General features: G+C 41.5%; 62 protein-coding genes, 1 tRNA gene and 1 riboswitch (2 of these 64 only partly in view). Of the genes, 10 read left to right on the top strand and 53 right to left on the bottom strand.

The genetic code is table 11. The annotated features are described in order from the left end of the window. The 8 genes from era to F602_RS0105705 form a co-directional block, all read right to left on the bottom strand. Nucleotides 1-822, bottom strand: partial view of a GTPase Era gene (gene era, locus F602_RS0105740; RefSeq protein WP_018167006.1) — the 5' portion only. It extends 78 nt beyond the left edge of the window; only the first 822 of its 900 coding nucleotides appear in the window; its start codon is at nucleotides 820-822; the stop codon falls past the left edge of the window. Nucleotides 823-902: 80 nt separating this feature from the next. Next, nucleotides 903-1307 carry a diacylglycerol kinase family protein gene (locus F602_RS0105735; protein WP_018167005.1) on the bottom strand — a complete coding sequence of 135 codons (405 nt, stop codon included), beginning with the start codon at nucleotides 1305-1307 and terminating at the stop codon, nucleotides 903-905. Beyond that, on the bottom strand, nucleotides 1288-1785 hold the full coding sequence (ybeY, locus tag F602_RS0105730; RefSeq protein WP_018167004.1) for an rRNA maturation RNase YbeY: 498 nt from the start codon (nucleotides 1783-1785) through the stop codon (nucleotides 1288-1290). Before ybeY ends, F602_RS0105735 begins: the two co-directional genes overlap by 20 nt. 99 nt (nucleotides 1786-1884) lie before the next feature. Continuing rightward, nucleotides 1885-2583, bottom strand: coding sequence for an HAD family hydrolase (locus tag F602_RS0105725; protein ID WP_018167003.1), 699 nt, complete (start codon nucleotides 2581-2583; stop codon nucleotides 1885-1887). A 201-nt stretch (nucleotides 2584-2784) separates the two neighbouring features. Then, on the bottom strand, nucleotides 2785-3555 hold the full coding sequence (locus F602_RS0105720) for a DpnI domain-containing protein (protein WP_018167002.1): 771 nt from the start codon (nucleotides 3553-3555) through the stop codon (nucleotides 2785-2787). Between the two features lie 125 nt (nucleotides 3556-3680). Then, a complete protein-coding gene (locus tag F602_RS0105715; protein ID WP_018167001.1) occupies nucleotides 3681-5423 on the bottom strand; it encodes an ABC transporter ATP-binding protein in 1743 nt (580 codons plus the stop codon). A gap of 1 nt (nucleotide 5424) precedes the next feature. After that, nucleotides 5425-7152, bottom strand: coding sequence for an ABC transporter ATP-binding protein (locus F602_RS0105710; RefSeq protein WP_018167000.1), 1728 nt, complete (start codon nucleotides 7150-7152; stop codon nucleotides 5425-5427). A 445-nt stretch (nucleotides 7153-7597) separates the two neighbouring features. Beyond that, nucleotides 7598-7670 (bottom strand) — tRNA-Thr (locus F602_RS0105705). Nucleotides 7671-7813: 143 nt separating this feature from the next. On the opposite strand from F602_RS0105705, the gene ald reads away from it, so the two are divergent. Further along, nucleotides 7814-8926 (top strand): alanine dehydrogenase, encoded by a 1113-nt coding sequence (ald, locus tag F602_RS0105700; RefSeq protein ID WP_018166999.1) that lies wholly within the window; start codon nucleotides 7814-7816, stop codon nucleotides 8924-8926. Between the two features lie 40 nt (nucleotides 8927-8966). Here the strand turns inward: ald and F602_RS0105695 are convergent, their stop codons facing one another. From F602_RS0105695 to rplK, 14 genes are all read right to left on the bottom strand, one after another. After that, on the bottom strand, nucleotides 8967-10472 hold the full coding sequence (locus F602_RS0105695; protein WP_018166998.1) for a phosphohexomutase domain-containing protein: 1506 nt from the start codon (nucleotides 10470-10472) through the stop codon (nucleotides 8967-8969). Between the two features lie 92 nt (nucleotides 10473-10564). Next, nucleotides 10565-11233 carry an ABC transporter ATP-binding protein gene (locus F602_RS0105690; protein ID WP_018166997.1) on the bottom strand — a complete coding sequence of 223 codons (669 nt, stop codon included), beginning with the start codon at nucleotides 11231-11233 and terminating at the stop codon, nucleotides 10565-10567. An 8-nt stretch (nucleotides 11234-11241) separates the two neighbouring features. After that, complete coding sequence (locus tag F602_RS0105685; RefSeq protein WP_018166996.1) at nucleotides 11242-12315, bottom strand: ABC transporter permease; 1074 nt, start codon at nucleotides 12313-12315, stop codon at nucleotides 11242-11244. A 97-nt stretch (nucleotides 12316-12412) separates the two neighbouring features. Continuing rightward, a complete protein-coding gene (locus F602_RS0105680; protein ID WP_018166995.1) occupies nucleotides 12413-12928 on the bottom strand; it encodes a GNAT family N-acetyltransferase in 516 nt (171 codons plus the stop codon). A 17-nt stretch (nucleotides 12929-12945) separates the two neighbouring features. Next, on the bottom strand, nucleotides 12946-13527 hold the full coding sequence (locus tag F602_RS0105675) for a uracil-DNA glycosylase family protein (RefSeq protein ID WP_018166994.1): 582 nt from the start codon (nucleotides 13525-13527) through the stop codon (nucleotides 12946-12948). A gap of 40 nt (nucleotides 13528-13567) precedes the next feature. After that, nucleotides 13568-14533, bottom strand: a complete 966-nt coding sequence (locus tag F602_RS0105670) for a PhoH family protein (RefSeq protein WP_018166993.1) — start codon at nucleotides 14531-14533, stop codon at nucleotides 13568-13570. Nucleotides 14534-14640: 107 nt separating this feature from the next. Next, nucleotides 14641-15087, bottom strand: a complete 447-nt coding sequence (locus F602_RS0105665) for a MarR family winged helix-turn-helix transcriptional regulator (protein ID WP_018166992.1) — start codon at nucleotides 15085-15087, stop codon at nucleotides 14641-14643. A 192-nt stretch (nucleotides 15088-15279) separates the two neighbouring features. Then, complete coding sequence (locus F602_RS0105660) at nucleotides 15280-15495, bottom strand: YozE family protein (RefSeq protein WP_026183321.1); 216 nt, start codon at nucleotides 15493-15495, stop codon at nucleotides 15280-15282. A 122-nt stretch (nucleotides 15496-15617) separates the two neighbouring features. Further along, nucleotides 15618-16475: an RNA-binding virulence regulatory protein CvfB gene (gene cvfB / locus F602_RS0105655; protein ID WP_018166990.1), complete on the bottom strand. Its 858-nt coding sequence runs from the start codon at nucleotides 16473-16475 to the stop codon at nucleotides 15618-15620. 99 nt (nucleotides 16476-16574) lie between these two features. Then, complete coding sequence (gene frr / locus F602_RS0105650; protein ID WP_018166989.1) at nucleotides 16575-17132, bottom strand: ribosome recycling factor; 558 nt, start codon at nucleotides 17130-17132, stop codon at nucleotides 16575-16577. A gap of 16 nt (nucleotides 17133-17148) precedes the next feature. Next, entirely contained in the window at nucleotides 17149-17877 is a 729-nt protein-coding gene (gene pyrH / locus F602_RS0105645; RefSeq protein WP_018166988.1) for a UMP kinase, read from the bottom strand. Nucleotides 17878-17983: 106 nt separating this feature from the next. Continuing rightward, on the bottom strand, nucleotides 17984-19618 hold the full coding sequence (locus F602_RS0105640) for a putative polysaccharide biosynthesis protein (RefSeq protein ID WP_018166987.1): 1635 nt from the start codon (nucleotides 19616-19618) through the stop codon (nucleotides 17984-17986). Nucleotides 19619-19751: 133 nt separating this feature from the next. Beyond that, nucleotides 19752-20441, bottom strand: a complete 690-nt coding sequence (gene rplA / locus F602_RS0105635) for a 50S ribosomal protein L1 (RefSeq protein WP_018166986.1) — start codon at nucleotides 20439-20441, stop codon at nucleotides 19752-19754. Between the two features lie 97 nt (nucleotides 20442-20538). Beyond that, the gene (rplK, locus tag F602_RS0105630) at nucleotides 20539-20964 is read right to left on the bottom strand and encodes a 50S ribosomal protein L11 (RefSeq protein ID WP_018166985.1); all 426 of its coding nucleotides are present in this window, start codon (nucleotides 20962-20964) and stop codon (nucleotides 20539-20541) included. 154 nt (nucleotides 20965-21118) lie between these two features. Here rplK and F602_RS0105625 point away from each other — a divergent pair, with 154 nt between their 5' ends. After that, complete coding sequence (locus F602_RS0105625; protein ID WP_018166984.1) at nucleotides 21119-21469, top strand: DUF3397 domain-containing protein; 351 nt, start codon at nucleotides 21119-21121, stop codon at nucleotides 21467-21469. 33 nt (nucleotides 21470-21502) lie between these two features. Here the strand turns inward: F602_RS0105625 and gloA2 are convergent, their stop codons facing one another. The 3 genes from gloA2 to F602_RS0105610 all read right to left on the bottom strand — a co-directional run bounded on the left by gloA2 (nucleotide 21503) and on the right by F602_RS0105610 (nucleotide 24913). Beyond that, complete coding sequence (gene gloA2, locus F602_RS0105620; RefSeq protein ID WP_018166983.1) at nucleotides 21503-21889, bottom strand: SMU1112c/YaeR family gloxylase I-like metalloprotein; 387 nt, start codon at nucleotides 21887-21889, stop codon at nucleotides 21503-21505. Next, nucleotides 21889-24279 carry a DNA translocase FtsK gene (locus F602_RS0105615; RefSeq protein ID WP_018166982.1) on the bottom strand — a complete coding sequence of 797 codons (2391 nt, stop codon included), beginning with the start codon at nucleotides 24277-24279 and terminating at the stop codon, nucleotides 21889-21891. Before F602_RS0105615 ends, gloA2 begins: the two co-directional genes overlap by 1 nt. A gap of 121 nt (nucleotides 24280-24400) precedes the next feature. Beyond that, nucleotides 24401-24913 (bottom strand): hypothetical protein, encoded by a 513-nt coding sequence (locus F602_RS0105610; protein WP_245537562.1) that lies wholly within the window; start codon nucleotides 24911-24913, stop codon nucleotides 24401-24403. Nucleotides 24914-25086: 173 nt separating this feature from the next. On the opposite strand from F602_RS0105610, the gene F602_RS0105605 reads away from it, so the two are divergent. Further along, nucleotides 25087-25875, top strand: coding sequence for a peptidylprolyl isomerase (locus tag F602_RS0105605; protein ID WP_018166980.1), 789 nt, complete (start codon nucleotides 25087-25089; stop codon nucleotides 25873-25875). A 30-nt stretch (nucleotides 25876-25905) separates the two neighbouring features. On the opposite strand, the gene F602_RS0105600 is transcribed toward F602_RS0105605, so the two are convergent. Next, entirely contained in the window at nucleotides 25906-26466 is a 561-nt protein-coding gene (locus F602_RS0105600; protein WP_018166979.1) for an LOG family protein, read from the bottom strand. A 188-nt stretch (nucleotides 26467-26654) separates the two neighbouring features. Here F602_RS0105600 and F602_RS0105595 point away from each other — a divergent pair, with 188 nt between their 5' ends. From F602_RS0105595 to F602_RS0105585, 3 genes are all read left to right on the top strand, one after another. After that, a complete protein-coding gene (locus F602_RS0105595; protein WP_018166978.1) occupies nucleotides 26655-27077 on the top strand; it encodes a low molecular weight protein-tyrosine-phosphatase in 423 nt (140 codons plus the stop codon). Nucleotides 27078-27146: 69 nt separating this feature from the next. Beyond that, nucleotides 27147-27572: an MORN repeat-containing protein gene (locus F602_RS0105590; protein WP_018166977.1), complete on the top strand. Its 426-nt coding sequence runs from the start codon at nucleotides 27147-27149 to the stop codon at nucleotides 27570-27572. Beyond that, complete coding sequence (locus F602_RS0105585; protein WP_018166976.1) at nucleotides 27562-29418, top strand: acyltransferase family protein; 1857 nt, start codon at nucleotides 27562-27564, stop codon at nucleotides 29416-29418. Before F602_RS0105590 ends, F602_RS0105585 begins: the two co-directional genes overlap by 11 nt. 26 nt (nucleotides 29419-29444) lie before the next feature. Here the strand turns inward: F602_RS0105585 and F602_RS0105580 are convergent, their stop codons facing one another. The 17 genes from F602_RS0105580 to F602_RS0105490 all read right to left on the bottom strand — a co-directional run bounded on the left by F602_RS0105580 (nucleotide 29445) and on the right by F602_RS0105490 (nucleotide 41590). Then, entirely contained in the window at nucleotides 29445-30095 is a 651-nt protein-coding gene (locus F602_RS0105580; RefSeq protein ID WP_018166975.1) for a phosphatase PAP2 family protein, read from the bottom strand. Nucleotides 30096-30118: 23 nt separating this feature from the next. Then, nucleotides 30119-30688 carry an ECF transporter S component gene (locus F602_RS0105575; RefSeq protein ID WP_018166974.1) on the bottom strand — a complete coding sequence of 190 codons (570 nt, stop codon included), beginning with the start codon at nucleotides 30686-30688 and terminating at the stop codon, nucleotides 30119-30121. A gap of 53 nt (nucleotides 30689-30741) precedes the next feature. Beyond that, nucleotides 30742-30907, bottom strand: a riboswitch (FMN riboswitch). 64 nt (nucleotides 30908-30971) lie between these two features. Then, a complete protein-coding gene (locus F602_RS0105570) occupies nucleotides 30972-31514 on the bottom strand; it encodes a tRNA (cytidine(34)-2'-O)-methyltransferase (protein WP_018166973.1) in 543 nt (180 codons plus the stop codon). Nucleotides 31515-31715: 201 nt separating this feature from the next. After that, a complete protein-coding gene (gene yidD / locus F602_RS0105565; RefSeq protein ID WP_018166972.1) occupies nucleotides 31716-31967 on the bottom strand; it encodes a membrane protein insertion efficiency factor YidD in 252 nt (83 codons plus the stop codon). Next, entirely contained in the window at nucleotides 31967-32692 is a 726-nt protein-coding gene (locus F602_RS0105560) for a pseudouridine synthase (protein WP_018166971.1), read from the bottom strand. Before F602_RS0105560 ends, yidD begins: the two co-directional genes overlap by 1 nt. Before the next feature lie 67 nt (nucleotides 32693-32759). Further along, nucleotides 32760-33323 (bottom strand): SMC-Scp complex subunit ScpB, encoded by a 564-nt coding sequence (gene scpB / locus F602_RS0105555; protein WP_018166970.1) that lies wholly within the window; start codon nucleotides 33321-33323, stop codon nucleotides 32760-32762. After that, on the bottom strand, nucleotides 33307-34026 hold the full coding sequence (locus F602_RS0105550; RefSeq protein ID WP_018166969.1) for a segregation/condensation protein A: 720 nt from the start codon (nucleotides 34024-34026) through the stop codon (nucleotides 33307-33309). Before F602_RS0105550 ends, scpB begins: the two co-directional genes overlap by 17 nt. Beyond that, the gene (gene xerD / locus F602_RS0105545) at nucleotides 34026-34763 is read right to left on the bottom strand and encodes a site-specific tyrosine recombinase XerD (protein WP_018166968.1); all 738 of its coding nucleotides are present in this window, start codon (nucleotides 34761-34763) and stop codon (nucleotides 34026-34028) included. The genes F602_RS0105550 and xerD overlap by 1 nt, the downstream gene beginning before the upstream one ends. Nucleotide 34764: 1 nt before the next feature. Continuing rightward, the gene (cbpB, locus tag F602_RS0105540) at nucleotides 34765-35217 is read right to left on the bottom strand and encodes a cyclic-di-AMP-binding protein CbpB (protein WP_018166967.1); all 453 of its coding nucleotides are present in this window, start codon (nucleotides 35215-35217) and stop codon (nucleotides 34765-34767) included. After that, nucleotides 35214-35744, bottom strand: coding sequence for a metallophosphoesterase (locus tag F602_RS0105535; protein WP_018166966.1), 531 nt, complete (start codon nucleotides 35742-35744; stop codon nucleotides 35214-35216). The genes cbpB and F602_RS0105535 overlap by 4 nt, the downstream gene beginning before the upstream one ends. After that, complete coding sequence (locus tag F602_RS0105530; RefSeq protein WP_018166965.1) at nucleotides 35714-36706, bottom strand: nucleoside-triphosphate diphosphatase; 993 nt, start codon at nucleotides 36704-36706, stop codon at nucleotides 35714-35716. Before F602_RS0105530 ends, F602_RS0105535 begins: the two co-directional genes overlap by 31 nt. Then, nucleotides 36703-37497: a glutamate racemase gene (gene racE, locus F602_RS0105525; RefSeq protein ID WP_018166964.1), complete on the bottom strand. Its 795-nt coding sequence runs from the start codon at nucleotides 37495-37497 to the stop codon at nucleotides 36703-36705. The genes F602_RS0105530 and racE overlap by 4 nt, the downstream gene beginning before the upstream one ends. A gap of 125 nt (nucleotides 37498-37622) precedes the next feature. Next, nucleotides 37623-37859, bottom strand: coding sequence for a YneF family protein (locus F602_RS0105520; RefSeq protein ID WP_018166963.1), 237 nt, complete (start codon nucleotides 37857-37859; stop codon nucleotides 37623-37625). 87 nt (nucleotides 37860-37946) lie between these two features. Next, nucleotides 37947-39188, bottom strand: a complete 1242-nt coding sequence (locus F602_RS0105515) for a diaminopimelate decarboxylase (RefSeq protein WP_018166962.1) — start codon at nucleotides 39186-39188, stop codon at nucleotides 37947-37949. 397 nt (nucleotides 39189-39585) lie between these two features. Then, on the bottom strand, nucleotides 39586-40281 hold the full coding sequence (locus F602_RS0105500; RefSeq protein ID WP_018166959.1) for a Bax inhibitor-1/YccA family protein: 696 nt from the start codon (nucleotides 40279-40281) through the stop codon (nucleotides 39586-39588). A 31-nt stretch (nucleotides 40282-40312) separates the two neighbouring features. Next, the gene (locus F602_RS0105495) at nucleotides 40313-40801 is read right to left on the bottom strand and encodes an HDIG domain-containing metalloprotein (protein WP_018166958.1); all 489 of its coding nucleotides are present in this window, start codon (nucleotides 40799-40801) and stop codon (nucleotides 40313-40315) included. A gap of 48 nt (nucleotides 40802-40849) precedes the next feature. After that, on the bottom strand, nucleotides 40850-41590 hold the full coding sequence (locus F602_RS0105490) for a TrmH family RNA methyltransferase (RefSeq protein WP_018166957.1): 741 nt from the start codon (nucleotides 41588-41590) through the stop codon (nucleotides 40850-40852). Nucleotides 41591-41668: 78 nt separating this feature from the next. On the opposite strand from F602_RS0105490, the gene F602_RS0105485 reads away from it, so the two are divergent. Both F602_RS0105485 and yidC read left to right on the top strand, forming a co-directional pair. Continuing rightward, nucleotides 41669-41947 carry an acylphosphatase gene (locus tag F602_RS0105485; protein WP_018166956.1) on the top strand — a complete coding sequence of 93 codons (279 nt, stop codon included), beginning with the start codon at nucleotides 41669-41671 and terminating at the stop codon, nucleotides 41945-41947. Nucleotides 41948-42016: 69 nt separating this feature from the next. After that, nucleotides 42017-42922 (top strand): membrane protein insertase YidC, encoded by a 906-nt coding sequence (gene yidC, locus F602_RS0105480; protein ID WP_018166955.1) that lies wholly within the window; start codon nucleotides 42017-42019, stop codon nucleotides 42920-42922. A gap of 113 nt (nucleotides 42923-43035) precedes the next feature. Here the strand turns inward: yidC and F602_RS10610 are convergent, their stop codons facing one another. The 7 genes from F602_RS10610 to F602_RS0105445 form a co-directional block, all read right to left on the bottom strand. After that, the gene (locus F602_RS10610; protein ID WP_018166954.1) at nucleotides 43036-44457 is read right to left on the bottom strand and encodes a trypsin-like serine protease; all 1422 of its coding nucleotides are present in this window, start codon (nucleotides 44455-44457) and stop codon (nucleotides 43036-43038) included. 127 nt (nucleotides 44458-44584) lie between these two features. Beyond that, nucleotides 44585-45895, bottom strand: a complete 1311-nt coding sequence (locus F602_RS10605) for a trypsin-like serine protease (protein ID WP_018166953.1) — start codon at nucleotides 45893-45895, stop codon at nucleotides 44585-44587. Nucleotides 45896-45996: 101 nt separating this feature from the next. Then, nucleotides 45997-46479, bottom strand: coding sequence for a transcription elongation factor GreA (gene greA / locus F602_RS0105465; protein ID WP_018166952.1), 483 nt, complete (start codon nucleotides 46477-46479; stop codon nucleotides 45997-45999). An 82-nt stretch (nucleotides 46480-46561) separates the two neighbouring features. Then, entirely contained in the window at nucleotides 46562-48043 is a 1482-nt protein-coding gene (gene mltG / locus F602_RS0105460; protein ID WP_425423264.1) for an endolytic transglycosylase MltG, read from the bottom strand. 204 nt (nucleotides 48044-48247) lie between these two features. Beyond that, a complete protein-coding gene (gene murC / locus F602_RS0105455; protein ID WP_018166950.1) occupies nucleotides 48248-49579 on the bottom strand; it encodes a UDP-N-acetylmuramate--L-alanine ligase in 1332 nt (443 codons plus the stop codon). 4 nt (nucleotides 49580-49583) lie between these two features. After that, entirely contained in the window at nucleotides 49584-50261 is a 678-nt protein-coding gene (gene zapJ / locus F602_RS0105450; protein ID WP_026183319.1) for a divisome accessory protein ZapJ, read from the bottom strand. A gap of 58 nt (nucleotides 50262-50319) precedes the next feature. Next, nucleotides 50320-53412: a pilus expression-regulating Snf2 family helicase gene (locus tag F602_RS0105445; protein ID WP_026183318.1), complete on the bottom strand. Its 3093-nt coding sequence runs from the start codon at nucleotides 53410-53412 to the stop codon at nucleotides 50320-50322. A 178-nt stretch (nucleotides 53413-53590) separates the two neighbouring features. On the opposite strand from F602_RS0105445, the gene F602_RS10600 reads away from it, so the two are divergent. Both F602_RS10600 and F602_RS10595 read left to right on the top strand, forming a co-directional pair. Next, a complete protein-coding gene (locus tag F602_RS10600) occupies nucleotides 53591-53950 on the top strand; it encodes a MerR family transcriptional regulator (protein ID WP_018166947.1) in 360 nt (119 codons plus the stop codon). 140 nt (nucleotides 53951-54090) lie between these two features. Then, nucleotides 54091-54453: a hypothetical protein gene (locus F602_RS10595; RefSeq protein ID WP_018166946.1), complete on the top strand. Its 363-nt coding sequence runs from the start codon at nucleotides 54091-54093 to the stop codon at nucleotides 54451-54453. A 22-nt stretch (nucleotides 54454-54475) separates the two neighbouring features. Here F602_RS10595 and der read toward each other — a convergent pair whose 3' ends face one another. The 3 genes in view from der to dnaI are tightly spaced (at most 14 nt apart) and all read right to left on the bottom strand, a layout consistent with a single transcriptional unit that may run on beyond the window. Beyond that, nucleotides 54476-55786, bottom strand: coding sequence for a ribosome biogenesis GTPase Der (gene der, locus F602_RS0105435; RefSeq protein WP_018166945.1), 1311 nt, complete (start codon nucleotides 55784-55786; stop codon nucleotides 54476-54478). Between the two features lie 14 nt (nucleotides 55787-55800). Beyond that, nucleotides 55801-56514: a nitroreductase family protein gene (locus tag F602_RS0105430; RefSeq protein WP_018166944.1), complete on the bottom strand. Its 714-nt coding sequence runs from the start codon at nucleotides 56512-56514 to the stop codon at nucleotides 55801-55803. Then, nucleotides 56507-56656: the 3' portion of a primosomal protein DnaI gene (gene dnaI / locus F602_RS0105425; RefSeq protein ID WP_018166943.1), read on the bottom strand. 768 nt of this gene lie beyond the right edge of the window; the window shows 150 of its 918 coding nt (coding positions 769-918); its start codon lies off the right edge, out of view; it ends in the stop codon at nucleotides 56507-56509. Before dnaI ends, F602_RS0105430 begins: the two co-directional genes overlap by 8 nt.

The following is a 56656-nucleotide window of genomic DNA, read 5'->3' as shown; positions in this document are numbered from 1 at the left end:
AGTTTCAAGAAAGACCTTATCTCCTAGCATGAGCTCAATATCGCGTCTAGCCATAGACCCAACCTTCTTGAGCATAGAGCCACCCTTGCCGATGATAATGCCCTTTTGGCTGTCTCGCTCCACCATGATAGTCGCCTGAATATGGACCTTATCCGTCTCCTCATCTCTCTTCATGCTGTCTACAACCACAGCCACTGAATGAGGAATCTCTTCCCGAGTCAGGATTAGAACCTTTTCCCGAATCATCTCAGATACCAAAAAACGCTCTGGATGGTCAGTGATTTGGTCTTCTGGGAAATATTGGAAACCTTCTTCCAAATTATCTTTGAGGATGGTCATAAGAGTGTGGATATTATTGCCTTGAAGGGCTGAAATTGGGACCACTTCCTTGAAGTCCATTTGTCCTCTAAAATCCTCTATTTGCTCCAAAAGCTGGTCAGGATGGACCTTGTCAATCTTATTGATGACGAGGATAACAGGAATCTTGGCAGCCTTCAGCCGCTCTATTATCATATCATCGCCCTTGCCACGTTTTTCATCAGCAGGCACCATAAAAAGAACAGTCTCAACCTCACGCAAGGTCGAATAAGCAGACTCTACCATAAAATCACCCAAAGCTGTCTTTGGTTTGTGAATTCCTGGCGTATCAATAAAAACAATCTGCTCTGTTTCAGTCGTATAAATTCCCATAATTTTATTGCGGGTCGTTTGAGCCTTGTCACTCATGATGGCAATCTTTTGCCCCATGACCTGATTCAAAAAGGTCGATTTCCCAACGTTTGGACGGCCTAAAATGGCTACAAATCCTGATTTAAATGTCATATTTTTCTATAAAGAACAAGAATTCTGCACCAGCTATGCAAAACTCCTGTTCACCTTTCTTTTTCAATTTTTGCAGAGTATTATCCTAAAATCAGTTGCCAAATTTTTGGAATAAAAATAATCAAACCTGTCAATACCGCATAGCCAGAGGCAACGAGGACCGCACCTGCAGCCATATCTTTTGCATTTTTAGCCAGCATCGAAAAATGGTAACCACTGGCCAAATCAACCACATTTTCAATAGCTGAGTTGATAATTTCTAGAACGATAACCAAAAAAATAGCCAGAAGGAGAAAGAGCCACTCGGTAGCAGAAATTTGAAAAATCAAACCTGCCAACAATGCCAATATGGCAGACACGAGGTGTTTGCGCATATTGCGCTCTTCCTTAAAAGCTGTCAGTACTCCTGTAATGGCAAACTCCATACTGGCTACTAGATCTCGGTTTTTCCACTTTTTCTGTGAATTATTGTCTTGTAAGTCCATAGGCTGTTAGCACCTCTTCCTGTAAGGTAAACATTTCCTTCTCTTCCTCGGGCGTATAATGATCATAGCCGTTGATGTGAAGGAAGCCATGTACTGCAAGAAACCCCATCTCCCGTTCGAAGGAGTGCCCATATGTTTCGGCTTGCTCACGTGCCTTATCGACAGATATGAACAGCTCGCCGATGTAGCTATCAAATTCCTCTAGCATCTCTGCTAGATCTGGATCATCAGCCATGTCATCCTCATCAAAGTTAAAAGGTTTTTCTGGCTTATATTCTAGACTGATGACATCTGTTGGGCGGTCGGTGTCGCGGTACTCCAGATTGAGTTGATGACTGCGTTCATTGGTCACAAAGGTGACAGCCATCTCTTTATTTTGCTTACCAAGCTTTTCTGCTGCAAACTGCAACAAATCTAGGGTTTGCTCCATCATTTTCGGAGAAACTTGACCGGTTTCATCCACCATTTCTACATACATTCTTTTTCTTCTTTCAGTAAAATACTATCACACTCATTATATCACAAAAAGAGTAGGAAAGATAAAAAGCCAAGGTAGAAATTTTCCTTAGCCTATTCTTTATAGTTTTTCTGTTAACCATGCCTGTACAGCTTTGAAATCCGTGACCGTATAATCAGGGGTATAGGAGTGGTCTGTCACACTTCGTCCACGATGGTTGAACCAGATAGCCTTCCAACCAGCACCCTTGGCACCAATGACATCATTTTCGTAAGAATCCCCTAGATAACAAATGTCTTCTGGGTTCAGGTTGAGACGTTTTTCCATCAGTCTAAAAATCCCTGTATCAGGCTTGGTCATACCAACCTGACCGGAAATAAGCATCAAATGTTCTGGAATAAAACGATGAAGATTCAGATTCTGTATTTTCTTCATTTGGTGAAGATGCGGACCATTGGTAATCAGACCCACGGCTATTCCCTTTTCTTGGCAATATGCAAAAAGTTCCTTACTACCAGTTGTCAATTCCAAGTGTCCCTGCTGATAGGCGTAGGCTTCCTGAATGGCATAGGCCATCTCATTTGTAATATCCATCCCCATATCCCTAAAAGCTGCCCTCATCCGATAAGTATGCATGTCCTTCATAGAAAGTGTCCCTTTGACCGAAGCTTCAAACAACTCGTCCGCCCGGTAACGAAAGGCTAGATAGAGAGCTTCCAACTGTTTTAAAGGAAGAAGATCAAATTGTTCAACTGCCCGCTTAAAAGGCTGAATTTGGTTGTACAAGGTGTCATCTAAATCAAAAATCAAAGCTTTCATAGTGGTATTGTAGCATAAAACATCTCCATCGACTCTGTACGAAATTCAAATATCAAAAATGTCATTAATTATAAAACTTAGTTTCCACAAGCTGGATCGGATTCCCTATCATCATTTCTGAATAAACTGATACGTTTTCTAGTAACTTTTAACTCGATTTCATTTATCTCAACTAAAATTCTGATACAAGTAACTATCTGGTTACAGGTAGAGTTTCTTATAGCGACCTCCACCTAAAAACTCAATCATCCCCTGATCTCTCAAAACTTGTAATTGTTGACGAATTTTATCTTTTATATAATTATTTTTCGGATATCTCCGTTTTAAATAGTCTTCAAAAGCATACATTTCATTCAAAGTAAATTCATTAGTAGGAATCCAGTCTAAACACTTCAAAATTTCTAGCAACCAGCCTCTAGAACCAGCCGACTGCTCACGAAGAAAAAGTGTCTGTTGGAATTTCGACAAAACTTCATCTTGATTAACTACTAGACTATCTTTTATCAGAAAAATTGTACCCCTTGTCGAAACTTTACGAATATCAATATTGCAACCAACCCAACCAGTCCTCCTGGCAGTTGGGGCTAAGGGCTTACGCTTCACAATGACTTCTGGAGTAAAAAAATATTTAGGAACAACTGCAAAATTCTTAACCTTGCACTCTGTACTGTAGTTCAGAAAGAAAAAATTAGGATTCCTTTCTGATTGAATCCGCTCAAGCATCGTCGAATAAGCACCATCAGGAATAATGGATGAAAACTTCCCATTTTTACTTTTTAATTCATATTCCTCTGAACATTGAGAACAATAAAAGTCTGCAACAGGTCGATTGTTTTCGAAACCATTTATTGGATGACTACCACAATTGGGACAATAAATATTTCTAGCAACCCACGACTCTTTCATGATTCTTGCTTGCTGAGGCTTACTTTTGTAACCCTCAACTAAACTCATATCTAACGATAGATTCATATCCTCTCCTTAACAGATCTTTTCTTAACAAATTTTACTTTATTTTATCAATTTCAACTAAAAGGATCAAACTAAAGTGCTAAATAGTAAGAACCCCTTAAGCTATATCAGAGGGTCCTTTATCATCACACCTTCTGCTGAATCCTTTGCATCTCAGCATAGCGGCTATTTAGCTGCATCAGTTGGTCATGGTTCCCTTGTTCAATGATTTGACCGGCATCTAGAACTAGGATTTGATCAGCATTTTGAATGGTGGAAAGGCGGTGAGCGATAATAAAGGTAGTCCGCCCTTCCTTGAGTACTTCCATGGCCTTTTGTATCATTTCTTCTGTCTCGGTGTCAATATGGGAAGTCGCCTCATCCAAAATCAAAATCTTGGGATTGGCAATCAGGGTTCTAGCAAAGGCAATAAGCTGACGCTCGCCACTAGAGAAAGCTGAACCTTTCTCCACAACAGGCTCATCAATCCCTTTTTCCAATCTAGCCAGCATATCACTAGCTCCAACTTTTTCCAAAACAGCAATAATCTCCTCACTAGAGTAACCTCCTTTATCCATCGTAACATTGGAAGCGATGGACCCAGTAAAAAGATAAGGCTCTTGAAGAACTATCCCCATTTGACTACGAACACTTTCGCGCGAAAACTGAGAAATATCTTGACCATCAATGGTGATGTCCCCTTCTTGAGGATCATAAAAGCGGTAAAGTAGGTTCATGATAGAAGTTTTTCCTGAACCTGTATGCCCTACTAGAGCTACAGTTTCTCCCTGTTTCGCATGAAGAGAAATATTTTTGAGGATACGATGTTTCCCATCATAAGCAAAACTGACATTATTAAAATCGACTACACCCGCCGTCACCTGCAATTCATCCTCTTCATCTGCTTCCAGTTGTTCTTCCAACATTTCTAGAAGCCTTCGTCCTGTAGCCTGGGAACGTTGAATATTGGGTAACTGACGCACTAGCATGCCTAGCAAGTCAAAGAGCGTAGTTACATAATTGATATAAAGGAAAAGACGCCCTGCAGTCATACTCAGATTACCACCTAAAAACTGGTAGCCAATAAAGGTTAGAATCCCAGCAACGACAGTGTATTTGAGCAGTTCTGTTAATGTCCAAGAAGCAACTGAGTCCACAAAGACAATGCGGTCATCTGCCCCCTGCATCTTGCCAGCCACTTGTTCAAAATTGTTTAACACTTCTTCTTCTTGATGATACAGTTGGATGATGCTGGCCCCGTTCATAGTCTCATTGACTAAGGTATTGACCTCACTTCTGGCAGCGTAAAAATCTTTCATCGGCTTGTCCGTTAAGTTTTTGTATAGGATTTGAATGCTATAGAAGAGTGGTATCAGGAGCAACAAAACCAAGCCTACAGCTAAGTCCAAACTCATTAAAATACCATAGATGAAGAACACTTGAATTAGAGTAATAAAAATCTGAGATAAGAGTGTGCTGTAAAACTGATTGCGTAAGGTTTCCGTATCATTGACGATGCGTGTTGCAATCTTACCAGCAGGCTTGTCATCAAAGTAAGAAATTGGCAAACGTTGCATGACGGCATAAGCCCGATTTCGCAGATTGGTCGCTACTTGATTGGCACAGACCATGAGTATCCGAAAGGAACCATAACGCAAGAGGCCACCAATAGCTAATAGACCGATAAAAGAAGCCAACTTGATGAGGAAATCACGCTGATTTAGGACCAAACCCTTGGAAACCGCTGTTAAATCTTGATCAATCAGATTTTGCAAGAACAAAGGAGCCAGCTGAACACCTGCCGTAGCCAACAATAGCAGCAAGAGACCTGACACAAATAGACTTTTGACTTGTTTCAATTCTTTCATTAGTGATAGAATGACTGACATCTTATTCCTCCTCTCCTTGAGCTTGTTGTCGTTGATATTGCTCATAGTACCAACCCTTCTGAGCGAGCAGTTGGTCTGGTGTGCCTTCTTCCACAATGCGTCCCTCATCCAAAACCAACACCCAGTCTGCTTGATGAACTGCTGACAAGCGGTGGGTCACGATGATGTTGGTCTTTCCTCTTCGCTCTTGCTGAATATTTTGAATGATTTGTCTCTCCGTTCTAGCATCAACTGCTGACAGTGAATCATCTAAAATGAGGAGTTCTGGCTGTCGGATAAAAGCACGCGCAATCGATATCCGTTGCTTTTGTCCACCAGAAATGGACAGTCCCCGCTCCCCGATAGTGGTTTTTATCCCATCTGTCATCCGTTCTAAATCTTCCCTAAAAGCTGCTGTTGCAATCGCCTGCATAATCTCATCTTGACTAGCTTGTGCCTTCCCCATAGCGATATTTTCTCCTACTGTCCGTGAAAAGAGAATATGTTCTTGTGGGACATAGCCAATCAAGGCCTCCAGTGATTTTCTGGAATAGTCTGTAATCGGATAACCATTGATAGTAAATTCCCCTTGTCCGACTGGATACTGGCGCAAGAATTGGCGCACCAAGCTAGTTTTGCCGGCTCCAGTTTTACCAACCAAACCCAAAGTCTGACCTGCCTTTAAGTTCATGCTAATCCTTTTCAAACTAGCCTGAGAAGCTTGACCGTAGGAAAAACTATAATTTTCTAGACGGATTTCTTGCAGATGGTTTAAGACCATTTTCCCATCTTCTTCCATCTCATCTCCCGTTTCAATCAGCTCCTGCAGTTTGCCAAAGGAAGTCTTACCTGTCTGATAGACCAAAATAAAATCTGATAACATCGCAAAGGGCTCAACTAGGGAAACGACATAGAGCTGCAAGGCTACTACTTGACCCATACTGACGCGACCAGCTTCCATGAAATAGACCCCTGCACCCAAAATCAAGACGGTACTAAGCCCCAACATAAAACTATACATGGGCATGTAGAGTGCCCTATACCGAGCAATATCATTCCACCGTGTCGCTAAAGCTGCAGTTTTTTGAGCAAAACGACTGGACTGATTTGCTTTTTTGCTGTAAGCTCGGATAACTCGAATCCCCTCTACCGTCTCAAGGACCTCATTACTCAGTTCAGAAATAGCCTCTCTAGCCTCATCCACTTTCTGTTCTAAAGGCTGGGAAATCTTGTAAGTCCCATATGTCATGATGAAGATGGGAACCATCCCCAATAGGGCTATCTCCCAGGAAATCAGAAACATGACAGGAATAACAAATCCAATCATCCCACCTGCATAGAGGATAATCATGAGTCCATAACCTACCATATCCTGAAGCATCTCCACATCTGTTGAAAAACGAGTCATCATATCCCCAGAACGAAATTTTTCATAGAAGGGTGTCCTCATAGATACGAGCTTGTGAAAGGCTCGTTGCTGCATATCAAACTTAAAATGAACAGACTGCTGAAAAAGCTTCAAATGCCAAATAACCGCCGATCCATAATTCATCAAAGTAGCAAGCAACAGAAAACCAATCGTCCCCAAGAGTTCTTGCTCGGTCAAGGTCTGCTTGGTCATTCCATCCACTAGACCTTGTATAACCCTCGTAGGGATAACTAGGGTGGCATCATAAATGATGAGACTAATCGCCACTAGGATATAAATCCATTTATTCTTTCTAACATAATCTAAAACTAACTTAAACAAATTATTCCTCTTTCTTACTCCAATAGGCTTAAAAGCACACAAAAAAGCCCATGATGCACCTACTCCTCACCATGGGCTTACCGTATAATCATTGATCAAATCAGAAAAGATGACTAATGCAGCTGCTTAGAAAGGAGACAACCTAAAAATGAAACATATACCAATGCTGTTTTGTTCATGATTTAATTCTCCTTTCATTAAGATACTAGGCTTTAGCAATACATTGTAAAATACGATGAGAACAAAGATTCTCCTGCATCTAGAAATTTTTTCTACATACAGTCACACCTGATTTTTGCAAAGTACTGTAGCCATGTTCACTTCTAGTGTACAACATCGTCACAGCCATCCACTAGTATTATCTTTGTCTATTGTATCACAAAATACTTGCATGTCAAGGTATATGACAATAAAAAAATCCTGCAAAGGCAGGATAAGATTGATATGCTAGTTGCCGGGATCGAACCGGCGACCTCATCCTTACCATGGATGCGCTCTACCTACTGAGCTAAACCAGCAATACCATCTAATTGTACCATATCATTCGCATTTGTCAATTATTTTTTCTCAATTAAACAAGAGAATATCCCTTTCAGGTTCTATTTGCAATTTTTAGATATTTTTTTTAGAATAATAGGTAATAGAAAGTTGAGGTATGCTTATGATTATTGGTGTTCCAAAGGAAATTAAAAACCATGAAAATCGTGTTGGTTTAACCCCAGCGGGTGTTTATGCCCTCATTCAAGCTGGACACACGGTCTTAGTCGAAACAAATGCTGGGGTGGGTTCTGGTTTCCCAGATGCAGATTACAGCGAACAGGGAGCTCAAATCGTCGCAACTGCACAAGAGGCATGGGCTGCTCAGATGGTCATCAAAGTCAAAGAACCACTGGCTACTGAATATGCCTTCCTACGTGAAGATTTGTTGCTCTTTACTTACCTGCATATGGCACCAGCTCCTGAATTGGCAGATGCAATGTTAAGTGCAAAAACGACAGGTATCGCCTACGAAACCGTTCGAAATTCATTTGGTCAACTCCCGCTTCTAATACCTATGAGTGAAGTAGCCGGACGGATGGCAGTACAAATTGGTGCTCATTTCTTGACCAAACAAGAAGGTGGTTCTGGTGTTCTTCTTGGTGGTGTACCAGGGGTACCAAAAGGAAATATTGCCATTATTGGTGGTGGGGTCGTCGGTACTCAGGCTGCACGTGTTGCCCTTGGTTTTGGTGCAAAGGTGACTATCCTGGATATTTCTGCCAAACGCTTGGCTGACTTGGAGGACATTTTTGGCAACCAAATCCAAACTCTCATGTCTAATCCCCTCAATATTGCCCAAGCCGTAAAGGAAGCAGACCTAGTAATTGGTGCTGTTCTGATACCGGGAGCTAAGGCACCAAAATTAGTAACAGATGAAATGGTTCAATCCATGCGACCTGGTTCAGTTATCGTGGACGTCGCGGTTGACCAAGGCGGTGTCATCGCAACAGCCGATAAAGTGACTACTCATGATGAGCCTATCTACGAGAAATACAATGTTCTCCACTATGCTGTTGCCAATATCCCTGGAGCCGTAGCCCGCACTTCAACCCTAGCTCTTACAAATGTCACCTTACCTTATATTCTCGATTTAGCCAATAAAGGATTCAAAAAAGCTATCCAAGAAGATAAAGGACTCCTTCAAGGGGTCACTACCTATCAAGGAAACATCACTAATCTGCCAGTTGCACAAGGACTAGGTAGAGATTATACAGATATTCTTGAGTTAATTTGAGTCAAAAAGAAGTAGTTCTCACTACTTCTTTTTTTGTATTTTAAATCAGCTCCAAGAGCTTATCCTGATTGACATCTGGATACCGTGAGAGAAAAACATGAAGGGTTTTGAGGACAGCTGGCATAAAGTTTGGCAAATCGTTTTCAATCTGTAAAACCAAGAGAGGTTCATGAAGACTAAGCCGAAGCAAAAACCAGCCGCGACCATAAGGCTCCGAAAGGATAAAGCGGATGCCTTCTTCATTTTCAGGATTAAAGGACCAACCAGTTACTGGATAATCTTTCAAATCTGTAATCACCTGGTGTCCTAGAGCCTTAAAATCTTCTCTTTCTAATTTGAAACGGACCTCCTGGGTCTCGACAGGCTGTCTCAAATCTGCAATCAAATCATCAACTTTCTGACCCTTGTGAGCTAATTGAGGCAATAGCATTAAAATCTTAGCAGCAGCATACGTCCCATCATCTAAGAAAAAATTCTCCTTGAAGGCCGCATGACCACTGGTTTCAATAGCCAGTTGACAATCCACGCCCGCTTGATTAGCTGCAATAGCTCTATTGATGACATTGCGGTAGCCAGAAATATAACGGATCTGCTTACCACCTAATTTTTCAATAAAATCCTTGAGGTGGTCTGAGGTTGGTGAGTTGGTGACAATGCTAGTACCCGGATACTCAGTCAAAACGATTTGACTAAGAACCGCAATCAAGTTATTACGGTTGAGTATTTCGCCCTTGCTAGTGACAACAGCAGCACGATCCACATCCGTATCAAAAATGATACCTAAATCTGCCTTATGTTCCAAAACAGCTGCCTGAATACTGGCCATAGCTTCCTTATTATCGGGATTGGGAATGTGGTTTGGAAAGGTCCCATCTGGCTCTAGAAACTGTGATCCTGTGGTATCAGCTCCCAAGACTGCCAACACCTGTTCAGCAAAGAAACCTCCCGCTCCATTTCCTGCATCCACGATGATTCTCATCCCGGCCAAAGGTTTCTGCATTGCAACATGTGAACCCCGACGGATTTTTTCAACTAAGTCAGCCGCATAAGGAGTGATAATATCTGCAAGACGCAGTTGACCAGTCTTACCATTGGAGCTAGGTTGGGTCTTTTCTAAAATAAAATCAATATCTTCGTGCTCAGCGCCACCTTTTTTGCTAAAAATCTTGATACCGTTGAAATAGTATGGCAAGTGACTCGCTGTTATCATAATACCTGCATGGCAACTGAACTCCTCGTACTGAGTTGCCATAAACATAGCAGGTGTCGTTGCAAGACCAAAATCAACGACCTGAACACCCTGATCTAAGGCTTCATCTATCAGGGTCTGAGCTAGATTCGGACCACTAAGACGACTATCCCTACCTACACCGATAGATAAGGCCCCATCCTGATAAGCTTCTTCATAGCTCTGTCGCAACCAGTTAATCAGGCCAGATGTGATACTCTTAACTGCTTCTGTAGTCAAGGTAACTTCCCACTCATCGGTTGCAATCGCAATCCCACGAATATCTGATCCATTTTGCAATTTTGCCAAATCTGTCATCAGTTCCTCCTTGTAAACCTCTGATTGTATCAATATTTTCCTATTCGTTACAGTTAAAATAGATTGAAAGTATTTTTTATAGGAAGAGAATGCTATCTTTTCCGAGTTAATATCCCATCTTTCATTTCATATACAGCATCACATTTTTCGACCATTCGAACATCATGTGTCACCATGATAATCGACTTTTTGTATTTTTTTGCTTCCTTTGCTAAGAGAGCTACAACTTCGTAAGAGCGATTCGTATCCAAGCTGGCTGTTGGTTCATCGGCTAAAATGATGCTAGGATTATGATAAAGAGCGCGTGCAATGGCAACCCTTTGTCTCTCCCCGCCCGAAAGGCTGGCTGGTAGTTTTTTACTCAAATGCTCAATTCCCAATTCAGATAAGAGTTGATTTTTCCAATCTGTTTCCTTTGTTCGGTCGATTTTATTTACCAGCTCCAGTTGCTGCTCTACTGTCAGATAAGGAATTAAATTGGAGCTCTGCAAGATAAAGCCAATCTGTCGAAAGCGTAACTTTGACCTATTTTTTTCACTCAGACCACTATAGGTTTGTCCATCAACTAGAACTTCACCTGAAGATGGGCTTTGCAAACCTCCTGCGATTGTCAGGAATGTACTTTTTCCCGAACCCGATGGACCGACAATAGCAACAAATTCTCCAGGTTCAACAGAAAAATTTGTGGGATGGAGACCGATAATTTCGCGCGTACCATCTTGAAACACCTTGGTAACATCTTTTAAAACAAGTGCAGTCATATTTTCTCCTAATTAATGGTTTTCAATGGATCGATGCCTGCTACAATTCTTACAGAGAAGAGGGAACCGAGCATCGAAAAGACAATTAGAACAATAGAAACCAGACCATTGAAGAGCCAATCAATCTGGAAAGGCACTTTTATCGGAAGAGCAAGGGCCGAAAGCCAAGTTCCTACCATGCTTAATACCACACCCAATCCGACCAATAGGAAAGTCTGCACTAAGATAGATCTTCCAATGTAGGAAATTGGTACCCCTTGTGTTTTCATAACTCCAAAAATTTGAGTCTTCTGCATGGTGAATACATACATGAAAATCCCTATCACAATAGTAGAAATCAATACTAAAAAACCAATCATAAAGCCAAATGTCAGCACTTGAGCCCCATAACCAGGTATCTTATTGATGAATTCTGAAATCGTCAATTTCTCCAGTGTATCTTTGGGATAGCTAGACAACTCGCCTTTCGCAAGAACTGCATTGAAGCTAGTCTCTGCTTGTGGCCCCCTCTCGCTCACTAAAAGATTATAGGTTTCGTGGCTCGCATAGATGACTGGGCTGACATTGTAGCTAGCTTCCTCAGCAATACCAACAATCTTCAATGTAGATGAACTCTTCGATAAATAAAGCACATCGCCTATCTCCAAACCTTCCTCATCTGCTAGGCGTTTGGAAATGACGACCTCTTGAACTTCCTTCATCAAGCGACCATCTATCACCTTTGGTACTATAAAACTGTCGCTATCAACAGCAAACAAGGTCGACTTGATTTTATCCTCTTCTTCCGGATTTTCTCCCTCCCAAATGACTGTTGATAGGATACTCAAGTAAGCAGTTTGGTCTCCTTGAACCTCCTGTGCTACTTGCTTTTCAATACTGGATAGATTCAGGGTTTGGGTCGCATCATTTGCCAACAGAACCGTCACATCTCCCCAGTTATCTATGGCACTCCGATTGAGTTGGGCCAAGCCATTTGCTAGACCAGCCAAAAAAAAGACAAGATAAGAAATTAGAAATAATAGACTCGTTATCATACCATAACGTAATTTAGCATGTTTTATTTCATTAATTGCAAGAAACATATTTTTCCTTTCAATAGATACTGACTGCCTTTACTGACAGCTACTTATTCATTCCTAGTCGGGGTCATACACCCTATACATCTGTAGATGCTATCGCTCATAACTGCTTGTCTGCTATGATAAGTCGAATATCTCCCTCTTCCACTTCAAGACCTGTTGGCTGAAATCCCTGCTTTTGCCAAAAATACTGAGCTTGCGGGTTGCTTTTTACATAAGCCAAACGTACTTTCTCAAAGTTTCTTGAAAAATAAGCTAGTACTCCAGCTATAATCTGACTACCCAAACCAGTTCTCTGGTATACCTGATGAACCATAAACAGGCCGATAAAGACCGTCTGCGTATCCGGATAACCTAATACAAAATCTAAGACAGCAAGCAAGTTCTTATCCTGCCAAAAACCGACATAAAACTTAGCAGAGTCAGACTGACCAGCCGGCAATCTTTTCATATCCTCCTTCACGCTTCGTAGACTTGGCTTTGGTGGGTAATGTTGGAAATAAAGAGGATTGCTCTCATACAATTCCAAAATCACTGGACAGTCATCTGCTGTCAATATCCGACAAGCATAGTCTCCAGACAAGCATTCTACCTGCATCTCTAATTCCTCAAACATCTCTAATTCCTCAAACCTTACTTTGTTAAAATCCTATGAATTCTCTCTTTCAAGACAGGTACAAGCTCCTCCTCAAACCACGGATTGTTTGCTAACCAAATCTGGTTACGAGGAGAGGGATGAACGAGAGGAAAATACTTTGGCAAGTAGTCTTGAAAGTGCCGGACAGTCTCCGTCACATTTTTCTTCATCTGCAAACCCAAGTAATGCTGCTGTGCGTACGCTCCAATCAACAAAAATAGTTCTACTTGTGGCAGTTTTTTTAATATAAGAGGGTGCCATTTTGCTGCAAAATCTTTACGTGGCGGCAAGTCTCCTGACTTCCCCTTTCCAGGATAGTAAAAATCCATGGGTAAAACAGCAAAAAGTCCAGAATGATAAAACTTCTGATAATCCACACCCATCCACTCTCTCAGACGCTCCCCACTTCTATCATTCCAAAAAAGTCCTGTCTCTTGAGCGATACGCCCTGGAGCTTGACCAACAAGCACAATCCTTGCTGTATTCGGAGCTGAAAACAGTGGCTCAATCCCACTCAAGCTATAAAGTTGGTTCTCCTTATCCTGCATGATAGCTTGCAACAAATTGATTTCATCCATCGTCTTCTCACTTTGCACAAAAAACCTCTAGTAAAATCATTTATTCCTGATCTTGCTCACGCTCGTAGGCATTGATAATCTCGGCTACAACAGGGTGACGAACGACGTCCTTGGCAGATAGATAGACAAAATCAATCTGCTTGATATGTTGCAATTTTTCCGTCGCATCAATAAGACCTGATTTGACATTCCGAGGCAAGTCAATCTGACTAATATCCCCGTTCACAATCATTTTAGAATTAAAACCTAAGCGGGTCAAAAACATTTTCATCTGCATAATGGTCGTATTTTGCGCCTCATCCAAGATGACAAAAGCATCATCTAATGTTCGACCACGCATATAAGCCAGAGGAGCAATTTCTATGATCTCGCGCTCCATCAATCGTGTAGTCTGCTCCTTGCCTAAAATCTGGAAAAGAGCATCATAGACTGGGCGCAAATAAGGATCCACCTTCTCTTTTAAATCTCCCGGTAGAAACCCTAGACTTTCACCAGCTTCCACTGCAGGTCGAGTCAGAATAATCCGCTTAACCTGACCACGTTTGAGGGCTGTTACAGCCAAGGTTACTGCTAGGAAGGTCTTCCCTGTTCCAGCAGGACCGATACCAAAGACCACATCATGGTGCTTCACACTCTCTACATAGACCCTTTGACCCAATGTTTTAACCCGAATCGGTTTACCATTGTTATCTTTGATGATTTCTTCTTCATAAAGCGCCACAAACTTGTCAATGGTTCCATTTTGTGCCATAGACAGAGCTGTTACCACATCAGAAGTGTTGACAAGCATACCTCGCCCTACAAGAACTAGCAAGGCTTGAAGGGCTAATCGAGCGACTTCTACAGCCTCCTCGTCATCCCCTAAAATCTGCACGCGCTCAGTCCTTGCATGGATAATGACCCCTAAATTGTCTTCGATCAAACGCAAATGGCGCTCGTTTGAGCCAAATAGGGCCACGACATCATCAGGATGTTGTAATGCCATTTCAGCAGAAAACTCTTGCAAATAGAACTACCTCATTCTTTCATTAGATTAGCTTCATTATAGCTTATTTAAAACAAAAAATCACGCAAAGCGTGATAGATAAAAGTAGATATTATCAGTAGCTCTAATCAGTCATCCACTCGATAACTTTCAATCAATTCCTTGAAAGTTTCTGTGAAAATCTGTGTTGCTTCCAAAAATGCCTTTTGTTGCTCTTTCGTTAAGGCAGAAAAAGCCTTAGCCTCATAGATATTTAGCGGTTCAACCAAACTAGCAATCTCTTTTCTGCCAAGTTCAGTCATCCGGATTAATTTTCTGCGCTTATCATTTGGAATAGTTTCCAGATAGAGCCAGCCTTTTCGCATATGGTTTTTTACAATAGACTGGATGACCTGCTTGCTTGAATAAGTTCGCTTGCAGATGAACTCCTGAGTAATTCCTTCCGGATTATTGTAAATCCATGTGAAAACAAGGAGAAATTTACTGTTGATTCCATGTTGTCGAGCATAATGTTCAACCAATGAAAATTGCTCGTCTCTCAAACCTGCATACTTTTTTGCATTCTTTTTTTGCATTTTTCTCTCCTTTTTTCAAATGATGGTGTGCAATACAAATTAGTTAGTTTTTACTTTAACAAGCTAGTATTACAAGAATATGTATAATAGATTACCTTTTATTGGGCTTAGATGACAGTTTTAAGGCGCAACAAACGAAATCTTAGAAAATCGTAATATTAACTAGGTTTCGATTTGATGGTTCAAATGTTCTTAGTGTCCCAAATAATCTTCCCAAATTTGATCGAACAGCCCCAGATTAAAGGAGAAATTGGCTCCATCTTCTAGATAACGGCTGACGGCATCAAATTCATCTGTATGCTTTGGAAAGGTTGTATCCTCAAACGCCAAGTCTGCCAAAATAGCGACAGGTTCATTGGATTTGGGGTTGCGCTGGGTCATCAGCCAGGCATAAAAACTTCTTCTCATCTTTCTACTTTCTAGCATCCTCTCTTTCTTAGGGTTGCTTGTTCATTTAGCTGAACAAGTCTTCTATATAGTGATTGGACAGGGACTTTTGACACCCTATTGGTCAACATGCACCTAAGAGCTTAGCTGATTAGCTCTGTCCCCAGTTCATCCTGCTTGATTTTTTTAGCCTTCATCAGTCCACCCAGAGCTTTTTTAAATTGCCCCTTAGAAATACCAAAAGTAGCCTTGATATCTTCTGGGCTAGACTTATCATTTAGGGTCATAAAGCCACCATTTGACTCCAAATAAGCCACAATCATCTGGGCATCATTTTCCAGCATTTCAAAAGAACGAGGCTTGAGTGATAGATTGAGGGTCCTATCCACTGGGCGATAACCAATCACACGAACCTTTAGTTCCTGCCCTAGACGTGGCTCAGCATATCGCTCACTGGGGTGAATAAAACCAAGCATATTATTATCTGGCAAGTAAACAAAGGTTCCATTTAGCTTCAAACGGTAGACGATAGCTCGCAGTTCCTGATTTTGCATATTGTCATAAGCTGGTCCAGCCAGTCTTTGAAAATCTTCTGCAAAGGCTAAGAGGCCCCAGATACGTTCTTTCTTATCCACATCTAATTTGATATAGAGCTGATCGCCTTTTTTGGGCCAGAGTTCCTTTATCTCTGGCAGTATGTCTAAGGATACTACTACCGCTTTATCAGGTAAACCCGTATCAACAAAGACACCCAGGTCCTTACGAACATCAGTCACCTGCCCCCAACCAAAGCTGGTTCTGGTTGATGTAACTTTCTTGGTTGTTAAACGCAGACGCTGTTTCATATCGTGATAGGCAAAGCCTGTAACAGACTGTCCCAGTTGATACTGTCCTTCCTCTTTTGCCAAGGCAAAGGTCTGACCATCCTTTTGCACAAAATAAAAGTCCTTATTTTCATCTGTCACCAGACCAGTGACGAAGTTTGCTAGTAATGTATTCATGTACTTCTTTCTAAAAGAAAGCCAACCCGAATTTGGATTGACTCACTATTTCTAATGGATTGAAAAGAGGAGACATCTTCCATCCATTCAGTGGACAACTTAAACGGCCAAGAGTTCTTTTTCTTTTTCTGCAGTCATTTTATCGATGGTCTTGATAGCATCATCTGTTACTTTTTGAATGTCTTTTTCAAGTGTCTTCAAGTCGTCTTCAGTAATTTCCTTGGCTTTTTCAGCTTTTTTAGCCTCATCCATCGCATCACGGCGGATGTTCCGGATAGCAATTTTAGAGTTTTCACCCACTTTTTTCACTTCCTTCGCCAAACTCTTACGTGTCTCTTCTGTCAAGGCCGGAATCACCAGACGAATGACCGTACCATCTGACTGTGGCGTCAAACCAAGGTCTGAAGCATTGAGAGCACGTTCGATGTCTTTTAAAATAGACTTATCAAAAGGAGTAATCAGCAAGACACGGGCTTCAGGAATCGTAATTCCTGCTAACTGATTAAGAGGAGTTGGGGCACCATAATATTCTACCGAAATGCGGTCCAACAAACTAGCATTAGCACGACCAGCACGAATATTGCCAAATTCACGTGCCAAGCTTTGGTGTGAATGAGCCATACGCTCTTGAGCTTTTGAAATGATTTCTTTTGTCATAGGATTTCCTTCTTTTTTATTTTTCTTCTTTATTTGAAACTGTTGTTCCAATCGGTTCGCCAAATACGACACGTTTTATATTGCCTGGTTCATTCATGTTGAAAACGACTAGGTCAATATCATTATCCATAGAGATGGTTGAGGCAGTTGCATCCATGATTTTCAGACCACGATGGATGACCTCACGGTGAGTCAGTTCATTAAATTTCACTGCATTAGCATCCTTCTTAGGATCGGCATTGTAGACCCCGTCAACACCATTTTTTGCCATGAGGATAGCATCCGCTTCAATTTCAGCTGCACGCAGGGCTGCTGTAGTATCTGTTGAGAAGTAAGGGGAGCCGATTCCTGCTCCAAAGATAACAATCCGATTTTTTTCCAAATGACGAAGCGCCCGTCCACGGATGTAGGGTTCTGCTACATTCTGCATGGGAATGGCCGTTTGCACTCGCGTATCTACTCCATACTGTTGTAAACTGTCCGCCATAACGAGGGCATTCATGACCGTTCCCAACATGCCAGTATAGTCGGCTTGAACACGATCCATACCCGCCACTGCCGCAGGCTCACCACGCCAGAGATTTCCACCGCCAATCACTAAGGCAATTTGGATACCTGAATCATGCACCTCGGCAATTTCCTTCGCCATCGCCTGAACAGTCGGCAAATCAATTCCTGTACCACGCTTGCCTGCAAGGGCCTCTCCCGACAATTTAATGAGAATACGTTCGTATTTTGGTTTCATCTGATTATCATACTCCTCTTTTTTATCCTTATTATTCTACCATAAAATCTCATTTTTAAATAGTATTATCTCTATCAAAAAATAAAAACCTGTTTCCAGGTTTTTATCAAGATATATGTAATTTTCGTCTCAAAGCATCTGCTTTTGCACCAATTAGTCTGTCTAATTGCCGCGTCCACAGTGTCAAATAACCGTAAATCATTACTCCTGCTGACCCAACTAACAGAAGATGGACCAGACTACTCATCCGACCGACTGGCGGCAATACCTGACTCAGTGCCCATTCAAGAACAAAGACAGCTAGCCCCATAATGAGGGAGAGGATGCTGATACCCATGATATTTTTCTTAACGGCAGTCTTGTTGATCCCTACCACTTTATCGATACGACGGAAAATCAAAGCATTGGATACAAAGAGGCCGACCGCCGTTGACAAGAGTGGTCCGTAAGCATGGAAGAAATAGATAAAAGGAAAATGAAGGATGATTTTGACAACTAAGCCAGTGATGAAGAAGATGATTCCCTTACGATTTTCAAAAATCCCCTGAATCACTACTCCAAAGAGAGTATAGAGACCCTGTAATAAAATCAATAGCAAATTAGCCCTGAATAATCCGATAGCTGTTGACTCTGATGCTCCATAAAAGACAACATAAAGTGGTCTAGCCAGAATGACTGTTCCTACAATGGCTGGAATAATCACAATGGCAAGCATTCGAATATTATCCGTAATGAGGGTAGAAGTACCCTTGATATCTTTTTTCACAAAAGATTCTGTAATCATTGGAATAGCCACACTACCAATTGAACCTGCTACTCCGATGATAACCATGGTAATCTTACTAGGATTAGAGAGCATGTAGGAGTAATCTACCAATAGTTCTTTTTTAGACAAGCTGGTAGTTGCCTTCATAAAGTTGACAAAGGTGATTTGATCTACAAATTGATAAGCTTGAATTGCAGAACCAATCACGATTAACGGAATAGCTTCCTTAACTGTTTCAATAATCAAGGCCTTTAAATCAATCGAAATAACTGACTCTGGCTTTTTTAAAACCCGTGCAATGTATCCACCTTTTTGCAAGGCAAAAACGAGGACAGCAATACTGGCAATCATGCCGACAAAAGCACCAAAGGTTGATTGCACAACGGCTTTGAGATAATCCCCGGAACCTATCTTCATGATGAAAAAGGTGGCTCCCCAAATCCAAATGACACGCGCAATCTGCTCTACAATTTGGCTGATAGCGTATGGTTTCATATTATTGTGACCTTGAAAAAAACCACGCATAATACTCATAGCAGGGAATATAAGAATAGGTGGAACCAAACTGTACATGACTGGCGTCAGTTGTTCCTTAGAACCAGACATCGCAGCTAAAATAGGAGAAAAGAGATACATAAAAGCTGCAAAGATCAGGCCTAAAACCAGCATGAGCTTAAAAAACTCTCTAACCAGATAATAGGAAACATCCTGTCTATCTAGAGCATTGTATTTGGCAATTTGCTTGGCCATAGCTGTTGGCAAACCAACTGTCGAAATAAGTAGAAAAGTCGCATAAACTTGATAGCCCATATTAAAGAGGGCATTTGCCTCAAATCTGTGTTCTCCCATCCAAATAAACCAGGGAATCACATAGATAATCCCCAGTAAACGGCTGATAAAGTTCCCAGCTGTTAGCCAGGCCATTCCGCGCACCATCGTTTCCTGCTGATGGCTTTGTTTACTATTTTGTGACATGTTCTTCTCTTTCATTTTTACTAGTCTGAAACCTCATTATAAACTTTTCCCTGTCACTTGTAAAACCAAAACCCTGGTGACTATTCCCAAAAAAGAAGAAAAAAGCACCGCCTAAGCTGTGCTCTCTATTTTCTTAAAGTGAATTTGGGTCAACTTTGATACCAACACCTTGAGTGGTAGTAATGGTTACAGAAGTCATGTAAGTACCCTTTGCAGTAGCTGGTTTTGCCTTTACCATCACATCATGGAAGGCTTTGAAGTTTTCAACCAACTTGTCAGCTTCGAATGAAACTTTACCGATGATGGCTTGTACGATACCTGCTTTGTCAGCACGGTAAGTAATTTTACCACCTTTAGACTCTTCAACTGCCTTAGCAACATCCATAGTTACTGTACCAGTTTTAGGGTTTGGCATCAGGTTACGTGGACCAAGCACGCGACCAAGACGACCAACAAGAGCCATCATATCTGGTGTTGCGATAACAACATCGAAATCCAACCAACCACCGTTGATTTTAGCAACGAGGTCATCTTCACCAACGAAGTCTGCACCAGCAGCTTTTGCTTCTTCAGCCTTAGCACCACGAGCGAAAACTAAGACACGTGAAGTTTTACCTGTACCATTTGGCAATACCATTGCACCACGGATTTGTTGGTCTGCTTTACGAACATCAATATTCAAGTTGTATGCAACTTCTACAGTTGCATCAAATTTTGCAAAGTTTAATTCTTTTGAAAGTGCTACAGCTTCTTCTACACTGTAGGCTTTTGTGCTGTCAATTTTCTCAAGAGCAGCACGTAGTTGTTTGCCTTTTTTAGCCATGTTAATATTCTCCTTGTAATGTGGTTAAATCGAGATCATCTCCCACGTCACCCATCGAGAATCGATGAAGTCTGCGGGTAATCGGAATTCTCACTGATTAGTCAGCAATAGCGAATCCCATAGAACGAGCAGTACCTTCAATCATACGCATAGCAGCTTCTAGGCTTGCAGCGTTCAAATCTGGCATCTTAGTTTCTGCAATTTGTTGAATTTGTGCACGAGTCACAGTTGCAACTTTGGCAGTGTTCGGTGTGCCTGATCCTTTTTCAACACCTGCAGCTTTTTTCAACAGAACAGCAGCTGGTGGTGTTTTACAGATGAAGTCAAATGATTTATCTTCATACACAGAGATAACAACTGGGATAATCATACCAGCTTGGTCAGCTGTACGAGCGTTGAACTCTTTAGTGAATCCCATGATATTGATACCTGCTTGACCAAGTGCTGGACCAACCGGTGGAGCTGGAGTAGCTTTACCTGCAGGAATCTGAAGTTTTACAAGTTTTTCGACTTTTTTAGCCATGATATAAAATCCTCCTATTGTGGTTTTGGCGGTAATATCAGATTTTTACCTCCCACAAATATGTGATTTACACATACCTTCTTATTATACAGGATTTTCAAGAAAAAGCAAGCTAAATGTTTACTTTTTCTAACTTTTCTTATAGAATAAGGCTATGACATTCTTGAAATTTGCTGCCATATTATTTATCATTTTAAATTTTACGATTTCCATTATCCTTGTCAAACTATTGCGTTTACAAAAAAAGGGGTGGAACTTTGCAGATATTGCCTTTCCTCTTTTTGTTTTCGAGTTTTATCTGATTACAGACAAGGCCTACTATCATAGTCTCCTGCCTCATCTTTTTCTGGCTTTGTCAATACTGACCATTGCCATCGCTTGTATCTTCCTTTGGAAAAGAAAGGATTTTACCTACTCCCGATTTTTCAAACTCTTTTGGCGAGCAGGTTTTCTCTTAACCTTCTTAATTTACCTAGCTATGACTATTTCTCTTTTTCTAATGTAAGTAAAGGTCCCGTTTCAACAACGGGACCTTATTTCATTCATGAATTTCTAATGGAAGACCATCTGGATCAAAGAAGAAAGCCATTTTCTTCCCATCAAAGTCATCCCTGCGCAACCCCTGATGCGAAATACCAAGCTGGTCAAACTGAGCCAGGCATTCTTCAACGCTGTCCACCCGAAAGGCTACATGTCTTAAACCTGTATGTTCAGGATTGGGAATAGCAGGTCGCAAAGGTGCATCTTCCTTGATGAAAATTTCTAAGACTAGATTTCCCTTTCGGATATTGAAGAGGATGTCCTTTTTCTCTGGTCGAATGTGCTCATCCAGCTGTTCAAAGCCTAGTTTATTGACATAAAAATCATGAGTTTTCTCATAGTTGCGACCGATAATTGCGATATGGTGAATCGTATCTAACTTCATCATTGTGTTTCCAATACCTTTCTTGGCTTGGTCCCTTCTGCTGGGCCGATGACGCCAGCCGCTTCTAACTCTTCCATGAGGCGGGTTGCACGGTTAAAGCCGACAGATAGGCGGCGTTGGATCATAGAGGCGGAGGCTTTTTGAGTTTCTACTACTAAAGCTCGTGCCTCCTCAAATAAGGGATCTCCCCCGTCATCTCCTGATGAACCTGTGCCAGAATCAAAGTCCGCATCTGATACCTCACCAGGATCAAAAGCCTCATCGTATTCCGCTTCGGCCTGATTCTTGATAAAGGTCACAATAGCCTCTACATCTCCATCCGAGATAAAGGATCCTTGCAGACGGACTGGGTGGCTTTCTCCAATTGGGCTAAAGAGCATATCTCCACGGCCAAGGAGTTTTTCGGCTCCATTTACATCCAAAATGGTTCGGCTGTCTGTACCGCTAGAAACCGCAAAAGCAATCCGGGATGGTACATTGGCTTTAATGAGACCAGAAATGACATCAACTGATGGACGTTGGGTCGCCAAAATCATGTGGATACCAGCTGCTCGTGCTTTTTGTCCTAAACGAATAATGGCATCTTCTACTTCCTTGCTAGCCACCATCATAAGGTCAGCCAGTTCATCTACAATAACGACTATCAATGGTAATGGAATTTGTTTTTCTGCTGACTGTCGATTATACTCTTCTACCTTAGCGTTATAACCTTCAAGATTCCGAACTCCTACATGACTAAAGAGCTCGTAACGCTTCTCCATCTCATCAACGACCTTCTGTAGGGCACGCGCGGCCTTGCGAGGATTGGTTACAACAGGAATCAGAAGATGGGGAATATCATTATAGACAGAGAGCTCTACCATTTTCGGATCGATCATCATAAACTTGACTTGGTCCGGTCCAGCTTTCATTAAAATAGAAGCAATGATACCATTGACCGCAACTGACTTTCCTGAACCAGTAGAACCAGCCACCAACAAGTGAGGCATCTTGGTCAAGTCAAAGGAGCGAACCGAGCCATTAACAGCTTTACCCAAGGGAATATCTAAGAACTTATTAGGATCCGTCTTGGATTGTTCCCAAAGTTCGCGGAATGGCACCGTCGCTACTTCCGAATTAGGTACTTCAATACCGACCAAAGATTTCCCTGGAATAGGTGCCTCAATGCGGACATCCTTAGCAGCTAAAGCCAATGCTAAGTCATCGGCCAGATTAGAAATCCGATTGACACGGACACCAACAGCTGGCTTGACCTCATACTTGGTCACCGAAGGACCTATTTCAGCCCGTTCCACGGTTACTTTAATACCAAAGCTGGCAAATGTATCTTCCAAAACCTTGATGTTTTCACGGACAATCTTTTTCTCATTGGCTTGACTTTTGACTCTGACAGGAGCCAAAAGAGAAACCGTTGGCAGTTGGTAAGATAAGCGACGCTTTGGTTGGAAGTCAATCGCTACTTCTTCCATGTCATCGTCCACACTGGCATCATCCACAAGAATCTCTTCTTGTGCTAAATGGATGGGGAATTCTTCCTCGTAATGTTCCGTTCTAGGTGCTGATTCAGCTTGAATAGATAGGGGAACTCTTTCTTCACTCCATTCTGGGTCTAAATCTGGTTCTAAGATTTCACCTGTTTCCAAATCAACATCTTTTTCCAACTCTTCCAGCATGCGAGCCTGTCTTTGAGCTTCCAATTCTGCTTCATAGGCTGCTTCTTCCTCTAAGCGTTGCGCTTCTCTGATCGCTTTTTGCTCATTCTTTTTAGCTTGTTTGACTGCTTTTTTTTCTGCACGAATCGCACTTTTAACCTTATGTTGCTCTCTAAGGTAGGCAAAGGCATCCGCCAAATCATAAACTGTCCAAGGGCTCATAAAGAAAAGACCAAAGACTATCAATAGACCACCAATAAAGAAACTTCCTAGATTGGCAAAAAGGAAAGAGACAGGCATATACAAGCCACCACCTATCAGACCGCCACCTAAAAATTCTTTTACCTGTACTAGCCTAATTTCCTGAAAGGCTAAACGAATAGTATTGTGAAAGAGCTGATTCCCCTTGTATACTAGGTCTAAATAGGCCTGAAATTCCAATAAAACTCCAGCAAGAAAAAGGAAAAAGCCTGAAAGCATTCCCTCTTGCCGGCTAAGACGGTGCCAAAAAAGAACACCGATAGCCAAACCGGCGATTAAGATATAGGCTGCACTACCTACTAGCAGACGCAACAAATTGTAAGTAGTAACCCCAACTAGGCCCAATCGACTAGCAGCAAGGGCTAACACCAAGAGCAAGCCAATCCGAAAAAGAATAGCTTGGATTTTCTTTTTTTGAGCCAATTCAGCCTTGGTTGGACGGCGAGTTGACTTCCCTTTTTTCATCTTCTTAGACATAATATCCTCTTCTACACAGTATCATTTCATTTTATCATATTTTTAGCTATTTTTCAGGAGAAATACAAAAATGCACCAATCTGGTGCAGCTATCTTCAAAAAATGAAATTGGAAACTAAAATTAGAAGTTCTTCTTGGGATGGCGGTCAATCACCTGTGGATGATCATCAATGGCCTTCTCACCTTTTGCTGTCAAGGCATATCCACGAACAGTAAAATATGTTCCCAGTTCTTGCTCAGAAAAGTGGTCCTTTAAAGCTTGGTCCAGATCAGCCACCTTCATTTTAGATAAGCCCTTGATATTCTTACTTTTTAAAATATTCTTTTTCGAGGACGCAGACACATGATTGAGGGAGTCAAAGGCCGACTCTTCATAAGCATAGCCCTTTTTAATTAACTGTTGCATGTGAGCAGGACCATTGATACCATAGGAATATTCAAAATATTTGCTGTAAATGGTGTCATTAGCAAATGTTCCAAAACGAATCCGCCACAAGAGAATAATATCTCCAGGTAAGAGGCCATCAGCTAAAAGACTCATGTTTTTACGTGGAACTGGTTTGAAATCCTCAGTTGCTACATCACGCTGAGGGGAAATATAGGGTTTCACCTCAAAATCATCATACAGTGCCATCAAACCATCCTCTTTCTCTTTCATTTTATTGGCCCAGTATAACACAGTTTCTCTGATTATGGTATAATGAAGTCTGTAGTAGAGACAACTATTTTTGGTGTATTTTTTTGAATATTGACCAAAAAGCAACTCCTCTCTAAACATATACAAATCTATCTCCAGAAAGGTTCCCTATGAAAAAAATTCTATGCCTAGCACTCGCATCCAGCCTCCTCTTAGCAGCTTGCTCTTCTAAAACGGACACAGTGGATAGCTCATCAACAGCAACTTCTACCAGCACAGAAAGTAGCTCTTCTGACAACTATGCTAAAGACCTGGCCTACGCAATCAACAATCCAAAGGCCAACTTCCCGCAACTATCCACAGATATTGCTGACAATGAAGCAGCTGTCAAGATAAAAACGAGCGCTGGTGACATCACCATCAAGCTCTTCCCAGAGGAAGCTCCACTGGCTGTTGAAAACTTCCTGACTCACGCCAAGGAAAAGTACTACGATGGCATTATTTTCCACCGTGTTATCAACGGATTCATGATTCAAGGGGGTGACCCTGAGGGCAAGGGTACTGGCGGTCACTCAATCTGGGCTGGTAAAGATGAGAAAATCGACGCAGGCAATGGCTTTAAAAATGAAATTTCTGCCTTCCTCTACAACATCCGTGGCGCTCTCGCAATGGCTAATGCCGGTGCAGACACCAATGGCAGCCAGTTCTTTATCAATCAAAATCCAGCCGATGCTTCTGGTCAACTAAGCAGCGGAAAAACACCTGGTAAGATTATCGAAGCTTATAAAAACGGTGGAAACCCAAGCTTGGATGGAGGCTACACAGTCTTTGGGCAAGTCATCGAAGGCATGGATATTGTGGATAAGATTGCTAGTAGCGAGACAGATGCCAACGACAAACCAACCAATGACATTACAATCAACAGTATTGAAGTCATCAAAGATTACAGTTTCAAATAAACCATAAAAACCAGGAATAACCTGGTTTTTTTAATATTCTCGGATACTTGGTGCCTCATAATTTTGGATAAAGGTCTCGATCTCTGCTAAATTGTCAGTGAACAAAACCTTTTCCCGATCAGCCTGACTAAGAAAACCTTGTTCTACCATGTGTTCAAACATCGCTTGTAATGAGTCATAATAGCCATTGATATTATAAAGGATACAAGGGCCGTCATTTTGCCCCACTCTGGACCAGGAAATCACTTCAGAAATTTCTTCCAGAGTACCTGGACCACCAGGAAGAGCAATAAAAGCTTGGGACAAGTCCATCATCTTCGCCTTCCTCTCGTGCATATCTGATACGATGATTAACTGACTCAAACCTGCATGGGCTATTTCCCTCTCCTGAAGGAAAATTGGCATCACACCAATCGTCTCACGACCATGTGCTATCATACGATCTGCCATAACCCCCATCAGACCAACCTTACCCCCACCAAAGACCAAATCATACTCCCTTGAGGCCATCCAATCTGCCAACATCAATGACTTTTCTTCATAAATGGGATGATGACCCAAATTCGCTCCACAAAAAATTGCTATTTTCATCCCAAAACCTACTCCTATGTTCTATTATTCTCTTCATTATATCATATCCAAACCTTCACAGCCTCAAACTGTTAAGGAGCCTTACTAGTAAGTAGTGATTTCATATTTTAAGGAGCTTTTCCTCCTTTTCATTGAAGTCCTTGACCGGCTGATGTATAATAGGATATATAGAGAAAGGAGAGAACTTGATGCAAAAAATTGCCTTTGTTTGCTTGGGAAATATCTGCCGTAGCCCCATGGCTGAGTTTGTGATGAAATCCTTGACCGATCAAGTCTATATCGAGAGTCGAGCTACTTCTAACTGGGAGCATGGCAACCCTATCCATAGAGGGACTCTTCGTGTTTTTCAGGAACACCACATTTCCTATGACAAGCATAAACGTTCAATCCCTCTCGCTAAATCTGATTTTTATGAATTTGATTATTTGATTGGGATGGATGAGCAAAATGTGCGTGATATGTTGGCTATGGCTCCGGTTGAATGTCAGAAAAAAATCCTACTTTTCGATAAGCAAGGTGTTCCCGACCCCTACTATACTGGTCGCTTTGAAGCTACTTATCAGCAAGTAATCAAGGGTTGCCAAGATTGGCTAAATTTCCTGAAAAAATAGCCTGATACTTTTGTAGAATGTCTCATAAAATGGTAAAATAGGAGCAAGCAATCAGAAAGAGATAATAAAATGAAAAAGATTCCACTTAATCTAGATGGACTGCTAAGCAACATCAAGCCCCATCTAACCCGAACAAATGCTGAATGGGCCTCTCTAGGCCTGATTATCCTGTGCACCCTAACTCTCTTTATCGGGCGTATTCCTAGCCAAAAGACCTTGACTTTGGATAATGGGAACATTATCTATCATGGAAATGTCCAAACCAATAAAATGAATGGGCAGGGTAAGGTGACTTTTGCCAATGGAGATATCTACGAAGGCAACTTTAATAATGGCTTTTTTGATGGTAAGGGAAAATTTATAGCCAAGGAAGGCTGGACCTATGTTGGTGAATTTAAAAAAGGCCAGGCAGATGGTCAAGGAAAACTAACAACTCAGACAAAAACTGTCTATGAAGGAAGATTTAAACAGGGGATTTATCAGCATGAAGATTAGATGGTTTGCCTTTATCCGTACAACAGGCCTTGTTTGGGTCCTGCTTTATCATTTTTTTGTTAAATACTTTCCAGGTGGTTTTGTCGGGGTCGATTTGTTCTTCACCCTATCTGGTTATCTGATGACAGCCAATCTCATTGACCAATATGCCCGCGAAGAAAAGATTGACCTTAAGTCATTCTTTAAAAAGCGCTTCTATCGGATTTTTCCACCTCTGGTGCTAATGATTCTAATCACAACGCCCCTAGCCCTGCTGATTCGCAACGATTTTATTGCCAATATCGGCCAGCAGATTACTACCACTCTTGGCTTTGTCACCAATTATTTTGAGATTTTATCCGGTAACTCCTATGAGAATCAATTTACCCCTCATCTCTTTGTCCATACATGGACTCTGGCTGTAGAAATTCATTTCTATATCGCGTGGATTTTAGCAGTTCGATTTATGGCTAAAAAAGTTGAGAGAGTGGGGCAACTCAAAGGTTTCATTTTCCTTAGCTCCAGCCTTATTGCTCTCCTGAGTTTCCTATCAATGTTTGTTTCTAGCTTCTTCGTAGACGAATTTTCCCGTATCTACTTCTCCAGTTGGACCCATATTTTCCCATTCTTTATCGGTTCCGCTCTAGCAAGCTTGATAGGAATCCAAACGACAACACCTGCCTTCAAGCGAATCAGCGACTCCGTTTCAATAAAAAATCTAAGTATGGCTGGTGTTGGAGCACTTTCCGTCATGACCTTCCTCCTCTTCTTCCTGAAGTTTACAAGCATCTGGACCTATCTCTTTGGTCTCCTTTTATCCAGTCTAGCTACTTCTGTCCTGATTGTGATAGCGAGAATACTCCACGAGCGTCTGCCTAATAGGAAGGAGCCGGCTGTACTTGGTTTTATTTCTAGCATTTCTTATAGTATCTACCTTTTCCATTGGCCTTTCTACATTATCTTCAACCAACTATTTGGCCATCTAGTTACCGTTGTCCTAACTATTGTTTTCACCATTATCTTTGCCACTTTCTCCTTCTATGTATTGGAACCTTATCTGATTGGCAAGGATGGAAAACTCTTTGGTATGACTATTTCCTTAAAACCTTATGGAAAATGGGTAGCTACAACTGGACTGACTCTCACCTTGCTAACAACTAGTATTGCTCTCTTTGCACCTAAAATCGGAGCTTTTGAAGCAGACCTGTTGGTTAAGGGCCTCCAACAAGCTAATACACAAATGCACCAGACCAAAACTTTTGCGGAAAGAGGCAAAGCTTCAGCCTTTGAGATTACCGAAGGTGTCACCATTATCGGAGATTCTGTGACCCTTCGGGCAACCCCGCAATTGCAGGCGGCCCTGCCTGATGCCATCATCGATGCCCAAGGTAGTCGCAATACGCTGCAAGCCTATGAAGTCATGATGACGAATATTCAAAATTCTACTTTGATGAAGGAGGTCGTCATCGCGACGGGTGTCAATACGATACCTAATTATGAAGAGGCATTAAACAAGATTATTGATGATTTACCAAATGGTCACCATCTCATTCTTGTTACTCCTTATGATGGTAATTCCCCTTACTACGATGATCCTATTGCTGAAAAACATACCCAGTATGTCTATGAGTTAGCTAAGAAGTATGACTTTATTGCCATCGCTGATTGGAATAAGGTTTCCAAAACCAATCCTCAAGTCTGGGAAGGCAGCGACTACATCCACTTTGGTGGAAATAATGATACCACTATCCAAGGTGGTACACTCTATACTCAAGCCATCCAAGACGCTTTAGCTATGGTCAAAGATATGCCTGTAAAAAATGTTGTCAAACCAGATACAACACCTGCGGAAACAACCACTGAATAAAAAATAAGTTTGAGAATTTCTCAAACTTATTTTTGTTTGCTTTGAAAACGCCAAGTAAAGCGATAGCGATCATAGGTGGGATACAAACCTAGCAGTAAAGTTAAGGCTAGTAACCATCCGGCAATGATGTCAGTTGGAAAATGAACTCCGATATAGATACGGGATAGAGCAACTAAAATAGCAAGTCCAATCACGAGTCCCTGCCCCAGATAACGCCAAAGTTTATCCTGGCATCTCTGATAAAGGACAATAACTAGGACTCCCGCCACCAACATAGTCGCAGCCGTATGCCAACTAGGGAAGGAATAACCAATAGTACTAATAACCCACTCAATGGTTGGTCTTGGTCTTTGATAGAGGAACTTCAGAGCAGTCGATGCTCCTAACATCAAAAAGAGACTCCCCACCAAGAAAAAGATTTCTGCCTTCCAGTTCTTCCGATAGAAAAAAGTGGATAGAATAAGCACAAGGCTAAAGAGGGGGACCACATTGCCCAGAACCGTAATGGATGTCCAAAAACGACTGGCTATAGCTGGCAAATCGCCACGAACAGCGGTTTGAACAGCTGTATCAAATCCTGTCAAGTAAGCAGGGTAAAATTTGACTACATAACCCAAGATGACAAAGGCAAGAGCTGCATAAGAAGCGTTTTTATAGTGTTTAAGTGAATGTTTCATGCTCTAAGCATAACATATTTTTCTTATATTTTCTTTAATATTGGCTTCAAAGCTCCATAAACGAAATAAAAGACTACGGAAAAGATGATACCTTGGATAAAGTTAAAAGGCAGTACCATACCAAAAAGGTAATTGCCAACACCCAAAATTTTTCCAACATCAAAATTGGCAAAGGTGGCATACATCGGCATAGCATAAACATAATTGAGCACTAACATCCCCAGAGTCAGGCTAATCGTTCCCAACAAACTAGCTTGCACATAGGTTTTTACAGTTGGATTCTTCTTCCAAACTATGGCCATTGCCAGAATAAACAAGATATAAGCGATAACATTCATAGGCATACCAATCATGGATGACGGCCCATTATTGTTGAGTAGTAACTGCAAGACTGATCGAATCAAGAGAATCACAAGAGAACTTTTCAAATCAAGAACTACTAAACCAATCAAGATTGGCAGAATAGAAAAATCTAACTTGAGAAAGTCCGCTCCTGGTAAAATTTGAAACTGGACATACATCAATAGAAATGATATGGCTGAAAGGATGGCAATATAAGCCATCTTACGTGTGTGTGTTGTCGATGTTGACATAAAAAAATCCTCCAATTTTTACAAATTAGAGACGTGAAAAAGCCAAAAAGCCCCTTCGTCTCCTCCCATCCAGACTATACTGTCGGTTGTGGAATCACACCACATCAGCTTGCGCTCGCGGACTTCAAAGGAATCATTTCTTCGATACTAGGTTGTCTCGTAGAAAAAATCACCTTTGTCACCGCCGGTCGGGAATTTCACCCTGCCCTGAAGACACCTCTATCATACCAAAAAAGCCCTGCATCTGCAAGGGCTTGGTTTTTTATTGTTAAGAAAATCACATTTATTTCAATTTATCTATCTCATAATGATGAATTAATTCTAAACCTGCAAAGTTCTGCTGGCGAAGAGCTTCATACACTATCATACAGACTGCATTAGAGACATTTAGACTACGAACATGCTCATCATTCATAGGAATACGCAGAGCCTTATCCTCATGCCGACGCATAAACTCCTCAGGCAATCCCGTATCTTCACGTCCAAAGACAAAATAATGAACCTGACCATCATCATAGTGTTCATCTGAATAAGTTGATGCTGCAAACTTGGAAATCAGATGAACTCGTCCATTTTGTGCCTTAGCCATAAATTCATCAAGGCTGTCGTAAAAACGGACATCCAACTTATCCCAATAATCCAAGCCCGCCCGTTTCATCTTGCGATCATCAATGGGAAATCCCATCGGTCGGATGATATGGAGAGGAGAGTTAGTGGCCGCACAGGTGCGAGCAATATTGCCAGTGTTTTGTGGAATTTGCGGCTCAAACAAGACCACATGATTGTAGGATGATTCTTCCTGATGAGACAAGGTTTCGATATTCATAGCAGCCTCCAGACAGCGTTTTTTACAAAAAAAATGCCACACTGCCCGGAGTCAAGCTCAGCAAACAGCATGGTGAATGAATGTTCACTCACTTAAATCACAACAGGTTTGATTTAAATAAATGAATAATACGTAATCAGTATACCATAAATTCAGCTCAAATCAAGAATTATGACCGATTTTTTTCATTTTTACTGAAAATTATCGAAATGGCTTTTTCTCAGAATTCCTTTTTAGACTAAAATATTCTGGAACAGGATCCTCACCACCTTCCACGAAGGGATGACAGCGAAAAATGCGTGCCAGCCCCATGAGAAATCCTTTTATGCCATGTTTTTCCAAGGCTTGAATCATATAACTGGAACAAGTTGGACGGTAACGGCAAGAAGGTGGGGTTAAGGGTGAGATGAACCTCTGGTAAAGTCGCACCAACCAAATCAAGATCTGTTTCATTATTTTTTCTTGGTCACCGCCAGAGTATGGAGACGGCTAACTTCTTTTTTGTTGAGACGGCGAGCTTCACCTGGACGTAACCCTGTCAAATCGAGATTGCCAAACTGGGTTCGAGACAGTTTATCTACCAACAATCCCACTGCTTCAAACATCTTTTTAACTTGGTGATTACGACCTTCATGGATGGTTAATTGCACCACCGAACGGTTTTTAACTGGATCTACTTTAATGATTTCATAAACTGCTGGTTTTGTTTTCTTACCATCGATGACCACACCACGAGTGAGTGGACGCAAAACTTCCTTGTTGGCAATCCCTTTAACACGCGCTACATAGACCTTATCAATTTCATTTCGTGGGTGTACCATCTCATCAGAAAAATCTCCATCATTGGTCAGGAGAAGGACACCTGTTGTATCCCAATCCAGACGGCCAACTGGGTAGATACGCTCCTTGACTTGAGGCAATAAGTCTACAACTGTTTTTCTTCCTTTGTCATCTGAAACACTGGAGATAACACCTCGTGGTTTGTTGAGAAGGTAGTAAACTTTCTCCTCGTTGTAAATAGGTTGACCTTCTACTTCTACCTTATCACCTGATTTTACAGTAGTGGCTAACTCCCGAACTACTTGACCATTGATTGTCACTAACCCTTGCTTGATGAATTCTTCTGCCTTACGGCGGCTAGCTACACCAGCATGGGCAATGTATTTATTGATTCTCATGTTCTCTTTTAGAAATGCAGGATAACTCCTCATTTCCATCCTTTCTCGATTTCACAACCGTGTTTTTTTATGATTCTTCTACTATTTTTTCAACGAATAATTCGGATTCTTCATCGACCAAATCCAAGTCAGAAACCTCAGGCAGTTCGCTCAAATCATTGATTCCCATGTAGTCTAGAAAATAGTCAGTCGTCACATATAGATTGGGGCGACCAATCACTTCTTTTTTTCCATCTTCCCGAATTAAATCAAAAGCCTGAAGCTTACTAATAGCACTACTGGAGTTGACTCCACGAATGTCATCGACCTCAATCCGCGTAATAGGCTGCTTGTAGGCAATGATGGATAGTGTCTCAAGCAAGGCTCGGCTCATCGATTGGTTGATTGGGGTACGCGAATAGGTACGCAAGAGCTCGGCATAGTTCTTTTTGGTAACCAGCTTGTAGCGTTTGGAGGTTTCAACAAGAGCCAAACCTGAGTCCTTATCTACCGTATACTTTTCTGCCAATTTTTCTAACTGTTGGATGAGAGCAGATGGCTGCAATTGCAACAATTCAGCTAGTTCACGAACCGTTAAACCGTCTTCTCCAGCTACAAATAAAAGGACTTCTAACTCAGCTAAGTGGCTCATCTTCTCTCCTTACCAAATAAATTTCTCCAAATGTTTCTTTTTGTTCCATACTAATTTCGTGGACCTTAACCAACTCCAAAGTTGCTAGAAATATAGTAATCAATTCGTTCAAGTTTTGACTTTCCTTAAAAATACTACTTAAACTCAAACGTTTAGACGAACCGAATTGAGCCCGAACTGCATCCATCATATCCTCAATCTTGTACTCATCGCGGGCGATTGTGGTGTTTGATTTCCGGAATTCAGCTTGTTTTTCAGCCATCACTTTGGAAAAGGCCAAGAAAAGGTCAATGGTGGACTTGTCCTGAACTAGATTGACATCCTCATAGACCAACTCCAACTTGGGTTTAGAAAAATAGTTGGCCCGCTCATTATGCTGTTCCCCCAATTTTTCGCTCAGAATTTTGAACTTGCGGTATTCTTCCAATTGGTCCAAAAGCGCTTGTTCGGGATCTTCCTCCTCCAACACTTCTTCTACCACTTTAGGCAACAGCCTCCGACTCTTGATCAGCATCAGTTGGCTAGCCATGACCATATATTCTCCAGCTACTTCTAAACGCATAGCCTGGAGAGTAGATATGTAGCCTAGGTATTGCTCGATGACCTCGGTAATCGGTACCTCATAAATATCCATCTGATACTTAGAAACTAGATGGAGAAGTAAATCCAAGGGTCCTTCAAAATCTTTTAACTTAATATCCATTATCTATATTTTTCTAAACTCATGGGCGAACGAAGCCCTAGTTGCTTGGCCAGTTTATCTAGACTTTGACCTTTCGCTAATTGTGACAAGATATACTGATCACGTAAATACTGTGCTGTCCATTCTCTATGTCCGATAGAGGCTGCAAATTCTGACAAGCGATTGAAAAACCACTGACGAGAATAGGGTTGTCCTTTCTTATCAAAGAGATAGGTTCCCGATGGCAACCCTTGCAGATAAGGAAGAAGCTCTTTAGGGAGGGAAATAATCCGTCTGTCTCTAGCCTTCTCCAGAGTCAACATCTGAAAATCTAGATTGAGTTCTTCTTGACGCAGACCAGCAATCTCACTAGGTGTCAGACCTAAATTGGCAACTAGGAGAGCAATCAACTGACCTTCTTGATAGGGGGTTTCCTGCCAAAGAAGCGACAGTTCCTCAGCTACCTGTGGCACAGGTTGACGCTCATGCTTAACGGATTGACTAGATTTCAATTTGTAAAAACGATCTAGATAACCCTCTTCATAAAGAAAATATAAAAACTGATTGACAGCTGACTGCTTACGTTTTTGAACACTCATCTTGCAATCCTGAATAGAGGCCTGATAAATGGCCAGCTTAGCTGTTGAAACCTGATTCTGACAAAGATGAACAAACTGTTGCAGATCATACTGATAGGCCAGTCGAGAATTTTCTGCCAACTCTTTTTTTGCTAAAAAGTCTGAAATATATTTTTCCATACTACTTATTTTTCTCGACAATATCAAAGCTATGTACCAAAGCATTGACAGCTTTCAGGATGGACTTGCGGGTAATGATGCCCAGGAACTCATCCTCTTCTCCCAGAACTGGCAGGAAGGATTCGTCAATCAGCTTGCGTAGAACATCTGCTAGTTCGTAATTTTCTCGAACCGTGGTAACATCCCTCTTGGTTATAAGAGCAATATCTTGTTGCAATTCATCATCGCTTAACTCTTGCCCTACCTGATACTGGACAATATCATTGAGTCCAATGGTCCCAACAAAGTGATTATCCTCTGTCACCACAGGCACACGTGAGAAAGTCATATGACTCAAAAGCAACTTGGCATGATCGATATTATGGCTATCAATAATAACAGCCAGTTTATCAGCCGGAGTCAGGAAAGTATCTTCCTGTTCCAGTAAAAATCGTTCTATTTTGGGTGAAATCATCGTCGAAAATCCTTTGCAAGTGCCGTATATTCTTCGTGTTCTAGATTGTAAAAACGAACGGATAAAACCTCGCTTGTAATGGTCACCAAGGCATAAAGCTTGGTCTGTATAGGACCACGAGGTTGTTGGACAGAACCAGGATTGAGAAAGATAGTCTTCCCTCTCTTCTCAACGGCAGCTGCATGCAAATGTCCGTAGAGGCAGAGGTCCGCATCTACTTCCTGAGCCCAGTAATCTAGATTTTGCCAGGTATAGTTGATACGATAAAGGTGGCCATGAGTTTGAGCTATCCGGCAACCAGCCAAGTCCGTGACTAGCTTTTCTGCATAACCAGAATCGTAATCACAGTTACCAGCCACTACCTGGATGCCATCCCAAATAGGATCTCCACTCGCCAGTTCCGAATCTCCATTATGAAAGATGGCATCTACTTTATCCAGATAATAATCTTTCAGTTCTTGCACAATTCCTCGATTGCCATGAGAATCACTCATGACTAAGATTGTTTTGCTAGTTTCTCTTGCCATGATGGAAAGGCCTCCACTAATTTTTCTAATGCTTTTGCACGGTGGGAAATCTGATTTTTTTCTTCTAGAGTTAACTCAGCCGATGTTTTGCCGCTGTCTCCTACAAGGAAAAGCGGATCATAACCAAAACCATGGTCCCCCTGTGGCGCCATCGCAATATAGCCTGCCCAGTCTGCTTCGACAACCAAACTTTCTGCATGCGGTGCGGCCATCACTAGAGTACAATGAAATTGGGCAGAACGTTCCTTTGGCTCAAAGACCATGGCCAATTCATGTAGGAGTTTAGCGTTGTTACTAGCATCAGTGGCATCCGGTCCTGAGAAACGAGCAGACCAGACACCTGGCAAACCACCTAGTTTGTCTACCTTTAATCCTGAGTCATCCGCTAAAACCATCTTACCAGTTAACTGTGCAATGGTTTCTGCCTTGAGGCGAGCATTCTCTTCAAAAGTCATACCTGTCTCTGCCACATCTGGTAGGTCTGGATAAGCATGAAGATTTTCAACCTTGTAGCCCAGTTTGGCAAAGAACTGACGAAATTCATTTGTCTTACCCTCGTTCTTAGTAGCAATCAGAATGCTATCTCCCAAGTCAGCAGAAGATACTACTTGTGACCCAAAAAAGTCTCCCAAAGAAGCACCGCCTTCTGGCAACTGCACTGCAACAAGTTTTTCTTCTTCTGTCACCAGAATGGCACCAGCCTGTTGGCGTAGTTTCAAAGAACGTTTCGTCTTATCCTGAATCATCTCAATGAGAAAAGCGATCAAGCGAAAGCGAGACTGATAGGAAACGACATGGATTTGCAGACCTGATTCCTGTAGTTGGTCTAGTAGATGATGAAAATCCTTTTGAACAGCTTCAAAAACGGTATCGTCACCAAAGCAAGTGAAGTAATTAAAACCTGCCCAGGTTCCGATGAACCAATTATCTTCATCCTTGTATTCGTAAATCTTTTTTGTCATAGGGTCACATGCTCCACGATAAGGTCCATAGCTAGCCAATCCTCCGCAATCTCGCGAAAGGCCATGGGGCTAGCTGTTGTGTAAAAGGTATGTTTGAGTGGCTCTGCTGTTCGACTACGGTTAATCTCGAAATAATTGAGCAAGACCGAAATGTCACGGGCACATTCTGCTCCTGAATCAATTAATTTCACATCCTGGCCCATGACATTTTGGATGATGGCCCGAAGTAAGGGATAATGAGTGCAACCTAGAACAAGGGTATCTACTTTGCCGACTAAGGGCCGTAGGGTTTCATAGACTACCTTCTTAGCCAGACTGGATTTGTAATTGTTCGATTCTACCAGAGGGACGAATTTCGGGCAGGCCAAATTCTCTATTTCTGTTTCTGGTGAAAGGGCCTGAATCTTGTGGCGGTAGATGTCCGATTGGATTGTCATGGGTGTCCCTAGAACTCCGATTTTCCCATTACGAGTAGCTTTGATAGCCGCTGAAGCGCCTGGCAAAATCACCCCCAAAACGGGAATATCCAATTTTTCCTTGACCTCTTCCCAAGCTACTGCTGTTGCAGTGTTGCAGGCAAAGACAATCATCTTAACATTCTTGGTCAAGAGAAAATTGACCAATTCCCAAGTAAAGCTCCTAATTTGCTCGGCCGACCTTGGACCATAGGGAGCCCTAGCCGAATCGCCGATATATACAATTTCTTCATGAGGAAGCTGGCGCATGAGTTCTCGGGCCACTGTCAGACCGCCCACTCCAGAATCCAAAAAACCAATTGGTCGATTATCCATACTCTTAGCTAGTCAGGGCTAAATTGAGAGCCCATATCCATTCTTTCTATCATTTTTAAGGGAATAAATCCCTAACCTTCTGGCTCGAAAAAGGGACTTGGGAGTGTATCCCAGTCCCAATATTCTTATTTTTTCTTCGCAGCTTGTTTTTGCTGAGCCTTGATTTGACGATATGCTTGCTGTACTTTGGCTTCGCTTGGTTTTTGACCCATTTGTGTCATCATCACACGAAGAGCATTTTCATCTAAAATCGGCTTGTCAGCAATCATCTTTTCGACTTGTTTACGAGCAATAAACATCCCCAATGCTACTCCACCCGCCAAAGCGACGATGATCAATAAAATTGCAAGACCAAGATTCATGATTTTTCTATCTCCTTAGATTGTATTCCTCTTATTATATCAAAATCCCAGATGATTGACAATTGCAAATCACATCCAAAACATCTTTTAAAAGTCAAAACCAGTAATCGTTGCAAAGTAATCATCCATAGTTTCCGCCCGACGAATCAAGCGCGGACTTCCGTCTTCTTGTAAGAGAATCTCTGCTGAACGGAGACGACCATTGTAATTGTAGCCCATTGAAAAGCCGTGAGCACCAGCATCGTGAATAATCAAGGTATCGCCTACACGAACCTGTGGTAATGCACGATTTTTCGCAAATTTATCATTGTTTTCACAGAGACTCCCCGTAACATCGACCACCTCTACAGGACCACGTGGGTTAGAAATATTGGTAATGTGATGATACGCTCCGTAAAAGGCTGGTCGCATGAGATTGGCTGCAGTTGCATCCACCCCGACATAGCGGCGATACGTATCTTTAATATGGAGAACCTTGGTCACCAAATGTCCGTGAGGTGCCAACATGAAGCGTCCCAATTCCGTATAAATCTTAACAGCTCCAAGACCATTTGGCACTAAAATTTCATCAAATTTAGCATGAACCCCAGCCCCAATCACCGCAATATTATTTTGCTTGTTTTCAGGGCTGTAGTCCACACCGATACCACCCGATAGATCGATAAAATCTAACTCTACTCCCGTTAGTGTCTTAATTTCTACTGCTAACTCAAAGAGTTGGCCCGCCAAGGTCGGATAGTAGTCATTAGTGACCGTGTTGGAAGCTAGGAAGGCATGAAGACCAAACTTCTGAACTCCCTTTGCCTGCAAGTCTTTATAGCCTTGAATCAGCTGCTCCTTGGTCATACCAAACTTAGATTCTTCAGGATGGTCCATAATATCTGTTCCCAAGGAGAATACACCACCTGGATTGTAGCGTAAAGAGACCGTCTCAGGCAATCCTGCGACTTCTTCTAGAAATGCGATATGCTCGTAGGCATCCAAATTGATAATGGCATTGACCTTGCGAGCCAATATATACTCGGAAGCCTTGGTTACATTGGATGTAAAGCAAATATCCTTGAACCCTAGCCGTTCTGCCATAACCAACTCTGTATCAGTCGCACAGTCCACACCACAACCTTCCTCTTGTAAAATTTTCAAAATAGCTGGTGTCGGTGTCGCCTTTACAGCAAAATACTCTTTGAAGCCTGGATTCCAAGCGAAGGCTGCATTAACAGCACGTGCTGTTTCTCGGATCCCCTTTTCATCATAGAGATGAAATGGAGTCGGAAATTGGGTTGTTATGTTTGTCAATTGAGCTTCTGTTACAAAGGGGGTCTTGGTCATAGCGTCTTTCTCCTTTTAGTTTTCTATTATACCATAGATTAAACAATCAGTCAGACTTGGCTGATTAAGCTATTTATTTTACAAAGCCTTCCAATGACATGAGGCAAAAATCACCACATTCCTTGCCTTCTCCTAAGGCATTCAGACAAGCAGTGTACTAGTATGGAGAGCCTGCTATGGTATCACTTGCACAGTTAGACTTCAAACTTCCAAGTCCATTGCTATCAAAACTATCGGCCACTATCAACCCGGAAAAATTCTACAGCCAGTGTATGGTCTTTTATTTCTTCCTGAAAATTTTATAGATAGTCAAATAAAACGATGAGTACACTGGTTAGTGCAACTGGCTCTGATGCAGATAAAAAACCACCAACTAAGTTGATGGTTTTGTAGCACATTAGTCTCTACGTCCAAAGATACGAAGAAGATTAAGAAAGAGATTGACAAAGTCAAGGTAGAGTTGTAGAGCTAGAGAGATTGCCCATCCTTCCTGAACTTCACCGCCTGTTTCCTCAAAGACATAGCGGATACGTTGATTATCGTAGGCAATCAAGCCCGCAAAGATGACAACGGAGATCAGAGAAATGATGAAACTCATGCCTGAACTTTGTAAAAACATATTGACCACACTAGCAATGATGATACCAACCAAGGCAGCAAGTAGGGCTTGCCCCATGCCTGATAAATTTTTCTTAGTGGTCGCACCGATAATTGCCATAACCGCAAACATACCAACTGCTGTGACAAAAGCTAGAAGAATCGTCTCTTGAACATAAAACCAGAGGACGATAGAAATGGTAAATCCATTGATAGCAGAATAAGCGATGAAAAGTGGCAAAGCCATCGGGCTATTTTTAGCTGCAGCTGTTGAGGCAAACATCACCAAGGCAATTTCTGCTAACATAATCAGCCAGATAACCAATCGCCCACCCATGACTAATTGAAGAGTTGCTTCAAAAAAGACCGTCAATGATAGATAAGCCACTAGAGCTGACAGGCCTATGCCCATGGCCACATAGCCATAAATTTTTGCAAAGAAACGATTGAGGGCTGTAACCTCCGTTTGCTCCATCATAATAGGATTGTTGTTCATAATATGTCTCCTTTAAATCTAAATCGAAATTTTATGGTATTTTCAAGCGAAGAATCTTACGATTTTTCCACTTATGCTGCCAAGGGAGAGTAGCCTCTCTGACAGCCCAGTACTTGTCCACACAGGTCACAATCCAAGATTCCTTGTATCGCGGTGGTGCAATGGTGGCTCCAAACATATGCTTAACAATAATATCTTTTTCAATTTTATTGAGGGCTGTTAGCTTCTGAGCATTTCTAACTGCTATCCGAGGATGGATCCAAGCATGACTCTTGTTGAACTTGGTATCTCTCCAATCGTAATAAAACAAATCATGCAAGAGGCCCCCTCTGGCTGTTGATTTGGCATCCCAGCCGAGCTTCTTGGCTACCTTATAGCTGGTATACGAAACATTGATGGAATGCTCTAGGCGGGTCGAATGGTAATGATGCGTAATTTCACCTAAACGTTGAACCCTTGTAGTATCAATCAAATGACCGACATGAGCCATATATTCCTCATCTTTCAAATAAGCTGTCATAAATTGTACCTCATTTCTATCATTATAGCACAGTTTACTCTCAATTACTTAAATAAAACTAAATAGTAAAATCCCTGCTGCCACAGCCACATTGAGACTCTCAGCCTGGCCTGGCATCGGAATATGAACCAGTTGGTTTGCATATTCAGCTATAAAATCCGAAATCCCCTGCCCTTCATTTCCCATGACCAAGGCAAAAGAACTTGGAATATTCACCTTTTTATAATCAACAGAATCTTTCGATAAAGTAGTAGCGTAAATAGGAACCTGATTGGTCTGAAAGTGTTCAACTAATGCTGGTAGATTTACACGATAAACCGGCAGATGAAAATGACTTCCCTGCATTGAGCGTAAGACCTTCATGTTATAAATATCAGCTGTCTTCTCCGAAACAAAAACCCCATCATAGCCAGCAGCATCCGCCGTCCGAATCATCGTCCCGACATTGCCTGGATCTTGAACATCTTCCAACACCAAATATTTACCATTTAGAACGTGGGGTAGCTCTTGCTGGGGCAAAGCAATTTGAGCAACAACCCCTTGTGGTGTTACGCTATCAGATAACTCTGCCAATATCTCTGGACTAACTACCTTGACTGGACTCTTTGTATCCAGTTGATGTAGTCCATCTTCTGTCACAAAAATTTGTTGAATAATGGCGCCTGATTGTCTGGCCTCCTCTAGCAAATGCCATCCCTCAATCAAATAAGAAGTTTTTCGATATTTCTTTTGTTGCAACTTTTTAGCCTGTTTAATCAACTGATTGCTCTTTGAGCGAATGATTTCCATGCAATTCCCCATTTTCTTTCTTTGCCAACAATGATATAATAAAGTAAAGTTCTTGTCAAAAAGATAGGAGGGCAAAAAATGAGAAAGGTTAAAATGATTGCCTCTGGTCGAGTACAGGGTGTTGGTTTTCGCTGGTCCGTCCAGTTTTTAGCCATGGACATCGGAGAAATCTATGGCCGCGTCTGGAATAATGAGGACGGAACAGTCACTATACTTGCCCAATCTGACAATTCTGAGAAGCTCAGCAAATTCATCCATGAAATCCGCAAAGGTCCTTCCCGTATGTCTAAGGTCACCTATTTGGATGTGACCATGGCCCATTTTGAAGATTTTACAGATTTTAAGATGAGCAACTGAGGTCTGACTTGAATATTTGGCTGAAAACCAGTAAAATAGAACTTATCTTGAAAAAAAGGAAATAAAATCGTGAAAAAAATTAATCGTATCTTGTTATCGGGCTTTGCCCTTTCAAGTTTGCTCTTCTTATCTGGCTGTGTAAGTGTAGATAAGAGTGGAAATCCTACTGGTATGGTTTGGAACTTTATTGGACAACCCATGGCCAATATCATCACCTACTTTGCTGAAGAGCAAGGTTTGGGATTTGGTGCTGGTATTATCATCGTAACCCTCCTCGTTCGCTTTTTAATTTTACCCTTGGGCCTCTATCAGTCTTGGAAGGCTAGCATCCAGTCTGAAAAGATGCACTACCTCAAACCAATCCTAGCTCCTCTTCAGGAAAAAATGAAAACGGCTAGTACACAAGCAGAGCAAATGGCTGCTCAACAAGCCTACTTCGCTGCTCAAAAAGAGTACGGTGTTAGCATGTTTGGTGGCATGGGATGTTTACCGCTTCTCATTCAGATGCCTTTCTTCTCAGCTCTCTTCTTTGCTGCCCGTTACACAGAGGGTATTGCTGAAGCCAACTTTATGGGCATTAATCTTGGAAGCCGTAGCCTGGTCTTGATTGCCCTAGCTGGTCTCTTCTATTTTGCCCAATCTATCCTTATGCAGGTTGGCATGGACGAGGAGCAGAAAAAGCAAAGCCGCTCTATCATGTTGATGAACCCCTTGATGATTATGTTCTTCTCATGGTCTTCACCAGCTGGAGTCACTCTCTACTGGGTAGTCGGCGGGGTGTTTGGAATTATTCAGCAGGCTATCACCAACTTTATCATCAAACCAAAAATCCGCAAACAAATTGAAGAAGAATTTGCAAAAAATCCTCCAAAAGCACAAAAAGTTACTAAGGATGTGACTCCGATGGCAAGTTCAGCTATTCAAACACCTACAAAGAAAAGCAACCGCAATGCCGGTAAACAAAGAAGTAGATAGATAATAGAGATTGATCCTTATCAACCATCAGCTTTGCTGATGGTTTTTTTGCTGTCAAAAGAACTAGTTACACAAAAAAAGATGAGCCTAGGCTCATCTTTAAATAATATAGATTACTTAGTATAGAAGGAAATACCTTCATTTCTCCAACCCCGAGTACCTAGGACCTTCACTTCATTTTGGTCTGCTGTATATAGGTGAACACGCAAACCATCATGGTAAAGGCGATAAACTGGAGTCTTACCACCAGAATAGAAGGCAATGCCCTCTGCATCCCATGCACCACTTCGAGCAAGGACATCACGTTCATGTTTGCTTGTTGTATAAAGATGTTCCCTCATAACCTTGCCATACAAACGATAAACTGGTGTGCCACCAGCAACTGTAGTAAATTTTTGTCCTTCAAAATTCCAGCCACGGGTCGTTAATACAGAAGATTCGTCCAAGCTTTGTGTGTAAAGGTGTCGCTGAATGCCAGGGTTATAAAGACGATAAGTGACATGTTTAGGATCCGCTGTTTTTTGACTAACAACAGAAAGATTCCCTGGTTTGTTGCTTCGAGCCATATTGATCATAGTCTTAGTATCTTCCATGACACGGCGGCCCATATTGTAATGGAATTCAATCCATTCACCTGTATAGCGATCATAGCTTCCATACTCATAGGTATTAATGGCAATGACTTGATTATTGCGATTCAAGACTCCTCCACCACTTTGACCTGGTTCTGTGTCTAATTGGTAACGGATATTTTTTCCATTTATCGAAGATACCTTATCAAACATCGTGTACATGTAACCTGTTTTAGCATCTGTACGAGTTGGGTAACCCGGTAGCTGAATCCGCTCCCCAGCTACCTGTGTAGTAGAAATAGGCAGGTAACCAACACGCGAATCAACATTACGATTTAGTTTGATGACCCCCATATCATTGTCTTCACTAGATGAACCGGTTGTGGTCTTATACAAGCGGAACATATAATAGTTTTGGGCACTATAAGTTCCATAGTGTTTTTTCTTACCATCAAAGGCTGGTATGAAAGTAAGCGAAGTAGCCCATCCGCCCTCTTTTTTGTTATAAAAGACATGAGCTGCTGTTAAAACAAGGTTTGGACTGATCAGGACACCCGTGCCAATGCCTGTATTTCCACTAGGGAAATTAGCCAGAACAACCCCTGTCTTACGATAAGGATTTACTGTAGTATTTGTCACACGATACTGACCATCTGCACCAATAACCCCTTCCAAAACACCTGATTCTACTAAGGCAGCAACTTCACTGTCTTCAATCTTAGGTTCGCTTTCTTCAGTTGTTTCTTCACTTGTAGTGGTATTTTCCACTGTTGAAGTAATAACATTCAGGGTGTGGGTAGCTTCTGTTAGTTCAGTTGTTGTAACTGGATGTCCACTCACAACCTCGGTAGTCGCCACCTCTTCAGCAGTAGTTGTTTCATTTGCAGAAACCAATGTCGGCGCCGTTGTCCCAAGAACCAATGTTAACAAGAACATGGAACAAAGTGATTTTGTAAATTTCATATAATATACCTCCTTTTATATTATATCTCAACTATCTTTTTTTTCAAAATATTTGTCGTCATTTTTTACAAAAAATAGATAAGGAACGAACATTCCTTATCTATCGTGAATCGAATGATATTCTAACCTACTGGGCATACCAGGCAAGTCCTTCATCAAGCCAAGAACGCCTTTTTAGAACGTTCCTTTCATTTGTATCACTTGTATACAGATGAACCTTCAAACCTGTATGATAGAGGCGGTAGATTGGCGTTTCACCTTCTGAGTACCAAGCAACACTTTCATAATCCCAACCTCGCTGGACCAAAATATCTCTCTCCAGACTACTAGTCGTATAGAGATGCTCCTTAGTCACTGGGCTATAGAGGCGATAGACAGGGATACCATAGTCCGCAGAACGAAAAGTTTCACCTTCATATTTCCATCCCCTTGTCTTCAAAATAGCTATCTCATTTTGGTCCTGAGTGTAAAGATGTCGCTGAATACCTGCATGATAGAGACGATGGACTGATTTTTGAACCAACCAATGGCTAATCACCTCTTCCGAACCCTGCTTTTCACCTTTAGCAATAGCAATCATATCTAAACTATCTTGCATGATGCGTCGTGCTGCATTGTAGATATAAACCTGATTGCCATCTACAAAGCCGAGGGTATGGATGCCTACAATTTCATTATCTTGATTGAGAACAGGAGAGCCACTTTGACCACTTTCTGTATCAATTTCATAGCGAATAAGGTTGTCCTTGATAGAGGTAGCCTCACCCCACATAGTATACATAAAACCAATCTTCCAGTCAGAAGTCCTAGGATACGGATATCCTGCTACTTGAATCCGTTTGCCGTCAGAAATCTCTGTGGATACTGGAAGAAAGCCAACCTGACTATCAACTGGCTGAGTCAATTTGATAACAGCCATATCAAAAGACTCAGATGTTCCCGTTTCTTCATTTTGATAAGATTTGAGCATAAAAATCCGACCAGCTTGATATTTCCCATATGGTTCTGCCTCCCCATTTTGAGCTGGTATCACTAAAACGTCCTCTGTCCACTGACCCCGTTTAATATTGTACACATTATGCGCAGCTGTTAAGACAAGATCCGGTCCTATCATCACACCAGTGCCATAGAGAACACCTGATGCAAAAAAAGACTCCAGACGAACCACCTGTCGATAAGGGGTGAGCAAGGTATTTGTCACCAAGATTTGATTATCTGAATCAATAATCCCTTCTGGTATGGCCTCTACTTCAGAAAAATCTGGTGCTTGCGATGGCAATATAGTCGTTGCTTCGCTAGAGGGAATCAGCTCTGATTTTGAGGAATCGGCACTGGTGGTAGAAGTCGTTGCTTCTGTAGGTATACCTGATTCTGAGCCATTTGTTTCTTGAGCAAAAACTTCCCCTTGCCCTAAATACACTAGCAGAAATAGGCACATTAACCTATAGTAAACTCTTTTTCTCAACATCTTTCTTACCTTTTCATGTACCAAAAAAGTGACAGAATGAAAGGTAACAAACACTTTCATTGCTTGTTACCTTATTTTGTCTTTTCGACCTTCAAAATCTTGATGTCATAGCTCCCTGCTGGAGTTTGTACGGTAACCGTATCCCCTTTCTTCTTGCCAATCAGAGCTTGTCCTATTGGACTTTCATTTGAAACCTTATTGGCAAAGGCATCTGCACCAGCAGCACCTACGATTTGATAGACTTCCTTATCTGTCTCACCGACCTCTTGAACGGTAACTGTTTTCCCGATAGCCACTTCATCTTTTGCTACGGCATCACTATTAACGATTTCTGCATAGCGGATTTTTGTTTCAATACTAGAAATCTGTCCCTCAACAAAGGCCTGTTCATCCTTAGCAGCTTCGTATTCACTATTTTCAGAAAGGTCACCATAGGAACGCGCAATCTTGATACGCTCAACAATTTCCGGACGACGAACCAATTTGAGTTCTTCTAATTCTTTCTCCAATTTCTCTTTTTCTTCAATTGTCATTGGATATGTTTTTTCTGACATTACTTTTTTCTCATTTCTTCTTTTATCTTTTTATACTAAAACAGAATTATGTGGTTCCAACCACATAATTCCATTTTGAAAATTACTGATTTAACTTACTGTTAACGTATTTTTCGACATTATGATTGTGTTCTTCAACCGTAGCAGAGTAATAAACTGTACCAGTTGTTACATCAGCTACAAAGTAATAATATTCTGTGTCATTTGGCTTGAGCGTTGCTTGAATGGCGGACAGACTAGGGCTGTCAACCGGTCCAGGCATCAAACCAGCTCGAACGTAGATATTATAAGGGGAATCAATATTGGTATCAATAGTTGCATCTTCCTCTAGAGTAGTCTCTTGACCAAGTTTTCCCATGGCATAGAGGATTGCAATATTTGATTGTAGAGGCATGGAAATATTGAGGCGATTATAAAAGACACTGGCAATATTTCTGCGGTCTTCGTCTGTCGCGCCTTCTTTTTCAACCAAGGAGGCCAAGGTGAGCAGTTGATTGACTGTCAAGCCCATGCTAGACAATTGACCATAGTAGGATTGAAGATTGGCATCCATAGCCGTAATCATTTTTTCAACCAATTCTTCCATGCTAGTTGACTTCGTATATTCATAGGTTGCTGGGAATAAATAGCCTTCTAACTGGTACTTCACACCGCTATCTGCTGCTGGTAAATTTGCAAATAGTTTAGGATACTTTGCAACCATACGATTGATAAAATCGGGATTTTTAACTGTCTCCAAAAATTCCTCTGAACTAAAGCTAGTTTTATCATCCTTATCCTTGGTATACACATTATCAGTCACGGCCTGAGCAATTTGCTCAATGGTATAACCCTCGATAACTAAAACCTTACCAGCTATTGGATCTACAGGTGTCGGTGTTCCACTCTCTTGAAGCGTTTTAGCTAACTCATCGACAGACATGGACTGACTTAAATTGTAGTAACCACTTTGAAAATTGTTATAGCTCTTTAGTTTAGCATAGTAGTTAAAGATAGTTGCATTTTTTATTAACTGATTTTGGACTAAAATGTTCCCAATTTCTTTGGTAGAGGAACCTTCTGGAATCTCCACTTGAACAATTTTTGTCGAAGTTGGATCCATTGGTTCTAGGCTCGATTTAACATAAGAATAGCCAGTGTATGCTGTGATAGCTAATGCTAAAAGAACAACCACCACAACAGTTGCAGCAATGCGTTTAGCTGCTGTCTCCTGTTTCATCCGCTGGCGATTTCTTCGACGCTTTGAGTTAGTAGATTCGACTTTAGGAGTCTTTTTTGTCTTTGCTGATACTGCTGGACTAATAATAGTGTCCTCCAATTCATGCTCAGGTGTTTTTTCTGACTGTGGCCAGTCCATTTCAACCCTAGTGTCCTCTAAATCCAGATTACTTGGTGCAGAAAGAGATTGTTCTTGCAGAGGATCACTAGGAGAGATAAAATCAAACTCATCTCTGGTCATCCTTTTTCCTTCCTGAAGGAACTGAGATGATCCTTCATCTGACTGCGACAATTCAGTTTGTTTAAAGGACTCAACTTCAAGCGCTTCGAGCTTGTCTTCTGCCACTTCAGAGGTCTGTGTATCTTTTGATTGTAAATCGTCCACTAGAATGAAGCTCCTTTCACACAATCATCTGTTATTATATCTTAAATGCAATTTAAAAGCAAGAACTTCCCTATCTTATAGGCTTCACGCCTGTTTTTTAGTTCAATTTTTTGCTAAAAAACTTTTCTAAAAAAGGAAAATCAGCAGACAGCTGTCTGCCAATTTTTATTGGACATTTTTCGACAAATTGGACAAGAGTTGCTCAAAGGAATACTCATAGGATTGGATATCGCCAGCTCCCATGAAGACATAGACAGCATTGCTGTGATCAAGTAAAGGAGAGGTATTTTCAACAGTCACCAAGCCACCTGTTTTGGTGATTTTTGCTGCCAAATCTTCAACCTTAACTTCTCCATTGTCCACTTCACGGGCTGAACCATAGATTTGTGCCAAATAGACTGCATCAGCATCATTGAGAGCTTCTGCAAATTCATCTAGTAAGGCAATCGTGCGGGTAAAGGTATGGGGTTGGAAAATAGCGACAATTTCCTTACTTGGATATTTTTGCCGAGCCGCATCAATGGTCGCAATAATTTCTGTTGGATGGTGGGCAAAATCATCAATGATAACCGTTCCGTTCACCAATTTTTCAGTAAAGCGACGTTTGACGCCACCAAAGGTCTGAAGATGCTCCGCAACTAAAGTCAAATCAAAACCAGCCACAAAAAGATTGGCAATGACGGCTGTAGCATTGAGGACATTGTGTTTCCCAAAGGTTGGAATCTGGAATTCTCCTAGTTCCTGTTGTCCATGACGGACCTTGAATTGCGAACCTGTGGTAGACGGCTTCAGGTCATAAGCTACGAAATCATTATTGTCCTTAAATCCGTAATAATAAATCGGTGCATCGGCTGTAATACGGCGTAACTGCTCATCTTCTCCATAAACAAAGAGACCTTTTTTGACTTGTTTGGCATAGTCATCAAAAGCATTAAAGACATCTTCCAAGCTGGTAAAATAATCTGGATGGTCAAAGTCAATATTGGTGATAATGCTGTATTCTGGATAATAAGGTTTGAAATGACGCTCATACTCATCAGATTCAAAAACAAAGTATTGTGCATTAGCAGAACCACGTCCTGTACCATCTCCAATCAAAAAAGAAGTATCCGTAATATTGCTCATCACATGGGCAAAAAGGCCTGTTGTAGAAGTTTTTCCATGGGCACCTGCCACACCAAAACTAACAAATTGGCGCATAAAGTCAGCTAGAAATTCATGGTAACGTTTATAGGACAAACCTAATTTATCTGCTTGTGCAATCTCCACATTATTATCTGGTCGAAAGGCGTTACCGGCAATTAATTCGACATCCTCTGTGATATTTTCCTCAGAGAAAGGTAAAATAGCAATTCCCGCTTGCTCCAAACCACGCTGGGTAAAATAGTACTTATCAACATCACTACCTTGAACCTTGTAGCCCATTTGATGCAACATAAGGGCAAGGGCACTCATACCTGAACCCTTAATTCCAATAAAATGATATGTTTTTGTCATTGGTTTATACTTCCTCTTCCATGTGAGTCAAATTGAGTTCTTGGGCCAAGCGACGCTCTTGGTTGAGCTTGTGCTCAGGATAATTGTATACTTGGCTCTTCTTTAAGAAATCATAAGAATTCTTACGTACAGGTTGTTCTTTTTCGCTTTCCTTCTTCTCCAAAGAATAAACTGCTGGCATATCCGCCAAAATATAGCTAGTTTGGCGCAAGCGCTCAGCTAAGTCAACTAGCTGCTCATTGCGATTTTTAACCAAAAGGGTCGTTGGCTCCCTTTTAATAACAGGGCTATGAACATTAGGCTTATCGTCCTTTAGATAAGCAGCTGAGCGTTTTTTCTTCAAATCTTCACGTGCTTGCTCTCTCGCTAGCTGGCCTTGAGTTTTTTGAGTGGAGTGTTTGGTGTCCACTACAGCAGAACGCACCGTTTTCTGCATACGGTCCCGCCTTGAATAAAGGCTCGGCTCTGCATGAAAGATTGGAGGCAAGAGATCCTCTGAAATATCTGCTACAACCTGTTTTTCTTCCTTAACAGGAATTTCTTCTTGACTACCATAATCTTTTTCTTGATAAGGTCCCCTGATATTGCTGATAAGGTCTGATTCCTCATACAAACGCATCTGAGGATTGGGACTCAAGACAGGCTCGTTGTCTGCCACTATTGGAAATGATGTTCTTCTCATACGCATTCCTTTCAAGAAATTATTATAGCACATTTACACTATTTTAGCCTATACTTGTTTAAGAAATTCCCAAGATTTCCTTGATTTCTTGGACCGTCATGCTAGCTCGGCTTTCATTGCCATCCAAAACTGCTGTAACTAGGTTTTTCTTGGTTTCCTGGAGAGCCTGAATCTTTTCCTCTATGGTTCCCTTGGTAATCAACCGATAAAATTCTACCTTTTGGGTTTGACCCATGCGGTGAGCTCGGCTAATAGCTTGGGCTTCAACAGCTGGATTCCACCACAAGTCAACTAGAATCACCGTATCGGCTCCTGTTAAATTGAGACCGACCCCACCTGCTTTCAGAGAGATAAGAAAGGCATCTCGACTGCCAGCATTGAAGGCTCGAGTCATGATTTGGCGTTGATTAGCTGGCGTTGAACCTGTTAGTTTGTAGCTGGAAATCTCCAAGCTGTCCAAGGTTTCTTCAATAATATCCAGCATTTCCCTGAATTGAGAGAAAATCAGAATACGGTGCTGACCTTCTTTGAGTTGGATAAGAAGCTCACGAAGGCTGTCCAATTTACCACTCTCGCCCTTATAATCCTCGATAAAGAGTTTTGGTGTGTCACAAATTTGTCGAAGTCTGGTAATGCCAGACAAGATTTCAATCTTACGGCGGTTGATTTCAGCCACACTGGCTCCGGCTATGCTAGTCTGCATCTGCTGCAATTGTGCCAGATAGATGGCCTTTTGTTCATCAGACAACTCATTGAGGACATTTACCTCAATCAGGTCAGGTAACTCAATCAAAACATCTTCTTTCTTTCGGCGTAGAACAAAAGGTTTGATAATACGTGATACTTGAGGAGCGGATAACTTCCCAAAGTCTGACTTAGTCGGCAAGAGGCCTGGCAAGACGATTTGGAAGATGGACCAGATTTCTGCCAAATGGTTTTCAATCGGAGTGCCTGATAGGGCAAAGCAATTGCCTACTTCAAAATCACGAAGGAGCTGGGCAATCTTGGTCTGAGAATTTTTCATAACCTGTGCTTCATCCAAAATGAGGTAATCATATTTCTTGGTCTTTTGATAAAGTTCATAATCTTGGCGGAAAGAGGTATAGCTAGTCACTAAAACTTGATACTCTTTAGCTAAAATGGCTTCTCGTTCAGTCTTATGACCGTATACAACTGCCACATCTAGCTGAGGAGCAAAACGTCGAAACTCTTCCTGCCAGTTGTAAATGAGACTAGCAGGTGCTAGGATGAGGACACGGGAATCTTTGGTCAAGCGACTACTAAGAAAAGCGATAGTTTGCAAGGTTTTCCCCAACCCCATATCATCTGCTAAGATACCACCAAAACCATATTTATCAAGCATAGAAAGCCACTTAATACCTTCTTTTTGGTAATCGCGTAAATCAGCTGTCACAGCCACATCCGGCAAGGGGAATCTCTCAGGATGGGTCAAATCGTAAGCCAGCTCCTGAAAATCAGCAGAGAATTGGACGTAGTTATTGCTTTCCAATGCTTGAGCCAGCTGGTAGCCGGCTAGTTTCGTAAGGGTTAGATGCCCACCTTGACTATATTGGGCCCGTAAGTTTTGTAGGCTTTGACTGATTTTTCGACTTTCCTCATCAAAAACTAGTACCCTCCCTGTCTGACTAGTAAAGTAGGCCTCTTGTGCTAGCAGAGCCTGGGTTGCTGCCTCAATTTCGTCTTCTGCAATACCTGAAAAATCAAAGGATACATCCAGTAATGAACCTGAAGTAGATACTGAAACATGAGTACTTCCCTCAATCAACAAATCAGCTACTTCTGGAGACAGAGATAGTTTACCAAGAGCACGTAGTTCAGCCAATCCATCTGTCAGGAAACTATATCGTTCTTGGACCAACAAATCCTCTCGCTGGGCCTGAAAAGCACCTCTAAAACCTAACTGCTCTAGTGTAGCAAAAATTTTCTGCAGTTGCTGATAATGAGGTAAGAAGGGCAACTGATGTAAATCTTCTTGGTTAGTCACCACTACCCCATCAAAATCCAACTCAAGGCTTAGTCTCAAATACTGGTCCTTCTTTGATAAAGCAAAGGAAGCCTGAAAAGGATGAATGGTAAATCTCTGCGGAGCCTTTACTGGTCCTAGGAGTTGCAAATCCAACAAGGATAAAGCTAATTTTTCCTGGTCTTGGTAATCAACCTGTATTTTCTTAATTCCTTCATCTGTAGGAGTCAAATCCTTGATGGAGGCTAAAAGAGCCCGTTCCTTACGTCCCAACTGATAAAGGCGGTTATCTACAATCAAGTAATGCCCCTGCAACAATTCTTGAATGGGCTGTTCTTCTATCAACAATTCAATCATGTGGGTGTGGGGCTGAACCTCAAAACGAAACAGGCTCATATTAGGATCATAAGGAAGAACAGACAGACTGTGATAAGTTGTAAAACGATAATCAAACTGGAAAAAAAAGAGTCCTTGTAATAATTCCAATCCCTCTTCAAAATAAAGCAAAGGCAAGCGCAAGTTCCGACCAAAATCAACAAAAATCTCGTTACTAATAAGATGCTTATCCGGTGCCATTCGCCAGAGAAAATCAATCAATTCTTGACTAGCGTCATCAAACTCTTCGTAGGAAATCAGCTCATAGTAATTGCGACCAATCTGGTAATGCCCTTCCTGTTTGAGAATCTTTAAAAAAGCTCCAATATCTCGGATGATATAAGTCCGCTGATCAGGTAAACGGCTGATTTTTAGGGTCCAGTCAATCTGCTGTTCAAAAGTACCTAGACTTCCTTCTGCCGCCAAGCGATATTTGAGAATTTTCGGCTCCAAAGTCCCCAAAACCTTATCCAGAAAAAGACCACCAAAATAATTGCGCTGCTTTGTTTCCTGTTCTTGTTGACCTTTTGTTTGGATTTGTTCCAGCAATTCCCTGGCTGTTGTATCATTTTTTAAAAAATATTCTGTCGCAGCAAGATGCTGGCAGTAGCCCTTTTGAGCAAACAGCTGACAGCTACAGGACAGATTTTTTTCATCCAAATCATAGAGGAACTCTTCTTGGGCAACCCGCAAAAAGATATCTTGACCTTCCACTTTTTTGACTACTAGTTGACCTTTTTCATATAACTCAATTCCCTCTTGCCGTATCCGACCGGGCATCATTCGACTCATTTCTCCACACCCTCTTCAATTCATCTCTCCATTATAGCATATTTGGAGGTAAACCAAAAGAATCGCGCGCAAAAAAGATAACTGTTGAAGCCATTTAATCCTATCACTGTTATCCTTTTACTTGACTTGTCCCTTGGGGACTGTGTTATGCTACAAATGAATAAAGGAGGGAAGTTTGATGTTTAGAAAAGACATACAAAAAAGACTAGGACTTACAAGAAAAGCCCTTGATTATTACGAAGAAAAGGGCTTTATTCATCCATGTAGAATGGAAAATGGGTATCGCAAATATTCGGACACAGACATTGCCACATTAGAGTTCATCTCCCTTTACAGAAAACTAGGGTTAAATCTTAGAGAAATTCGTGAAATAAAAGATTCACCACATTCTCTCAAAAACCTTTTACGAAAAAAAGCGCGAAATGTGGCAAACCAAAAGGAAAAACAAGAACTCCTAACTCAATTGGCAAAAGGAGCTACTCTCGATGAAATCCAAAACCAGCTCGCTATTTTGGAAAAAAAAGGAATGTCTTTATGATAGACTTGAAAGAGCTTTTCCAGGATACCTCGCCAGCTGTTTCTTTACAGCCTACCAACCATTTCTCAATGAGACCTTAAGTGAAGACGCGCAACAAGCCTTTCAAGACTATGTACATTATTTAGATCAACTTTTCGGAGTTGCCACTTACTAATGATGAACGCGCCTATATTGAAAAACAAACTTTTGATATTGATGATTCGAAACTGCAAAAATTACAACAACAGAAAATTTTAGCGATTAATAATCCGTCTCAGTGGTTTGAAGACAATCAAGAGGCTATACGAGAGTATCAATCTTTCAAGCAAAGTGATGATTATCTAAATAGCCCATTAAAAGCCATAGAATACAAACTAAAACAATATCTGTTAGATCAAAATTACTATAACGTAGCCATTCCTTTATTACGTAAAATCAGCATATCTTATGATCAGTACTATAAGCAACTCATCATGGCAAATGAAGTCTTTTTGAAAGCACAGATTTCACAAAAAAATGACTAGATATTTCTATCTAGTCATTTTTTTATTTCCTTTTTCTAGCAATCAAATGAATAGGAGTTCCTTCAAAGACAAAGGCCTTACGAATTTGATTTTCTAAGAAACGCAGGTAAGAAAAGTGCATTAACTCTTCTTCATTGACAAAGACTACAAAAGTCGGAGGCTTGGTTGCCACTTGGGTTGCGTAGAAGATTTTCAGGCGCTTGCCCTTATCTGTCGGCGTTGGGTTAATTGCAATGGCATCCATAATGACATCATTCAGAACAGCTGACGGAATGCGGGTATTTTGGCTCTGGCTGATTTGCTTAATCATGTCTGGCAGCTTATGGAGCCGTTGCTTGGTCAGTGCTGATACAAAGATAATTGGAGCATAGGATAGATACTGGAATTGATCACGAATATCCTCTTCCCACTTCTTCATGGTATGATTGTCTTTTTCCAGAGTATCCCATTTATTGACTACAATAATGATACCTTTACCAGCCTCATGAGCAAAGCCAGCAATCCGCTTGTCGTACTCACGGATACCTTCCTCGGCATTGATGACCATGAGAACTACATCTGAACGATCGATAGCACGCATAGCACGCATCACTGAGTATTTCTCCGTATTTTCATAGACCTTGCCTGATTTGCGCATCCCAGCCGTGTCAATCATGATGAATTCCTGACCCTCACTGTCTGTGAAATGCGTATCAATGGCATCACGGGTCGTACCAGCTACAGGCGAGGCAATCACACGCTCTTCGCCTAGGATAGCATTGATGAGACTTGATTTTCCAACATTGGGGCGGCCAATTAGACTGAACTTAATCATATCTGGGTTTTCATCTACCTCAACAGAAGGAAGGTTGTTGATAATGGCATCCAGAATATCACCTGTTCCCATACCATGAACAGACGAAACAGGATAGGGATCGCCTAGGCCCAAAGCATAAAAATCATAGATTTCATTGCGCATTTCAGGGTTGTCTACCTTATTGACGGCAAGGATAATTGGCTTATGGGTTTTATAAAGAATACGAGCCACATACTCGTCTGCATCCGTAATCCCCTCTTTTCCGGACACAACAAAAACGATGACATCCGCCTCATCCATAGCAATTTCAGCTTGGTGTTTGATTTGGGTCATAAAAGGGGCGTCTACGTCATCGATACCTCCTGTATCAATGATAGAAAATTTGCGATTAAGCCATTCTGCTGTTGCATAAATCCGGTCTCGAGTAACACCTTCAACGTCTTCGACAATTGAAATGCGTTCTCCCGCAATCCGGTTAAATAGGGTTGATTTTCCAACGTTAGGACGTCCCACGATGGCGATAGTTGGTAGAGCCATGGCTCCTCCTCTGTTTAAAGTAATTTGTGTTTCTCAAGTAAAGCCTTGGTTTCAGGCTGTTCTTCCTGCTTAAATTGATTGACTAGACGTTCAGACCAAAGCTCTGTTTGCCGAGCTCCTGCATACTCTGTCTGAACAGCATCATGGGCTACAATAGTCTCCACTGTTTGCTCCTTGTACTCTTCCTGGAAAACAAAAGCATCTAAGCGCAAGCGAGGTTTTACAGGAAAATGCTGGTTAGGTACACCTAATGCAATGCAAAAAACAGGATATGTGTAATCCGGAAGTGCAAAAAGTTCTGCCACTGCCAGAGCAGAATGGCGAATCATCCCAATAAATACACCGCCATAGCCCAAACTTTCCGCTGCCAACATGGCATTCTGACCAGCTAAGGCCGCATCCACTGAGGAAATCAGGAGATTTTCTGTACCTTTCGCATCAAAATCTGCTTGATGAAGCTGGGCCGCCTTGCTCGCTCGATTGTGATCACCCACAAAGACTAGAATTGTATCTGCCTGTAGAACAGCCGGCTGGGGTACCAAATCATAAAGAGACTGCTTCTTCTCTGATGACCTCACCACTATGATGGAGTAAGACTGGAAATTCTTCCAGCTAGAAGCTGCGCTTCCTGCTTCAATTATAGCCTGCAAATCAGGCTCTGAAATCCGTTCATCCTTGAAACGACGAACAGACGAATGGGACTTCATTAAGTTGATGGTTTCATTCATGCCGGTGATTTTCTCCTTCCAAATGGACTTCTTTAGCTAAGAAGCGGATACGTTCCATCACCCGCTTTGCTTGCCAACTCTCATCTCCAACCTTGCCTTGAGATAGGCGTTTTTCCAAATCAAGCATTGAAAAATTAGAAGT

The sequence above is a fragment of the Streptococcus minor DSM 17118 genome (assembly GCF_000377005.1).
Lineage (GTDB): Bacteria > Bacillota > Bacilli > Lactobacillales > Streptococcaceae > Streptococcus > Streptococcus minor.
The sequence above is the reverse complement of the archived record's forward strand: the minus strand, read 5'-3'. Positions and strand labels throughout refer to the sequence as shown.

Excerpts from the sequence above, each read along its gene's own strand:
- F602_RS0105735 (WP_018167005.1), bottom strand. The coding sequence starts at position 1,307 with ATGGACTTACAAGACAATAATTCACAGAAAAAGTGGAAAAACCGAGAT.
- ybeY (WP_018167004.1), bottom strand. The coding sequence starts at position 1,785 with ATGTATGTAGAAATGGTGGATGAAACCGGTCAAGTTTCTCCGAAAATG.
- F602_RS0105725 (WP_018167003.1), bottom strand. The coding sequence starts at position 2,583 with ATGAAAGCTTTGATTTTTGATTTAGATGACACCTTGTACAACCAAATT.
- F602_RS0105720 (WP_018167002.1), bottom strand. The coding sequence starts at position 3,555 with ATGAATCTATCGTTAGATATGAGTTTAGTTGAGGGTTACAAAAGTAAG.
- F602_RS0105715 (WP_018167001.1), bottom strand. The coding sequence starts at position 5,423 with ATGTCAGTCATTCTATCACTAATGAAAGAATTGAAACAAGTCAAAAGT.
- ald (WP_018166999.1), top strand. The coding sequence starts at position 7,814 with ATGATTATTGGTGTTCCAAAGGAAATTAAAAACCATGAAAATCGTGTT.
- F602_RS0105695 (WP_018166998.1), bottom strand. The coding sequence starts at position 10,472 with ATGACAGATTTGGCAAAATTGCAAAATGGATCAGATATTCGTGGGATT.
- F602_RS0105690 (WP_018166997.1), bottom strand. The coding sequence starts at position 11,233 with ATGACTGCACTTGTTTTAAAAGATGTTACCAAGGTGTTTCAAGATGGT.
- F602_RS0105685 (WP_018166996.1), bottom strand. The coding sequence starts at position 12,315 with ATGTTTCTTGCAATTAATGAAATAAAACATGCTAAATTACGTTATGGT.
- F602_RS0105680 (WP_018166995.1), bottom strand. The coding sequence starts at position 12,928 with ATGTTTGAGGAATTAGAGATGCAGGTAGAATGCTTGTCTGGAGACTAT.
- F602_RS0105675 (WP_018166994.1), bottom strand. The coding sequence starts at position 13,527 with ATGGATGAAATCAATTTGTTGCAAGCTATCATGCAGGATAAGGAGAAC.
- F602_RS0105665 (WP_018166992.1), bottom strand. The coding sequence starts at position 15,087 with ATGCAAAAAAAGAATGCAAAAAAGTATGCAGGTTTGAGAGACGAGCAA.
- F602_RS0105660 (WP_026183321.1), bottom strand. The coding sequence starts at position 15,495 with ATGAGAAGAAGTTTTTATGCCTGGCTGATGACCCAGCGCAACCCCAAA.
- cvfB (WP_018166990.1), bottom strand. The coding sequence starts at position 16,475 with ATGAATACATTACTAGCAAACTTCGTCACTGGTCTGGTGACAGATGAA.
- frr (WP_018166989.1), bottom strand. The coding sequence starts at position 17,132 with ATGACAAAAGAAATCATTTCAAAAGCTCAAGAGCGTATGGCTCATTCA.
- pyrH (WP_018166988.1), bottom strand. The coding sequence starts at position 17,877 with ATGAAACCAAAATACGAACGTATTCTCATTAAATTGTCGGGAGAGGCC.
- F602_RS0105640 (WP_018166987.1), bottom strand. The coding sequence starts at position 19,618 with ATGTCACAAAATAGTAAACAAAGCCATCAGCAGGAAACGATGGTGCGC.
- rplA (WP_018166986.1), bottom strand. The coding sequence starts at position 20,441 with ATGGCTAAAAAAGGCAAACAACTACGTGCTGCTCTTGAGAAAATTGAC.
- rplK (WP_018166985.1), bottom strand. The coding sequence starts at position 20,964 with ATGGCTAAAAAAGTCGAAAAACTTGTAAAACTTCAGATTCCTGCAGGT.
- F602_RS0105625 (WP_018166984.1), top strand. The coding sequence starts at position 21,119 with ATGACATTCTTGAAATTTGCTGCCATATTATTTATCATTTTAAATTTT.
- gloA2 (WP_018166983.1), bottom strand. The coding sequence starts at position 21,889 with ATGAAGTTAGATACGATTCACCATATCGCAATTATCGGTCGCAACTAT.
- F602_RS0105615 (WP_018166982.1), bottom strand. The coding sequence starts at position 24,279 with ATGTCTAAGAAGATGAAAAAAGGGAAGTCAACTCGCCGTCCAACCAAG.
- F602_RS0105610 (WP_245537562.1), bottom strand. The coding sequence starts at position 24,913 with ATGGCACTGTATGATGATTTTGAGGTGAAACCCTATATTTCCCCTCAG.
- F602_RS0105605 (WP_018166980.1), top strand. The coding sequence starts at position 25,087 with ATGAAAAAAATTCTATGCCTAGCACTCGCATCCAGCCTCCTCTTAGCA.
- F602_RS0105600 (WP_018166979.1), bottom strand. The coding sequence starts at position 26,466 with ATGAAAATAGCAATTTTTTGTGGAGCGAATTTGGGTCATCATCCCATT.
- F602_RS0105595 (WP_018166978.1), top strand. The coding sequence starts at position 26,655 with ATGCAAAAAATTGCCTTTGTTTGCTTGGGAAATATCTGCCGTAGCCCC.
- F602_RS0105590 (WP_018166977.1), top strand. The coding sequence starts at position 27,147 with ATGAAAAAGATTCCACTTAATCTAGATGGACTGCTAAGCAACATCAAG.
- F602_RS0105585 (WP_018166976.1), top strand. The coding sequence starts at position 27,562 with ATGAAGATTAGATGGTTTGCCTTTATCCGTACAACAGGCCTTGTTTGG.
- F602_RS0105580 (WP_018166975.1), bottom strand. The coding sequence starts at position 30,095 with ATGAAACATTCACTTAAACACTATAAAAACGCTTCTTATGCAGCTCTT.
- F602_RS0105575 (WP_018166974.1), bottom strand. The coding sequence starts at position 30,688 with ATGTCAACATCGACAACACACACACGTAAGATGGCTTATATTGCCATC.
- F602_RS0105570 (WP_018166973.1), bottom strand. The coding sequence starts at position 31,514 with ATGAATATCGAAACCTTGTCTCATCAGGAAGAATCATCCTACAATCAT.
- yidD (WP_018166972.1), bottom strand. The coding sequence starts at position 31,967 with ATGAAACAGATCTTGATTTGGTTGGTGCGACTTTACCAGAGGTTCATC.
- F602_RS0105560 (WP_018166971.1), bottom strand. The coding sequence starts at position 32,692 with ATGAGAATCAATAAATACATTGCCCATGCTGGTGTAGCTAGCCGCCGT.
- scpB (WP_018166970.1), bottom strand. The coding sequence starts at position 33,323 with ATGAGCCACTTAGCTGAGTTAGAAGTCCTTTTATTTGTAGCTGGAGAA.
- F602_RS0105550 (WP_018166969.1), bottom strand. The coding sequence starts at position 34,026 with ATGGATATTAAGTTAAAAGATTTTGAAGGACCCTTGGATTTACTTCTC.
- xerD (WP_018166968.1), bottom strand. The coding sequence starts at position 34,763 with ATGGAAAAATATATTTCAGACTTTTTAGCAAAAAAAGAGTTGGCAGAA.
- cbpB (WP_018166967.1), bottom strand. The coding sequence starts at position 35,217 with ATGATTTCACCCAAAATAGAACGATTTTTACTGGAACAGGAAGATACT.
- F602_RS0105535 (WP_018166966.1), bottom strand. The coding sequence starts at position 35,744 with ATGGCAAGAGAAACTAGCAAAACAATCTTAGTCATGAGTGATTCTCAT.
- F602_RS0105530 (WP_018166965.1), bottom strand. The coding sequence starts at position 36,706 with ATGACAAAAAAGATTTACGAATACAAGGATGAAGATAATTGGTTCATC.
- racE (WP_018166964.1), bottom strand. The coding sequence starts at position 37,497 with ATGGATAATCGACCAATTGGTTTTTTGGATTCTGGAGTGGGCGGTCTG.
- F602_RS0105520 (WP_018166963.1), bottom strand. The coding sequence starts at position 37,859 with ATGAATCTTGGTCTTGCAATTTTATTGATCATCGTCGCTTTGGCGGGT.
- F602_RS0105515 (WP_018166962.1), bottom strand. The coding sequence starts at position 39,188 with ATGACCAAGACCCCCTTTGTAACAGAAGCTCAATTGACAAACATAACA.
- F602_RS0105500 (WP_018166959.1), bottom strand. The coding sequence starts at position 40,281 with ATGAACAACAATCCTATTATGATGGAGCAAACGGAGGTTACAGCCCTC.
- F602_RS0105495 (WP_018166958.1), bottom strand. The coding sequence starts at position 40,801 with ATGACAGCTTATTTGAAAGATGAGGAATATATGGCTCATGTCGGTCAT.
- F602_RS0105490 (WP_018166957.1), bottom strand. The coding sequence starts at position 41,590 with ATGGAAATCATTCGCTCAAAGAGCAATCAGTTGATTAAACAGGCTAAA.
- F602_RS0105485 (WP_018166956.1), top strand. The coding sequence starts at position 41,669 with ATGAGAAAGGTTAAAATGATTGCCTCTGGTCGAGTACAGGGTGTTGGT.
- F602_RS10610 (WP_018166954.1), bottom strand. The coding sequence starts at position 44,457 with ATGAAATTTACAAAATCACTTTGTTCCATGTTCTTGTTAACATTGGTT.
- F602_RS10605 (WP_018166953.1), bottom strand. The coding sequence starts at position 45,895 with ATGTGCCTATTTCTGCTAGTGTATTTAGGGCAAGGGGAAGTTTTTGCT.
- greA (WP_018166952.1), bottom strand. The coding sequence starts at position 46,479 with ATGTCAGAAAAAACATATCCAATGACAATTGAAGAAAAAGAGAAATTG.
- murC (WP_018166950.1), bottom strand. The coding sequence starts at position 49,579 with ATGACAAAAACATATCATTTTATTGGAATTAAGGGTTCAGGTATGAGT.
- zapJ (WP_026183319.1), bottom strand. The coding sequence starts at position 50,261 with ATGAGAAGAACATCATTTCCAATAGTGGCAGACAACGAGCCTGTCTTG.
- F602_RS0105445 (WP_026183318.1), bottom strand. The coding sequence starts at position 53,412 with ATGAGTCGAATGATGCCCGGTCGGATACGGCAAGAGGGAATTGAGTTA.
- F602_RS10600 (WP_018166947.1), top strand. The coding sequence starts at position 53,591 with ATGTTTAGAAAAGACATACAAAAAAGACTAGGACTTACAAGAAAAGCC.
- der (WP_018166945.1), bottom strand. The coding sequence starts at position 55,786 with ATGGCTCTACCAACTATCGCCATCGTGGGACGTCCTAACGTTGGAAAA.
- F602_RS0105430 (WP_018166944.1), bottom strand. The coding sequence starts at position 56,514 with ATGAATGAAACCATCAACTTAATGAAGTCCCATTCGTCTGTTCGTCGT.